Source organism: Pseudomonas defluvii, from assembly GCF_001695625.1.
GTDB lineage: Bacteria > Pseudomonadota > Gammaproteobacteria > Pseudomonadales > Pseudomonadaceae > Aquipseudomonas > Aquipseudomonas defluvii.
The window spans coordinates 1-54319 of sequence record NZ_MBPN01000027.1; the positions used below are offsets into that span (position 1 = coordinate 1).

Genomic DNA, 54319 nt, shown 5'->3' on the forward strand with positions numbered 1-54319 from the left:
CCATTTGCTGTCATCCTTTCGAGGACGACAGCTTAAACTACCCCGTAGTCACTGTCTCAAAAGGTGGATCCACTATACAGCGCCAAGGTCAGTACGCCCGTTTCGTCAATTTTGCTGGCAATCGAGAACCATCTAACGATGAGGTCGAGATGGGCCGGAGCAGCTATGCCAGTCGCTACAAGGGAGGCATGACCCATGGGTAACGTAACTGCGGCCCTGCCGCGCAAGAACCTGACAGAGGTAGAGCGCAAGTTCCTCAAGGTCGGAAACCGCATGCTGCTTGAGCAGACCAATGGCCGGATCGCTTCAGCAGCGCTGATGGACATTGTTGCTGACTGGCACGGCTCCAGGGCGAGTATCGGCTTCGAGCAGTTCGCGAAGAGCTGGATCGCCGAAGGCAACGCCAAGAACAAACATGCTGACAAGCTGCTGCGAGAGCTGTTCGGCCTAGATCAAGATCCGACCCCGCGGAGGGCTGCATGAAGAAACGAACCTACGTGGACAAGGCGCTGGGCGATACCGAGTACATGCTCGAGCAGTGGGGGTTCTGGCGTATGTGTGAGATGGGCGTGCCGCGCTATGTGTCGCCGCTCTACGCGCTCATGCGGGACAACGTCCCATCCGTGGGCGGCGCACGACAGCATGTGATCACAGACGATCTGGCCTTGGTGGTGGACCGCGCCGTGGCCAGGCTGGTTAAGCGTAACCAGCAGATGGGTGACTTCGTGTGGGCATACTACGGCTACAAGCATCCGGCTATGCGAGTCGGTCGCGAGGCGGGTATGTCCGAGCGCAAGGCAAGGGAGATCATCAAGGCTGGGGTGGCATGGATCGACTGCGCTCTCGAGGAAATTCGAGAGGCTGCGTAAAAAACTCTATGCGGGCGGATAAACACCTGTTTTTATAGCAGCGTGTCCAGCTTGCAAGCAACGTGACACAGACGAACCCGGCCATTGCGCCGGGTTTTCTCTTTCAGCTCTTCGATTTTTCCAGTGGGAAACTTAAATCCTGCGCTGAGCACCATTCCAGTTCTTCAATAGGGACACGGTGAAAAATCTTATCTGGAATTGTTACCGTGATCCCCGTGCGAACTGGCTCCTCGGCCTCCTCTATGGATACCAGCAATTTTTCTAAATAGTCGATTGCTGAACTCGCTTGGTACTGAAAAGTGCCGATGTCGGATATCTTGACTTCGTGTTCATGAACGAGCCTGTTGCGAATGCGAGCAACGAATCGGACTGACCAAACTATGTCCGCTGGCAATAAGTGCTCTAGAGAGGAGCACATCGTGTTTAGCCCTCGACCATGAGCGCCTAGCGACGCCAGCAGCGACTCAAGCTTAGTTGATGCGAAAAGGACAATATCTGCTTGCGAACTCATAACCTCAACCTGTGAGCTCAACGCCTAAGGCGGACATGCCTTGGGAAACACTACAAATTGCCATCACTATGGACATTGGTCAATTTCGCTTCGTATCGCCATTCCCTGCGGGCCGTTTTCGCTTAAGGGGCACGCCTTGGAAATTCGTGGACTTGAGACCAGAGACTATGTGCCAGGGATTTCCTTGCCCGGCTGGGCTGCTGGAAGGATGAAGATGGGCCAACTGAGCGTCCGTTTGTAGTACAGGGCGACCAGGTCTTCATTGATGGGCTGTCGTTGAAGACCGCCACGCTGGGCATTGGCCTGAGGGTCATGACTGGCTTGATCAGTGACGCCAAGCTGACCGATCAGCTGCTGGTGAACGCTGAGCGCTTCGGCGCCGACGACAGCCTGGCCAACACCGTCCGCCAGGTCATCCGTGACGTACTCAAGCCTGGCGGGATGCTGCACCGATCGTGAGCCACACCATGACCCGCCTTGAGCGGGTTTCTTTTTGCGCTCCCCGCAACGGGAGGAACCGAGATGGCCCATATGCCAGAGAAAGATCCAGGCCTGTGGGCCGCCCTGATTGCCTGGGTGCTTGCCCATCAACCCCAGCTGTATGCCGCTGGCCTGTCCGTCGCGATCGCCGTCCTCCGCGTGGTGTATGGCGGCGGCACCCGCCGGCAAATGTTCTTGGAGGGCGCCTTGTGCGGCCTCATCACCCTGGCCCTGGTGCCGCTGCTCGAATGGATGGGCCTTCCACAGGGTATGGCCACCTTCGCCGGCGGCATGGTCGGCTTCATGGGGGTGGAGAAGCTCCGCAGCTACTCCGATCTGTTCCTCTCTCGCAAGGCGCAGGGGTGAGCTTATGCCGCCAAAGGCTAAGCGGCCTTGCCGCGCTCCGATGTGCCCGGGAAAGACGCAGGCCAGTAGCGGCTACTGCGATGCTCATGCGCATCTGGCCATTGGCTGGAGTAACCCGGCGCGTGGTACCGCCGAGCAGCGTGGGTATGGCTGGGAATGGCGCAAGAAGCGCGCCGCCGTGCTCAAGCGTGATCGCTACCTGTGTCAGTGCTCTGACTGCAAAGGTCGGTGCCTTCCTGCGTCAGAAGTTGACCACGTTGTGCCCAAACACCTAGGCGGAACGGACGATTCCAGCAATCTGGCAGCCATAAACGAGGACTGCCACAAGGCGAAAACGCAGCGGGAAGCGCAAGAGGCTCGCCGGCGAACGTGAGGCGATCAAGTGGCGAAAATTGGTCGAAAAATCACCAAGTAGGGGGGGCGGGGAAAATCTCTACAGCTTTCGCCTATCACCACCGATCGCCCAGCCTTTTCCACGCGACCGCGAAATAAAAAAATTAGGGTTACCCCGGGCGATGGGGTTGCCGACCGACTACGACGAGGGAGTGCATGGCAAGTCGAGCCCCAGGCGGCGGCCGAAAACCAAAGCCGACAGCGCAAAAGCGAGCGGCTGGCAACCCGGGGAAGCGCAAGCTGAACGAGTCCGAGCCGGACTACTCGACGTTGCTCATTGCGCCGCCGGCGCCGGACTGGATGAGCCAGCATGCTGGCGTCATGTGGGACAAGCTCGCGCCTGAACTGATCGGCGCCAAGGTACTGACCCTCACCGACCTGCATGTGCTTGAGGGTTTTTGTCTGGCTTACAGCCGGTGGCGTGAAGCCGAGGAGGACGTTATGCGTAACGGCATTACGATCAAAACGGCTATGGGCCGTGTGAAGAACCCCGCATGCACCGTGGCCAACGAGGCAATGCGACAAATGACCAGCTACGGTGCCGCCCTCGGCCTGGATCCAGCCAGCCGGGCGCGCCTGGTGGTGCCCAAGTCCAAGAAATCAAATGCCTTTTCCGCGTTGCTCGGAGGCAAGCGCGGGAGCTGATCAATGGCCAATTTCAGCGTTAATCAGGCGAACAAGTACGCCCGTGACGTGGTGGCCGGAAAGGTCGAGGCGTGCAAGTGGGTGCGCCTGGCCTGTCAGCGTCACTTGGACGACTTGGAGGCCAGCAAGAGCAAGGGCTTTAAGTGGAAGTTCAGCAAGCCCGAGGCTGAAAGGGTGTGTGCCTTTGTTGAGCTGTTGCCGCACACCAAAGGCAAATGGGCTCGCGAGCGTCGGTTGCTCAAGTTGGAGCCTTGGCAGAAATTCATTTTCTGTTGTGTGTTCGGCTGGGTCAGCAAGAAGACTGGCCTGCGCCGGTTCCGCGAGGTGTATTGCGAGATCCCCAGGAAGAACGGCAAGAGCGTTATTGCTGCAGGTGTCGCGCTGTACATGCTGTGCGCTGACGGTGAGTTTGGCGCTGAGGTTTATTGCGGTGCGACCACCGAGAAACAGGCTTGGGAAGTATTCCGGCCGGCGCGCCTGATGATGATCAGGACGCCGGACCTGATGGAGGCTGCAGGCGTTGAAATCAATGCGCGCAGCCTGGCCATTCCCGAAGACGGCAGCCGTCTGGAACCGATCATTGGTGACCCGGGCGACGGTTCGTCGCCGAGCTGTTCGCTGGTGGACGAGTACCACGAACACGACAGCGACGACCTCTACGAAACCATGCTGACCGGCATGGGGGCCCGTGAACAGCCGCTGATTTTTACCATCACCACCGCCGGCTCGAACATCGCCGGGCCGTGCTACGAGAAGCGCAAACAGGTGTGCGCGATGCTCGATAAGACCGTAGCCAATGACGAAATTTTCGGCCTTATCTACACGCTCGACGAGCAAGACGACTGGCGTTCGCTGCAGGCCTTGAAGAAGGCTAACCCGAACTACGGCGTTTCGATCTTTCCGGACAACCTGCAGCGAAGCTTGGCGGATGCGGTGCGTTACCCGTCACGGCAGAACGCATTCAAAACCAAGCATTGCAATCTATGGGTGAACGCGAAAATGGCATGGCTTAACCAGCTGGATTGGGACCGCGCAGCCGTCCCGGGCTTGTCCTTGGATGACTTCAAGGGGCGTTCTTGTTACCTGGGCGTTGACCTAGCCAGCAAGTGTGACATTGCGGACGTCGCCCTGGTGTTCCGCGAGAAGGACGAAGACGGCCGCGATCTGTGGTCGTTCTTCAATCGTCACTATCTGCCCGAGGGCGCAGTGCAGAGTGATGGTCCGAACCAAGAGGCCTATGAACGTTGGGTGATTGAGGGGCACCTGATCACGACCGACGGCGAGGAACTGGATTTTGACGTGATCCGCGAGGACGTGAAGGACATTGGCGGCGCGCATCAGGTCGAGGAAGTCGCCTATGACAAGTGGCGCGCTACGCAGTTGGCGCACCAGCTGCAGAAGGACGGCGCCGAAGTGGTCGAGGTCGGTGGTGGAATCCAAACTATGAACCTGGCCATGCGCGAGCTTGAGGCGGCGCTTGTTTCGGGGCGGGTTCGCCATAACGGTGACCCGTTGCTGGCCTGGATGGCAAGCAACGTGGTGGCCCATGAGTACAAAGGCTGCATCACGCCGACCAAGGAAAGCAGCCCCAAAAAGATCGACGGCATGGTCGCCATTTTAATGGCCATGAGCCGGGCCATATTGGCCGAGGGCGTGGCACCGTCGCTGCTTGAAACCCTGTCGGATGACGACTTCTTAGCGATGTGAGAACCCTATGAAAAAGTGGCTTCCTGAAGGGCTCGGGACGGCCGGCTATTGCCTGCTTGTCACTGGGCTTTACATCCAGTTCGGCCTAGGTGTGGCGTTGATTGTCGGCGGCACCCTGTTGGTGGGCGCTGCCATCAAGATGGTGAAACGATGATTTTCGGGGCGATGTATGAGCAGCGCAGCAGCCTGGAAAATCCGAATACGTCGATGAACAGCCAGGAGCTTGCCGAGTATCTGGGGGCGGTCAACGGCATCACGGTCAGCCCGGCAATGGCGCAGAAACTGACGGCGGTCTATGCGTGTATCTACGTGCTGTCGAGCACGATGGCGCAGCTACCGCTGAACGTGCTGCGAAAGGTCGATGGCCGCATTGTTCCGGCCACCGACCACCCGGCGCACTACCTGCTGCACGATGAGCCCAACCAGTGGCAGACCTCTTACCGCTGGCGGGAAACCAAGCAGGCCCACACCTTGGGCTGGGGCAACGGTTTTACTCGCCTGGTGCGCGGCCGTCGGGGAGAGCTGCAGACGCTGGAAATGTGCGAGCCCCAAGTCACTGATCTGGTGAAAAACGGCAATCGCTGGGTCTATGCGACCCAGGATGAAGACGGCCAGCCGCTGGCGGTGTCGCCCGAAGACATGGTGCACCTGCGCGCCATTGGTACGGGGCGGCGAATGGGTACCAGCCCGATTCGACAGAACGCCGACACTATCGCCCTTGGCATGGCCACCGTGCGCTACGGAAAGGAGTTTTTCGAAGGTGGCGGCCGCCCTACGGGGCTGGTCACGGTGAAGGACGGGAAACTAGGTGAAGATTCCTGGCAACGTCTTAAGAAGGTCTGGAACGGCGCTGTGTCCACTCTTGCGGGCTCCAAAAACAAGACCCTGATGTTGCCCGCGGACTTGGATTATAGGGCCCTGACCATCGCGCCCGAGGATGCGCAGTTTCTGGAGACGCGCAAGCTGACCCGCAGCGAGATTGCCAGCATCTTCAACGTGCCGTCGCACATGATCAATGACCTTGAAAAGGCGACGTTCTCCAACATCAGCGAACAGGCCATCCAGTTCGTGCGGCATTCGGTGATGCCCTGGGTAAAGAACTGGGAAGAAGAGCTGAACCGCCGGGTTTTCACCCGGGCCGAGCGCATGGCCGGCTACTACGTCAAGTTCAACTTGGCCGGCCTGTTGCGCGGCACCCCGAAAGAGCGCGCCGAGTTCTACCGCATTGCCATTCAAGACGGCTGGATGAACCGCAACGAAGTGCGCGTGCTGGAAGACCTGAACCCACTTACCGGCCTCGACTCGATGTTGATCAACGTCAACACGCAGTTGCTTGGCGCTGACGGCCTGCCGTTACCCGTAACGCCGAAGGAATAACCTCATGAGTGACTTTGAAAAACGCATGCTGCCCGCGCAGCTATGCGAGCTTCGCGCTGTCCAGCCGACAGGCGATGGCGCCCAGGATCAGCCGCCGCGTATCGCCGGCTATGGCGCTGTTTTCAATCAGCGCAGTGATCTGCTGGGCGGCTTTTTTGTCGAGATCATCGCGCCAGGTGCTTTCGACGAGGTGCTAGCCCAGGACGTGCGCGGCCTGTTCAACCACGACCCCAACTATCTGTTGGGCCGCACTGTCAGCGGCACGCTTCGACTGTCGGTCGATCAGCGCGGCCTGGCCTACGAAATCGACACGCCGAACACGCGGACCATTCGTGACCTCGTTGTCGAGCCGTTGAAGCGCGGCGACATGAGCGGCAGCAGCTTTGCCATGCGTGTGGCCCCTGGTGGCGACACCTGGCACGAAGAAGACGGCGTAGTGGTGCGGACGATCTACAAGATTGCCGAGCTGCGCGACGTGGGGCCGGTGTCCTTTCCGGCCTACCCCGATTCAAGCGCTGCCCAGCGCTCTATGGATGCCTGGAAGCAGGCGCAAAAAGAGGGCCTTGAGGGGCGCGCTCAGTTTGAGCGTGAAGCCCGTGAGCGCCTGCTTGATCTGAACGAACTTTGAACCCCAGGGGGATTTATGACGCTGCAACAACTGAAAGAACTGTACGCACAGAAGTCGGCCGAAATGCGCAGCTTGCACGAAAGCACCGGTGATGATGCCTGGACTGGCGAGGTTCGCGCCAAGTGGGAAGCCATCCGCGCCGAGCTGAAGGGCATCAAGGAAAAGATTGAGCGCGAGGAAGAGTTGCGCGACAACGATCAGGGCTTTGTCGAAGAGCGCGCCCGCCAGGCCGGCAATGGCAACCGTCCCGGCGAGCAGCAGGAAGGCCCTGAGGCCGAGCGTCGCTCGGCGTGGGACGCCTGGGCGCGGCGCGGTATGGAAGGCCTGACCGCTGAACAGCGCTCTCTGTTGGCTGAAATGCGTGCCCAGGGCACCAACCCCGCCGAGGCGGGCGGCTTCACCGTGCCGACTACACTGCAGGCCAAGGTGATCGAAGCGCTGGTTAGCTACGGCGGTATTGCTTCGGTGTGTCAGCTGCTGCAGACCGATAACGGCGCACCTATTGCGTGGGCGGTGAGTAACGGCGGCGAGGAAGAAGGCGAGCTGATCGGCGAGAACAAAGCGACCGGGGAAAAGGATGTTGAGTTTGGTACCGGCACCCTCGGTTCGCACACTATCAGCTCGAAGATCATTCGCGTCTCCGAGCAACTGCTGCAAGACTCCGGCATTGATATGGAAGCGTTCTTGACGGGGCGGATCAGCAAGCGTGTTGCCCGCACCCGAAACCGTCTGATTGTTCAGGGCACCGGTGCTGGTGAAACTGCAGACGCGCCGGCACAACCGAAAGGGCTTGAGGTCTCTGTTTCCCAAGGCGCAATGACGGCCAAGGCGACCACCTTCACCTGGCAGGAACTCAACAGTCTGATTCACTCGGTTGACCCTGCTTATCGTGCAGCGCCTAATTTCCGTCTGGCCTTCAATGACAAGACGTCGCAAGTTCTGGAAGAAATGGTCGACGCCAACAATCGTCCGCTGTGGCTACCGGGCATCGCTGATGATCGCCCGGCCACTATCCTGAAGCATCAGTACGTGATCGATCAGGCCATTGCTGATATTGGCGTCGGCAAGAAATTTGCGTACGCCGGCGATTGGAACGAAGTAGTGTTGCGTGCGGTGCGCAGCCTGACCCTCAAGCGTTTGGTGGAGCGTTACGCGGAGTATGGCCAAGTCGGTTTCCTGGCGTTCGTGCGCTTCGGCCTGGTCCTGCAGGACACTGCCGCCATCAAGGCGCTGGTAGGCAAAACCGCCTAAGCCTGGAGGCGGGGCCGCGCAAGCGGTCCCTGTGTGGCCATGCTGACTCTTGAAGAAATCAAGGCGCATTGCCGCCTTGAGCTGGACGAAACCGAGGAAGACGCGCTACTGCAGGCCTACGGGCGTGCTGCACGGCGCAAGGTTGAGACTGCGACCGGGCGGCGACTGTTTCTGGTGGTGCTTCCGCTTGATGCGCCGCCTGATGCTGGTGGTGATGAGGACTACTTGCGCGGCCTGCTTCCCGAAAATGCGTCCGAGAATGCGTTGCCCGTAACGGATGACGTGCGCCTTGCCATGCTGATGTTGGTAGCGCATTGGTACCGCAACCGAGAGCCAGTCACCGAAGCGACCGCTGGGGGCTCTAAGGCTTTGCCTCTGGCGTTCGATTCGCTGGTTGGCCCCTATCGATGGTTCAGCTTATGAGAGAGCCAGAAACGGGCGAGCTGAGCCACCGTATGGCAGTGCGTATCCGAATCGATAAGTCAGTGGGTGTCGGAATTAAACCGGAGTTCACCCCAGTAGCCAACCGGTGGGTAAAGGTCGAGCCCTTGGGAACTGCCATTTACACCGGTGCGCAACAGACCGGGAATGTGATTACCCACCGGCTCTACTGCAAGTTCGTCAGTGGGCTGGATACGTCGCACGAGTTTGTTGACCGCGGTCGTGTGTTTCGCGTCAAGCGGGCTACCGCTATGCGTGGTCGTAGTATCTGGTCGGTGATCGAAGTTGAGGAGCTGGGGCCAGATGGTCCGCCTGCCAACGAAGGGGGAAGCGATGAGCAATTCGGTTTCCGTTGACGGCTACCTGCATATCGAAGGCTTTGAACAGTTCGACTTTGAAGCCTTCAACAAGCGCAAGGTTCGGGCAGGCATGCGCAAGGTTGGTGCCTTGGTCACTGGCCGCGCGCAGATGAACCTGGCGCTTGGCGGCGGGCAGGCGGGCTACCCAGAAAGTCGAACCGGCGCGACGGTCGATTCGATCAGCTACAAGGTGTCGCGCTCTGGCTTTCTGGTGCGTGTTGCACCGACCAAGACCGAAAGCATGGAAGAGTTCTATCCCGCGTATCTGCACTATGGGGTGCGGCTTGGGTCCAGGCCTCGGGCGTTAGCCCCGGGCAAGGGGCGTGGCAAGAGTAATCGCCGTGCCAGTGGCCAGCGGCAGGCGTTGGTGGCTGCTCGGCAGGGAAACGGGTGGCGCATCACACCGCGAGACAACTACATGACCGATGGCTTGGCGGACACCAAGGCAGACGTCCAGCGCATCTTGCGGCAGACCTTTGCCGACGCGCTGTTGAACTGACGCCCCAGGCGCCGCCCAAGCCCCGTAATGGGGCTTTTTTGTACCCGAGAGGAAAGCATGCGAATCACCCCAGTGATCGAGCAACTGAAACAGCGCTGCCCGTCTTTTGAAAACCGGGTGGCGGGCGGTCTGGATTGGGACCCGGTAAAGGGCAGTGCGCTGATGAAGCTGCCTGCAGCGTATGTGATCCCCACCGGTGACGGGGCCGATGAGCCGGAGCAGCAGAACGTCATTGTTCAGCAGGTCAGGGACGCCATTGATGTGTGCGTCGTACTGAAGAACTACGACGAGCGCGGGCAGCAGGTTGCCGACCAGTTGCATTTGGTTCGGGCCAGTCTCTGGCGTGCTCTGGTTGGGTTTGAGCCTGATAAGGATTACGGGCAACTGCTGTATGACGGCGGGTCTTTGCTGCTGATCGACCGTGATCGGGTGGTTTACCGGTTCCGGTTCTTTGCTGACTTCCAGCTGGGCAACCTCACCATTGGGTCTGGTACCAGCCCGGAAACGTGGCAGGCATACACGCTGCTGGGCCTTCCTCCGCTGGAAGGGGTCGACACGTCGTTCGACTTTATCGACCCCGTGGTCGACCGCAATGTCGCCCCCGAGGGGCCTGACGGGCGTATCGAAATCAAAACCCGAGAGGACTTATCTCAATGACTCAGATTTACCTGAAGCCGGTAGCGGGGCGTGACAACCCGATGCCGGAGAAGGGCGGCGAACTGCTGCCCGAAGAGGGCGCCTATGTGCCCCGTAATGCGTACTGGGTGCGCCGCCTGAATGCGGGTGACGTGGTAGAAGCCAAGCCCAAGAAAGAGGCCAAGGTATGAGCGTCGGTTTCAGCAACATTCCGTCTGATATTCGTGTCCCGCTGTTCTACGCCGAGGTTGATAACTCGATGGCGAACAGCGGCGCCGGTGCCGGACTTCGCCGCCTGATCATTGGCCAGGTCAACGACAACGCCGATGCCGCCGAAATCGGTAGCCTGGTGCTGGTGTCGCGCACCTCTGAAGCCATTGCCATCGGCGGCGCCGGCTCGATGCTGGCCGCAATGCACCAAATGCACCGCGCTATCGACATCGCCGGTGAGGTCTGGTGCCTGCCGTTGAAGGTCGACACTGGCGCGACTGCGACCTGCAGCGTTACCGTAACGGGCAACGTGACAGCAGCAGGCGTGATCAACCTGTACGTGGCTGGCCAGCGTGTGCGCTCTGCCGTGGTTGCCTCGGCGTCGGCTGAGGCCGTGGCCACCGGCTTGGCGACCAGCATCAACGCCGCTACTGACCTGCCTGTTACTGCTCAGGCTGCAGGCGCTGTCGTGACGCTGACGGCAAAGTTCAAGGGTGACCTCGGCAACGACATTCAAGTCGAGCTGAATCGCCTGGGTCGCGTCAATGGCGAGGTGACACCGGCAGGCCTGGTGCTGGCAGTCACTGCCATGACTGGCGGTGCTGGTTCGCCTGACATGGCCATGGCGCTGGCAGCACTGGGCGATGAAGAGTTTGAGTTCATCACCCAGCCCTGGACCGACAGCGCTACGCTCGATGACTGGAAAGAAGTCATGGATGACAGCGCCGGTCGCTGGTCGTGGGCCAAGCAGCTCTATGGCCATGTGTACAGCGCCAAGCGCGGTACGCTTGGCCAACTGGTGGCGGCGGGGCGTTTGCGCAATGACCCGCACATGACGATTCACGGCTTTGAACCTGGCGTGCCCCAGCCCGTCTGGGAGGTCGCGGCGCAGTGGGGGGCACGCACGGCGGTGTTCCTCAGCGCGGACCCAGCTCGGCCCACGCAGACCGGCGTGTTGGGGGCTATTGCTCCCGCTGCTGCGAGCGACCGTTTCATGTTGTCCGAGTCGGATTCCCTGCTGAAAAGCGGCATCGCTACGGCGTCCAGCAATGGCGGCGAGTACCGCATTCAGCGCGCCGTGACGACCTACCAGCGTAACGCCTTCGGGCAGCCGGATGATTCCTATCTGGACAGCGAAACGCTGCACCAGTCGGCGCACGTTATCCGCTACCTGCGCAGCCGGATTACCAGCAAGTACGGGCGCTGCAAGCTGGCCAACGATGGCACCAACTTCGGCGCTGGCCAGGCAATCGTGACGCCGCTGGTGATCCGTGGCGAACTGATCGCGGCGTACCGTGAGCTGGAGCGCGCCGGGATCGTTGAGAACACCGAGTTGTTCAAGGCGCAGCTGATCGTCGAGCGTGATGCGAGCAACCCGAACCGCCTGAACGTGCTGTTCCCGCCGGATCTGGTCAATCAGTTGCGCGTGTTTGCGCTGCTCTATCAGTTCCGCCTGCAGTACGAAGACGCGGCGTAACCCTTCCACATCCACCCCGGCCCGCCTTGTGCGGGCTTTTTCATGGGAGATCCCTTTATGGGTCAGAAAGTCGCGGGCACCTGTTACATCAAGGTTGACGGCGAGCAGTTGACGGTTACCGGCAGTGTTGAGGTGCCGCTGTCCAAGTACAAGCGCGAGACGATTACCACGGGGGTGTTCAAGGAAGAAGACCTGACGCCCTATGTGTCGGTCGATGCAGTCAAAACCCCTGACTTTCCTCGGGCGAAGTTGGAAAACGGCACCAACATGACGGTCACCGCCGAGTTCAAGGACGGCAGTTGTTACGTGCTGTCGGGTGCGTATGTGGTGGACGAAATGAAAGTGTCTGCTGATGACGCAAAGGTTGCGATCAAGTTCGATGGTATTTCTGGAGACTGGCAGTAATGAGCACTACTACCCATAAGTTGGCCGTACCGATTCAGGCTCACGGTGATCAACTGACCGAACTGACTCTGCGTCGCCCAACCCCTCAGGAAGTTCGCAACATCAAAGTGTTTCCCTACGTCTTGGGCGAAGACAGTCGCCCAGTCGCCGAGACTGAAGCCGCGTCGAAGTACATCGCAGTGTGTGCCGGCATTCCGCCCAGCTCCGTTAACCAGTTGGACTTGTCCGACCTGAACACGCTGGTGTGGATGGTCATTGGTTTTTTCCTTACACCGGCGACGAAAGCCCCCGATTCCGAAGCCCCGAGCACCTGACAGAGTTGGTCTATGACCTCGCCTGGTTCTGGAAAGTGAACCCGAACGAGGTCATGAACTGGCCGTTAGACCAGTTGTTTGAGAGTGAAGAAAACGCGTGGCGAATCCAGGCGATGTTAGGGGGCGGCAATGGCGGATAAGTTCCAGCTAAAGGCGCTCATCACTGGCGTCGACAAGTTGTCGCCGGTGTTGAGTGGGGTACGCAAGAACGCAGCCGTTCTGCGCAAGCAGTTGAATAGCTCGGGCCTCGGCAAAATCACCTTCATGGATGCGATTCAAGGGGGCGCCATTGCGACCCCTTTTGTCATGGGGGTTCAGGCTGCCATCGGCTTTGAAAGCGCGATGGCCGACGTCAAGAAGGTGGTCAACTTTGAGACGCCGGCCCAGTTCAAGGAGATGGGTGAGGACGTGCTGAGCATGTCCGAGCGGTTGCCGATGGCTGCCGAAGGCATCGCGCAGATTGTCGCAGCGGGTGGTCAGTCGGGCATCGCCCGGGAAGACCTGAAGCAGTTCGCTGAAGATGCGGTGAAAATGGGTGTTGCCTTCGACACCACGGCGGAAGAGTCCGGCTCGATGATGGCCAAGTGGCGAACGGCCTTCCATATGAACCAGCAGGAAGTGGTCGCGCTGGCCGACAAGATCAACTACCTGGGTAACACCGGTGCGGCCAGTACCGGGCAAATCTCGGCGATCCTGACGGCCATTGGCCCGCTGGGTGAGGTGGCCGGGGTCAACGCTGGGCAGATTGCGGCCATGGGCTCGGCACTGGCCGGGGTGGGTATCGCCCAGGACGTGGCGGCTACAGGCATCAAGAACTTCATGCTGACCCTGACTGCTGGCACGGCAGCCACCAAGTCGCAGCAAGAGGCCTACAAGGCGCTGCGCCTGGACGCCAACGAAATCGCCAAAGGCATGCAAACTGACTCTGAAGGCACGATCAACAAGGTGCTCAAGACCCTGTCCAAGGTCGAGAAAAGCAAGCAGGCGGCGGTGTTAACCAACCTGTTTGGCAAGGAGTCGGTGGGTGCTATTGCGCCGTTGCTGACCAACCTGGACACCCTGCAGAAGAACTTCAAGTCGGTTGGTGATTCAACGCTATACGCTGGTTCTATGCAGGCTGAGTACGAATCGCGGTCGGCGACCACGCAGAACGCCATGCAGTTACTGCGCAACCGCGTGACCCGGCTGGGCATTACGGTCGGTTCTGTACTACTGCCGCCGTTTAACGACTTCATGGCGACGGTCGGGCCGATCATCACCAGCGTGACCCAGTTGGCCGGCGCGCACCCGTGGCTGATCAAGGGCATCATCGGGGCGGCGGTCGGCTTCACCGTGTTGCGCTTGGCCACGGCGGGGGCTACTTCCGCGCTCATGCTGATGGATGGCGTGGCAAAAATGAGCGTTATCGGCCTGGTCGTGCGTGGTGTGGCGATTGCGGCGGGTGTGCTGATTGCGAACTGGTCGAGCGTCGCGCCTTACTTCGCTTGGGTATGGGAGAGGATCAAAGACCCGGCCATGACGGTCTGGTCGTGGATGAAAGAGGCCTTCAACTGGACCCCGCTCGGCCTGGCCATTGCCAACTGGGGGCCGCTAACGGAGTTCTTTAGCGCGCTGTGGGATCTGGTCAAGGCGTTGTCGGTACCGTTTGCGGAGTTCATGGGGACGCTGTTCGATTGGTCGCCGCTGGGTTTGATCATCAAGCACTGGGAGCCCATCAGCGGTTTCTTCAGGGGGCTTTGGGACGAGTTGCGGCCCATCGTTGAACCGATGATGAAGTTCCTTGGCATCGAGACGGACGGCGCCGGGGTGATTGGTGCCGCGACGGATAAGGTCAGGCAGTGGACTGCCGAGCAGGAAGCGCGCAACGCGCAGACCGGCATGGCGCCGGGGCAACTGGTCAAGCCGATTGCTCAAGCCCCTGAGTTGATGCCAGAGGCCACGAAGGTGGCCAGCTTGATGCGCAACCCCGCTAATCAGCCGTTGCCCGGCATGGCGCCATTGGCATTGGTTAGCGCGGTACCGGGTACTCAGGTTGCTCAGGCTTCGGGTACTGGTCGACCAAGCCTAAGCGCGGGTGGCTCGGCCTTGCCTGCAGGAAGCCTGCCGCAAAGCCGTGGCTCGTTGGTTCAGGCTGCTGCTGCGACAGCCGCGGCTCGCACCGAACTGGAGGGATCAATGGTGGTGCGCTTTGAAAATGCACCGCCGGGCATGCGTGTTGATCCTGCGAAGACCAATCAACCTGGGCTGTCGGTAAGCCCGTCAGTCGGTTATCGCTCATTGGGTAGGGAGGCAGGATGACGACGTGGCGCGATCAACTGCACCCGGCTTCGTTTCGCGGCGTGGCGTTTCTGGTCGACAGTGACGCTACGCCAGTCGGGCGGCGGGTGCAGGTCCACGAATATCCCCAGCGGGACAAGCCGCTGGTGGAGGATATGGGCAGCAAGACCCGCGAAATCAAACTGACGGCCTTTATTGGCGGTGACGATTGCCTGGACCGGCGGGACGATTTGCTCAATGCCCTGGATAAACCCGGGGCTGGCGAGCTGGTGCACCCGTGGTTCGGGCGCTTGCTGGTCACCGCCGGGGATGGCTGCCAAGTTTCGCATGAGCGCCGCGAGGGCGGCATCGTGCGGTTTGAGCTGGTGTTTATCGAAGCCGGGGAAAAGGGCTACCCAGTTGGGGTGCCCAAGGCATCGCGGCAAGTAGAGGCGTCCAGCGAGAGCTTTCTGGAGTCCGCGCTGGCCCGCTACAAAGCAGCGATGGCGGTGGTCAACCGGGCGCGCATGGCGGTAACGGCGCTGCAGAACAGTATCGCCGGGATTCAGATGGCGATTCAGCGGGAGTTTAGCCAGGTGCTTGGCCTTGTCAGTTCGGCTGAGGCGCTGGCTGACATGCTGATCAATGCCCCGGGTAATTTCTCGGCCATGATCCGGGCGCAGTTTTCCAGCGTGGGCGGCAGTACTCGGTCGTCGGGTTACAGCTGGTCGCCGTCGTCCAGCAGCTCGGCCACGGTGGCGGCTGACCCTGAGTTTGCCAATACCGTGGCGCGCCTGGCGAGCACCGAAGAGGTCTTTTCGGGGTTCGTGGACTCGGGTCGTGGCATCACGTCACAGCTTGAACTGGCCCGGCAGTTGATAGCCGAACAGCAGTTCGATGACCTGATGACCAACCCACCGGGCGGGCTTGCGACAGCCGCAGCCGTCAAGGCGGCACGGGAGTTGATGCGTGATGCCTTGATCGTCAAGGCCGTACGGGCAGCCGCGCTGATGCCGGTGGTGTCAGCGCCTGCCGAGCTGCCCGGTGTTCCAGCCTTGGCGCAGCAGGTGGCGTCACCCCTGTCGCGGCCAGAAGTCCCGGCAGCAGATGACGTGATTAGCCTGCGTGATGGGCTTAGCGCGGCGCTGTGGGAGGCCGGGCTGTCGGCATCGCATGAACACTTTGAGGTGATCGAGGCGGTGCGCAAGCACGTTAAAGGGCACCTCTCCGAGGTGGCCCGTTCGGGCGTTCGATTGGTTGAGATTGAGCCGAAGGAAAGCCTGCCCGCGTTGGTGCTGGCCTATCAGTGCTTTGGCGACGCATCCCGCGCCGCTGAAATCGTTACGCGTAACAAAGTGCCGCACCCGGGGTTCTTGCCTGTCGGGGTGCTGCACATCGCCCAGGAGTAACCCATGGACCCGTTAAACGCTGTCACGCTGCGCGTGAACGGCCTGGATTATCGCGGCTGGAAGAAAGCCAGCATCAGTGCCGGCATCGAGCGACAGACCCGAGATTTTTCGCTGGATGTGACGTGGCGCTGGCCGGATCAGGCTGAGGAAATTCCGGTAAGGCAGGGCGACTTCTGCGAGGTGTTGATAGGTGATGACCTGGTGCTGACGGGCTGGGTCTTTGCTACCCCGGTGAACTACGACAGCAAGACGGTGAACCGGGCAATCAGCGGGCGTTCGCTGACGGCTGATCTGGTCGACTGCTCGGCGATCAATCAGCCCGGGCAGTGGCGTGGCCAGAGTGTGCAGCAGATCGTTCAGAGCCTGGCCGAGCCCTACGGGGTCAAGGTGCTGAGCCAGGTGGCCGAGACTACCAAATTGGCCGAGCACAGTATTGAGCCCGGGGAGACGGTGTTTGAGTCGATAGACCGACTGTTAACGCTGTCGCGGCTGCTGTCCACCGATGACTCCCGGGGGCGTCTGGTGATCATCAACCCGGGCAGCGCGGGGCGGGCGGTTGACCGGCTGGAACTGGGCCAGAACATCCTGACCGGCTCGGCATCGCTCGACTTTTCCGGGGTGTTCTCCGACTACAAGGTTGTTGGCCAGCGTTCGGGCACGGATGACGAACACGGCGCCAAGGCCTCCGAGGTGCAGGCTGAAGTCACCGACCCGCGTGCGGCGCGTAAGCGGGTGCTGATGATTCACGAAAGCGGCCAGATGACCCCCGGCCTTGCCGAGGCGCGGGCGAACTGGGAGCGCGGCAGCCGCATGGGTAAGGCGCTGACCCTACAGTACAAGGTGCAGGGCTGGCGGCAGTCGAACGGGGCGCTGTGGCTGCACAACATGATTGTGCGGGTGGTCGACCCTTGGGTCGGTATCGACCGTGACATGCTCATCAGTGAAATCCAGTACAGCCTGGATGAGAGCGGCACCGTGACCAACATCACGGTGGCCCCGCCGGACAGCTTCGACCCTGAACCGAAAGACCCGCACAACAGCCGCAAGCTCAAGAAAGGCGGCAAGGCGGACAACTTTGAATACCTGATCCCAGCAGATTGGAAGCCCGAGCAATGAGCGGACTAAAACAGATTTTGGCCCGGGGCGTGGTCACGCTGGTCAAGGCCACGAGCAAGTTGCAAAGCCTGCAGATGACCCTGTTGGCCGGTGAAGTGAAAAGCGGCATGGAGCACTTCGAACCGTATGGTTTCACCTCAAACGCGCACCCGGGCGCCGAGGGGATCGCGCTCTTTGTGGGGGGCGACCGTTCGCACGGCGTGGTGGTGTGTGTCGCTGATCGACAGTTTCGCCTGCAGGGGCTGAAAAGTGGCGAGGTGGCGTTGTACACCGACGAGGGCGACCGCCTGCACTTCAAGCGCGGGCGGGTGATTGAGGTCGATACGCTGACGCTCAAGGTCAAGGCCGACGATGCCGTCGAGTTTGACACGCCGGTGATTCGCACCACGGGCCGCATCGAGTCAGCGGGCGATCAGGTGGCTGGTGGTGTGAGCCAGATGCAGCACGTTCATGAAGGCTCGGACAAAAAGCCAGTGGCAGGAGGGTGATATGCCGCTGATTGAAAGCGACGACACCGACCGGGCTTGGCGTCGGGCGGCAGTTATCAGCCTTTTGACCTGGCGCCGTGCAAGCCCTGATGACCCGCTCGATGACGCCCAGCGCTTTGGCTGGTGGGGCGACAGTTTCCCCACGCAGGCCAACGACCGTATTGGCTCACGCCTGTGGCTGTTGCGCCGGCGGACGCTGACGGCGGACACCGAACGGGATGCTCAAGCCTTCGCCCGCGAGGCCTTGGCCTGGATGCTGGAAGACGGGCGCGTTACGGCCGTGGGCGTAACGACGACACTCGGTGTTGACCGGCTGGCAATGCGGGTGGTGTTGACCTTGCGCGATGGCCGAACCATCGACGTTCCATTTGAGAATTTATGGGTGGTGATCAATGCCGTTTGAAACCCCAAGTTTGCCCGCGCTAATCAGCCGGGCACAGTCTGACCTGGGCGGCTCGGCCCTGCTGCGATCCGACGCCGAGGTGCTGGCTCGGGTGCAGGCGGCGGCTTCCTTCGGGCGCTACGGCCATCAGGAATACATCGCTGCGCAGATCCTGCCGGACACAGCGGATGAAGACACCTTGCGGCGAATGGCTAGGGTACGGCTCAAGCGTGACCGCTTGGAAGCGGTGGTTTCCAGTGGTGCCGCGACCTTTACCGGGGCTGCCTCGGCGCTGCTCGATGCGGGTGTGCTGCTTCAGCGCGATGACGGTGTGCGCTTTCGGGTGACGGCCAGCGTTGTCTTGGCCGGTCAGAGCGGCACGATCAAGCTAGAAGCCTTGGAGGCCGGCCAGTTGGGTAATACCCCAGCCGGTACGGTCCTGCGCTTGATTTCCCCGGTGCTGGGAGTCAATGACACGGTGACCGTTGATGCACCTGGTCTGCAGGGCGGTACCGAACAAGAGAGCATTGAGGCGTTACGCGCCCGGGTGATTCGCTCGTATCAGGTGATCCCTCACGGCGGCAACCAAGATGACTATGTGACCTGGGCGTTGGAAGTCCCGGGCGTTACCCGCGCCTGGCTTGTGCGGCACTGGATGGGGCCGGGCACGGTTGGTTTGTTCTTCGTCCGTGACGGCGATCTAGACCCTATCCCCAGCGCAGCAGCCTGCGAAGAGGTGCGGGTGTACATCGAGAAACAGCGCCCGGTCACCGCTGAGCTTTACGTACTGCCGCCGCTGGAAAAGCCGGTTCAGTACGAACTGAAGATTGTTCCCGACAGCGGCGTAATACGCCGGGCGGTGGAGAGCGCCCTGGTCGACCTGCACAACCGCGAGTCGGACCTTGGCGCCGGTCTGCTTTGGACGCACATCGGCGAGGCCATCAGTGGCGCGCTGGGCGAGCGTGATCATCAGTTGATCAGCCCGGCTGCCGACGTGGTAGCGGCGCGCAACGAGATGCTGACCTATGGGGGTGTGCTGTGGCGATAAGGACCGCCTCCGACTACTACGCGCAGTTACGGGCGCTGCTGCCGCCCGGTCCAGCGTGGGACAAAGAGCTGAACCCCGAAGTGGACCAGCTGCTGCAGGCCGCAGCCCAAGAGCTGGCCCGGGAGGATCTGCGCGCCGCCGACCTGCTGGAGGAAAGCTTTCCCGAAACCGTTCGGGAACTGGTCCCCGACTGGGAGCGGGTTATGCGGCTGCCTGATCCCTGCTTGGGGGATTCGCCCAAGTTTGAGGACCGCCAGTTGGCGGTGCGCCGCCGTCTGGTCGAGGTTGGTGGCCAGTCACCGGCGTACTTCGTTGAGCTGGCCATCAGTCATGGCTACCCCGAGGCCCGCGTAATTGAGCACCGAGCCCCACGCTTCGGGCGCTCACGCTTCGGCGCGGCGTACTTCGGTACGTGGGTCGCGCAATTCATGTGGACGCTTGAAACCGGGCCTCGGCGCCGCCTTGGTCGCCGGTTTGGCGTGAGCTACTTCGGCGAGCAATTCGGCGGAAACCCAAGCGGCGCCCTGGAGTGCGTACTGCGCCGTAGCGCGCCGGCGCATGCGGTTGAATTTATTAAGTATGGTGAGGACTGAATGGATTACCCAAAGAGCGTGCCCAATGTCGGCCTGGTGGATGGCCAGTTTGCCGACGAAAACCCCGCAACCGGTCAGGTGGGTTCCCTGATCCCATCTGCCTGGGGGAACGCGGTCACCCAGGAACTGCTGAACGTGATCAAGGCGGCAGGCTTTGCGCCTGCCGAAGGTCAGACCAACCAGTTGCTCAAGGCCATTCAGGGGCTGGTGTCTCAGGGCATTAAAAACTCTGTCCGGGTTGCGACCACGGGCGCTATTGCGCTGAGTGGCGTCCAGACAATCGACGCCATTGTGCTGGTGGCCGGTGACCGGGTGCTGGTGAAGAATCAGGCCAGCGGTGCACAGAATGGCATCTACGTCGTGGCCGCTGGAGCATGGGTGCGTGCGCTCGATGCTGACGAAAGCGTCGAGGTGAAGCCGGGCATGCTGGTCGGTGTGGATGCCGGGACGGTCAACGGCGGTTCTGTCTGGCGGCTGTCCAACGCTACGCCGCCAACGCTGGGTGCCACGGCGCTGACCTTTGAGCAGGTCTTTGGCAAGACCGGCGTAGTTGCGGGTAGCTATAAAAGTGTCACGGTGGGTACTGATGGTCGTGTTACGGGAGGCACTAACCCGACTACCTTGGCCGGGTTTGGCATTACCGATGCCTTTACCAAGGCTGAAAGTAATGCGGCCATGCAGGCGGCTATTGCTGCCTTGGTGGGCTCTGCTCCGTCGTCATTGGACGTCCTCAGCGAGCTTGCAGCCGCTTTGGGCAATGACCCTAACTTTGCGACCACGATGCTCAATTTGCTGGCCGGTAAGGCGAACAAGGGCACTACCCTGGCTGAGTATGGCATCACCGATGCAGTGAAATTCGCTGATAAGGCACTGGAGGTTGACGCAGCGGGAGGGGTCAATAATGCAAAGTGGGTAACCCCTGTGGGTGTTTCTGTTGCGCTCTCCGCAGCGTTTGCTGGTTGTGTGACTCACTTCGCTCGTAACACCGCGCCAGGTGGATGGCTCAAGGCTAATGGCGCGTTGGTAAGCCGCACGGCCTATTCTCGTTTGTTTAGCGCTATCGGCACGACATTCGGTGCGGGAGACGGTGTAACAACGTTCGCATTGCCGGACCTGCGAGGCGAATTTGTCCGGGGTTGGGATGACTCCCGTGGAGTAGATAGCGGGCGAGCTCTGGGTTCACTCCAAGCTGATGAGCTTAAGTCACACATTCACACCGTCCCTGCTGATACGGGCTGGGTATACAGCGCCGGAAGCTCATCTAACGCAAAGCCACAACAATCAGGTTCATCATCAATTTCGACAGGCAGCACTGGTGGAACAGAGACCCGGCCACGAAACATGGCACTGCTTGCCTGTATTAAGTACTGAGGGCTTATATGAATATTTACTGTGCTCACCCATTCACCCGTGAGTATGTTGGCCAGTCCCTAGCCGATACTGATCCGCTGGAGCCAGAAAACTGGCTGATCCCAGCCCACGCTTATCTTGATCCACCACCGGCGTCTGTTGCCGGACAGGCAGTGGTGCGGTCTGAGGATGGTGCGGCGTGGCAGCTTGTTGCGGATTATCGCGGCACGGTTTACGACACGACTACTGGCAATCCTCAGCAGCACGAGGACTTAGGTGATTTGCCTGGCAATCTGACTGCAGAGCCGCGCCCTAGTCCTTTTCATGTTTGGGCGTCAGAAGGCTGGGTGCTTGATTCCGATGCACAGTCACTCGCTGAGCGTGTTGCTGAGCGTGCATGGCGCGATAGCTGTTTGGCTAATACGGATTACTTGGCTATGCCGGACTATCCGTTAACAGATGCAGCCCGGGCCGAAGTCATTGCCTATCGCCAAGCGCTACGCGACTGGCCAGAGGGTGGAGAGTTTCCATTGCCTGAACACCGTCCTGTGCCGCCGGCCTGGCTCGCAGAAAAGACCCAATAACGCCCCGCATTGTCGGGGCTTTTTCTTTTTCGTAGCCCGCCATGAGCGGGTTTTTTGTTGCTTGGAGAAAACCATGGCCAAGATTTCCGACTCCCTGGCGGGCAGCAAGAATGCGCTCGCCTTCCTTGACATGCTGGCGTGGTCGGAGGGTACCTCGACCAGCAAGTACACCCGCAACGATGGCTACGACGTAATTGTCGGCGGCCTCAACAGCCCGAACACGTTCACCAGCTATGCCGACCATCCTGGCGTTCTGGTGACCGTGAACACGAAAGGGCTGAAGTCAACCGCTGCAGGGCGTTATCAGCAGCTTCAGCGCTACTGGCTGCACTACCGAGATTTACTCAAGCTCCCGGACTTCGGTCCCATCAGCCAAGACAAGCTGGCCTTGCAACTGATCAAGGAGCGCGGGGCGCTGGCGGACGTACATGCCGGCCGCATCGAGGTCGCGATTTCAAAGTGCCGGAACATTTGGGCCAGCCTGCCAGGCGCTGGCTACAAACAGCATGAGCGAAAGCTTGAAGACCTGATCGCCCACTACATTGCCGCTGGCGGGAGGCTGGCATGACCTGGTCGAGAGCGCTTGGCGCGTTGGTGCTGCTGGCACTGGTTGGCCTGGCCTTCTGGTCAACCTACCAGCATGGCCGCTCGACCATGGATGCTGAGTGGCAGGTACGTTGGTCGGATCGGGATGCTGGTGACAAGCAGGCCTGGGCCCTTGCCGAAGCCGCTGATCGTGAAAAAGAACAGGCCCGCCAACAAGCAATCAACAAGGTGATCCAAGATGGACAGACGCTTATCGACCAAGCAAGTGCTGATGCTGCCGCTGCTCGCGCTACTGCTGCCAGCCTGCGGGACGAAGCAGATCGACTCGCCAGCGGTACCGCAAGTAAAGCCAGCAGCCATTCCTGCACTACCGCCGCAAGCCAAGCAGCAACCCGTGCCGTCATGGTGCTTGCCGACGTGTTCAAACGTGCTGATGAAAGAGCGGGAGACCTGGCGGAGTATGCTGATCAAAGCCGGAGCAGGGGAGTGACGTGTGAGAAGGCCTATACTGCTCTGATCGAATGATCGAGGCGCAGTCATGGACGACCTGGAAGAGAAGATGAAAGCCGGTGAGCCGTTATGGCTGCAGGCAATGGATGCAGTACGCCGATACAACGAAGCCAAAGGCGTTCTCTCCCCGGAAGAGGTTGAGCGCCTTAACCTAGAGGCCGAGTCGCTGATGCAGGCCGTGATTGAGTATCAGCAGCGGGTACTGGGTGGATTAGGGAGTACGTTGCACTGAGGTGGTGTGTGTGGTCGGCAGGATGCCGAACTGGTAGCCTCACCTCAAAGAGAACAAAATTGAGGTGAAAATCCGATTTAGGAAAAATGGCGGCTTCCACCTACATTCGAGGTCTGAAAAATCAGCATGTGCTTAGAATGCAGGCAGCGGATCGGGTACGAGAAGGAGCTTGAGGCCGCAACAAAAGCGTGCCGCTGATTTCTGGTTAAGACTTACGGCGTCTATGAAGCTTAAAGACTGCTGGCTTCGTTTTGTCATGGGGCGCCATGACTGAAGCCAAGTGATGTTTGATCGCCTCGTAACCTGTGCCGGTCAGGGCGTTATACCCACCGCGTACCTTGCGCAAATCGCCGTTGGCGATCAGGGCTTCAATATCTGGGTAGTCCGAGATCTTGGCTAATGCCTCTTGGTATTGCTCGCGCATCTCATCAGTGATCTTCATTGATCAGGTTCCAAATCATAATCGTGGCTCGCCCGCGTTGGCGTACTGCTGCAAGCCTATCAGCAAATTTGGGGGAATTTTGGGGGAATAGATCCCCCGAATGGTGTGGAATGCTGTTGCGTTATGGTGCGTTGAACTCATTGAATTTATTGAGTTTTTAAAAGGGAGTCCAAAAAAATATAGGATAGAAAACGGATTCGAAATCCGTTGTACTGGCAACAGTACCTAGGGTTCAAATCCCTATCTCTCCGCCATATATGAAAAGCCCTTGTAACTCAATGAGTTGCGAGGGCTTTTTCTTTTCCGTTGTACTACTCATTTGTACCACTCGTGCAGGACCCTTGTTGGGCATTCTGTTGGTATATGGCAAGATGTTGCTGGGCCTCATGTGCCGCCTCTGCAGCGTCGGTGCATAGCGGTATGGTATGGTTCATATGTTTGCGCAAACGTCCGGCTAACCTAGGAATCAGGTTGGCATCAGCACTGAAGGCATGCCCACCCATGGATGAGAAGGATTACTGGCGATCTGAAAAGGTTGCGTTTCTCGCACTGTGTCAGTTGAAGGGGATAGGCTATTGGACGTTGCGGAAATGGTCTGATGCGGGTCTCAGCTTCAAAGACGTTCTGCGTGATCCTGTCCGATACGGCTTCGAGAAATCAGTTTCGTCCATCTCCCCTGACTCGTTGGTTCCTAGCTTCAACGATGCGCTCAACAACGTGTGGGCATCGGGCCTGTCTCTTGCTCGTCAGCTTGCATCTATCAATGCGATGCTTGTTTTTAGGGATGAGCCAGATTTTCCGGTAAGGCTACGTGAGATCAATGACCCACCCGCTTGGCTGTTTGTACAGGGGAAAATTGATAACTTATATGGGCCAACCGTAGGTATTGTAGGGACCCGTGAACCAACGCCGCAGGGTATTTTTCTAACTCGGATGGCAGTGGCGTCTTTGTACGGCATTGAGATATCTACCGTAAGTGGTTTAGCCCTGGGGATTGATCAGGCTGCCCATGTGGAGTCCTTGAATAGTAGAATTCCAACGATTGCTGTGCTTGGCACGGGTATATTGGAAAATTACCCCAAGAATTCTCAAGCACTACGTAGCACAATTCTGAGTAACGGCGGTACGGTTGTCACTGAGTATCTTCCGTATCAAAGTCATAGTGCGGAAAATTTTGTTCGTCGTAATCGAATTCAGGCTGCTTTGTCCGATGTCCTGATTCCTGTCGAGTGGAAGATAAAGAGCGGTACGGCACACACTGTCCGTTACGCCAAGGCATATGGGAAGCGTGTCTTCAGCGTTTCACTGCCGTATCAGGATAATCGTACGCCTGAGTCTGCATTCATCATTGATGAATGTCACGGTGCTTTGTTTGTTCTTCCAAATCAATCTGATGTGATGTGTCACATAATTGGGACGTTGTCGGAGAGCTCTATCTCCGAGCCAGCGGATGTTCCCGCACCAGAACATGTGCTGGTTGAATATGAGGTCTCCTCTAGCGCGGATGTAACTGTGGTTGAGAAACCAGGTGAAGTAGATGATCAGACAGAAGTCGAGAAGTCTGGCCAGCTCCCACTAATTTGATCAAGGATGACAAGATATGCTCGCTCTGATTGTTTCTCCCGCAGCCTTGTATGAACGCGGAAACTTTTCCCAAAAGGCCCTAGATACGCTGGGGGGCATTAGAGCTCAGGGGACCCCTGTGTATGTTGTTACAAATCAGGGGGTGCCAGATGGTCTAGTTAAGATTTTGAATGGTCTTCATATTGTTTATGTGCATGCTAAGGCACGTCAGACAGGAAATCCGGTTCGGGAAATAGCGCAGTCGCTCAAAATTAATCCGCATGACGTCATGGTTCTTGCTGTCAATGAGGTTGATATGCAGATGGCCAAGACTGGAGGGGCTATTCTAATCGAAGGGGCATGGTCTACTGATAAGCGTGTTGCAGGCCTCGGTATTAAAGTTGATACCATAGACCAATTGCGTGAAGTTATTGATGTTACACGGGGTTGGACTAGTCAATGGTGGTACAAGGGTGAGGGTAGTGCTTACGACGTGCGGGCTTTGGTTGATCTTTCCAGTAATCGTTATGTAAGTGATGATCAGGCCGCTTTTGCACGGAAGGTCACCAATACTGCTAAGAGCGGTGGTGCGAGATTAACTGCTCTGCTCGCTATCGCTTGTCGATCTCTGAAAATGGATAATGTTCTTGATGGAAAGTTATTTTGGGGTGTGTTTCCATCTTCTGCGAGTTCTAATGATGATACGGAAGTTCTAAGTGATTTCGTACAGCGGCTTCGTACAGCGGCTTCCAGTGTTCATTTTGCTAAACGTGGCGAACCCCTGTTTATCCGCCATACGCATTCCGTGAAGCGTTCTACTTCGAATGTTGGGGATCGTACCGATCCCAGCAACCAAATCGAAACATTGCACCTTAATCCAGCTTACAAATCGCAACTCAAGGGACGCAATGTTATTGTTGTGGATGATTGCACTACGTATGGTGTTTCTTTTGCTGTTGCCGCTGCGTTCTTGTACGCTGCCGGTGTTAAAAAAGTAGTCGGTATAGCATTGGGTAAATTCGGGAATCGACTAGAGCATGCGACCATCAGTATTGCGACTAGTCCATTCGAGGTGGTTTCTCGTGGTGGTTATCAAATAGTTTCGAGGGAAGGTTTTCGTGAAACTAATGACCCGAATGCTCAGGCAGTGCTGCAGGCGATAATTTCTTAGTGCAGCGCTCCCGGTATTGATTCTATCAAACCTGAGCTCTTTGATTGATGCCGTAGGTTCGTATAGCGGTAATCGGTTTGTATCATTTTCAGGTGGGCTTTAATTAAGGGGGCTCGAATGTTTAGTTTGTGGAGAAAATGTGCTAAATTTTTTCACATCGCTACCCCTGTTTTCTCCATCAGATAATCGAGCGTAGACCTGGCAAGCCGTGAGCCTTGCTGGATTTTCGTCCTGTATATAATTACTATCTAAGTATGGATGCTGTCCGGTCCTCCTTTCTGTGTGGGCGATAGGGGCGGGTTAGACGTTTGGGTATTGGTGGTCTTGGGTGGTGTTTCATTCTTTAAAATAACGAAAAGCGAGGATTCACGTTTTGAATTTAAACGATTGACGATTACTGTAACTTATTCTGATGCGTACAGAGGATATCCGATAAACGCATGTAAACACCGTAAAAGGGGTATTGTCACAGACATAATGGGGCGAATCATTGACCAAGTCGAGGCTTTGCTCAGTTGGTATTCTAGGGTTACCGTCATCCGAATCGACTGCCATTTTCCGAAGGGCTGGAAAATTGATCGTAAGCTAGAAAATGATCTGATGTCTAATTTCACCAAGATGCTTAAATCGAAACTGCGTACCAAGGAATGGTTGGGGCACGACAAACTGATTTCTGGGTGGGCCTACGAAGTTGGTAGTAAAGAGAAGCGCGGGCACTACCATTTCTTTATGGGTTTTGAGGCTCTGTATCTACGCCTGGGTGGTTTTTATGGTGGGGTCTATACCGGCATATGGGGTCTTGTTAAAGATTGCTGGGAACGCATTGTGGGCGGTCATATACAAATTGCTGGATCCCATACTGTTAATAGGTCGAATGTGTCTCAGATTCATAGTTGTGTGAAACGCCTTAGTTATCTTGCAAAGAAGCGAGATAAACAGTTTGGTTCAGGCCTCACAGCTAAAAACTATGCCTTGTCACGATTGAAGCGAAAAACACTTGTTAAATCTGACCCTCGCCGAGTGTGCATAATTGAACGTCACGCAAGCGTCCGGAGAGGTGATTTGAGCAGTTTTATCGACTAACCAAGGCATACCCAGCGGCTAGATGTGAATCCCCCTGTAACGGCCTTATAGGGGCTAACAGGGGGCTCCTAAAAATATCTTCGATGGGTTAGTGTGGTGATAGTTACAGTGTCAAATCAGATGTTGTAAAATCCATGCTGAATGAGGCATATCGAGCGCGTGCATCACTACTCAAGTCCTGCAGTTCTGGCAATGTTCCGATATTTTCAACTGCATTAACGGCGGATTGATCATAAGCTTGGTCGCCGCTGGTTTTTGAAACGACAACCGATGTGATTTTACCGTCATCCCTTATTGAGATTTGTAGTCTAACCGACATGTCTTTACGAGCGGATGCCGGGCGAACCCAACCTTCGGCAGCTTGCATTTTGATTAGCTGCTCAAAATCACCAGGCATATCCGCAGTCTTTGGTGTTTTAGGTTCTGCGCCGATCATTGCAGCGAGTTGTGGAAATGCCAGACAATTGTTCGCATATACACCCAGGCCGAACTCTACTCGCCTGCATTGGAAGTACATAGTAGAGCCCGGTTTGACATGCGCTGCGAACTGAAGGCTACTTTGCATTCCGGCAATTTCTATATTGTAACCAACTTGCTTCCAAGGCCAGGGCTGAAAACGGTCTAAAATCATGGTTACTGCGTAACTTGTGCCTTGATCAACAACAAGATACACCCCCATGTTATCAGCTAGAACCTTATCAACTCGACCATAGTAAACACGGGGAGAATCATACGCCAACCGAGCACCTGCTTGGTTATTTCTCCAGTCATCAACAATCGTCCTTGTGTTAATGGCGGTTTTGAAATTCCAGCCTGTGGTGTTTATCATTTCCTGTAGTCTATCATTGAAAACAGATACATCCCCAGGTGTAAAGCCCTCACCGTACGCTACACCCGAGAACAAGGCGCACAACACCAGTACCCTAACTTTCATGAGATTTCCCTAGCTCAACAAATCAACATTTAAATTCAGACAGCAGCTTGTGTACGAAGACGTTTTAGGGTTTTCGGCATTCCCAACAAAAAAACCACAAAGGCTATCAACCAAACCACAGAGCAAATCAGGACACCAACTGCAAGCGCCTGCCGAACGTTCCACACCATGCCAAACTGGAAAGCAAAAATTCCGCCAATTGCAGCAAGCGGTAAGCTGGAAGAAGCTAGAAACAGAGCCATGTAGGTCTTCAACGTACGTCTCCACGGAATCAGGCAAGAAATTACCAGTATACTGTGAAGACGATCTAGCATCCATCGCTGACATTGACTGACTTTTCAGTCGGAGTCAGAAAGGTGGAAATTGGCCTAGCCTTTGGGACAGTTCTACGTCAGAAACGCAAGGCAGCAGGGCTTACCCAAGAACAACTGTCATACGAAGCTGACATTCAGAGGAATTACGTCAGCCTGATCGAGCGTGGAGTACACCAGCCTACGGTAGCAGTGCTGTTCAAGCTGGCACGCGCCCTGAACTGTACCCCGGCCTCATTTATCAGTGAGGTGGAACTGCTGATGGCTCAATCGACTCCAGTTTCTGTCGCCACTCAGAAATAGCTTAAGTCTCTCCAAGAAGACCAGTGGCTGACGCGCGTCCCGTCCTGCAATTGAACATTTGTCGTCTGCGAGTTTGTGTCTCCGCCCTCGCGATCTCGTCTCCGCAAAGCACGCAACGCCATACATCGTCATGACCGATCCGAAGGCTGTCACTCTGATTATCACATAGGTCTACTTTTCTAGTAGTCCGGCACCCTCTCGTTTCGACCTATCGAAAGCCTATTGCAGATAGCTATATGATCGAATTATCATAGGTCTATCAAACTCAACCATAAAGGATAATAAAATTGAAATCACATCTTTACCTTCGAGCCAGCACCAAAGACCAGGATGCATTGAGGGCCAGAGCTAGCCTAGAAGCATTCGTGGCTGAGAAAGGCCTTACTGTTGCTGGCGTATATTCCGAGAACGTCAGTGGGACAACGTTAGATCGTCCTGAACTGATGCGGTTGCTGGATAAGGCTCAGGCTGGTGAATGCATCGTTTGTGAAAGCGTTGACCGTCTCAGTCGTCTGTCTCAGTCGGATTGGGAAGCGCTGAAGGTCAAGATCAAAGCCAAGGGGTTGCGATTGGTGATTGCAGATTTACCAACAACTCACATGCTGATTGAAGACAAGGGGATGACAGGTCAGATCATGGAGGTAATCAACAGCATGCTGTTGGACCTCATGGCGACGATGGCTCGTCTTGATCAAGAAAAGCGTGTCGAACGAATTAAACAAGGTTTGGAAAACAAACGCCTTACGGACCCAAGCTGGACACCGAAGGGTAAGGGGAAGAATGTCGAAAAATGGACAAAGGTTCAGATGCTCATGTCTAGGCATCCAACAATGTCTGCGGCGGATATAGCCAAGCTGGCTGATGTAGGCGTTGCAACGGTTTATCGAATCAAGCGGGGGAGCTAACCCCCCCCTATGGCCGGGGGAGGGTAGAATTTCAAAGGTTCCATATATCACTGGTAGAGACTAGTGGGTACATGTACCCGGTTCTCTTGTTGGGATGGCGTGTATTGCCGACTTCAATGATTAGTCAGTTAGTCCTTGTGGATTTGTCGCGCTGGCGTTGTGGGGCGGTTTCAGTCGTGGTAGCTTGGAAATTGCTTTAAATTTCTGTTGTGGACTTGCACCTTGACTGTAAACATCAAACGTCACTGTGCCCGTCTCGTGGCCGACGATTTCTGCGATCAATGTGCCAGGGACATTAGCCCTCAGTAGTTGTGTGACCACAGTCCCCCGGATGCTGTGAAAGACATGCTGTTTGCCAAACCCATGGGCTGTCTTGAGCCGACCGAATGCTTTTGAAAATGGATCAGACCTATTCTTGTACTTGTTACGGCTCTTAGAATTTATCAAGAAACCGTCAACTGAATCCCTCTGCAATCGCTTCACGATTGGTTTGAGCGCGGGATGTATTGGGACATATCGAATGCCGGCAAACGTTTTGCTGTCAGGTATATCAAAGCATTGAACACCCTCGACGTTTATAACGTTCTCTGTGGTCAATTTACATAATTCTTCTATGCGAGCCCCTGTATATACCCCTAAAAGGATTAGGTCTGCTAGAACGTGCAGTCCACGTTTTGTGGCAGCTTCGTGTAGCATTCCCAAGTCATCAACGCTGAAATCTTTCCGTTTGCTGGCAGCCTTGGCCTTGCCGCGCACCCTGGGAAGATCATGGTTTTCGAAAGGGTTTACCCTATCTTTATAATCGGCTCGCCAAGGTTCGTCGTAACGATTAGCCCATTTCCAAAATACACTTCCCGCTAATAGGTACTGTGTCAGGGTTTTGCTTGCCAAATCAAGCGAGCTCAACCAGGACGCTACCGTATCGGTGTCCAGAGGGGCTTGATTGCTTGTAAGGTAATCCGACAGTTTTTGTAGTTTCGACTCTTGCTGATCAACGGTTTTCAGGGCGATGTTCTTGCCGAGCCTATAAGCCCGAAACGAATTCAGCCTAGCTTTCGTCAGTGGAGATTTTTTCCGGTAACTCGCTGGCGAGTCAATCAGTGATATCAGTTCCTGCTGTTGATCCATGGTCAGGCTGTGCTTTTTGCTGAATGCACGTTCAAGCATCACTTTGAAACCGGCGTTCAATGCATCTTGTAAGTGCAGATCACTCGCAATGTCATTGTCAGCCTGCATGCTCTCCCATCCTTCAAGCCGGGCCACCAAGTCAGGGTTGGCTTGTTTGAATGCCTGAACGTCTGCATCGGAGACTGCAACAGGGGGCACAGTCTCGCCAATCGCTGCACGCTTCTGCCTCTGGGTTAGCGTATCAATTTCGGTCGTCGCAGCAACGATAGCTTCCTGCCACCCTTCAGGTGCTTCCTGCGCCTTACGGGCGCGTTGGATTTGGTGTCGCCAAAGGGCTAGATGTGCGTGACTGGCATGCACTGCCTCAGTGCGTGACGCAGTCTTCAATGACTGTACGAAAACCTTTTTCCCAATGGGCTTTTGAACATCCACGGGAACGGCCAGGCGTACATACCAAGTCGATTCGCCCCGCTTTCTGAAGATGAAATCCGCCATAGTGCCGCCGAAATTGAAAGCTGAATTGTACTACTCATTTGTACTACTTTGTAGCTGTGAGACCTATTTTCTATAGGTTTGTTGGGGTGGGTTTCACTTGGCTGAGGGTCCCTATCTCTCCGCCATACATGAAGTACACGAAACCCCTGAAAGCTTTAACGCTTTCAGGGGTTTCGTGCTTTTGGGTGTCGTTTTTTCAGGCCGCTGCGGTGCAACGGCCTTCTGCGGTTTCAATGCTCGCTCTTCGCTCTTTTTATCCGGATCAGGATGAGCAGGAGAATGCTGATGGCCAGTGGGCTCATGGTCAGCATGGCTTCTTTCGGGGACATCTCCAGCCCCAGGGTGTGTGCGCCCGAGTAGAGCAGCTTGAGCAGACTCAGTAGGTAGTAGGTGATGGCGATGATCGACAGGCCTTCTACCGCGCGCTGGATCTTTATTTGGGTATCCGCGCGATTGCTCAAGCTCTTGAGGATTTCTGCGTTCTGCTCTTCCATTTCGACTTGTACGCGCGCCTGCAGCAGGTCGCCGAGGTTGGCGACGCTTTTGGCCAGTTGATCCAGGCGTTGTTCGGTGACGGCGCAGTACCTGACGGTGGGCTTGAATCGTCTTTCGATGAAGATACCGAGCCGCTGGCAGTCTCCGACATGGCTTTCCCGTAGTTCGCTCAAGCGCTCAAATACCAGTTGGGCATAGGCTTGTGTGGCGCTGAAGCGGTGCCGGGTTTTCGCGGTACTGCTGACCACTTGTGCCGACAGGTTGGCGATGTCGGCCAACAGCGCCTTGGCATCGCCGGTCTCGGCGCCGGCGTTGCGCTCTGAGAGGTTGACCAGCGTTCTGTCGAAGGTATTGAGTTGAGTACTCAGGTTTTTCGCGGTGGTGAGTGAAAGCGAGGCCATCATGCGGTAGGTCTCGATTTCCAGCAGGCGCCGGATCATGCGCCCTTGACGGTACGCATTCAGGCGTTTGTTCACGAACAGAAAGCGATTGGTGCCATCTTCGCTCAAGCGGAAGTCGCTCCACACCACCGCATCGCCGCCACCTATGCAAGAGCCGCAGGGGTCTTTGAAACCGAAGCTGGAAAGGTCACCGTTAAAGGACGTATCGGCGCGTACCACAATTTGTACGGCGTTGATCATTTGCTGCAAGTAAGGCGCAACCCGGTCCATGAGGGCCTTTGGCGGCGGGTTCCAGCCAGGTTCGGGGTCGGACGAGGTCACCACCACTGTCAGGGTCAGAAACTCGGCGTGCCGCTCCCATTTCAATGCGTGACCTTCTAGCTGGGTGATGCCCTGAACAGTGTCGGGATCGATGGGGTCGCGGCAGAAGCTGCTCAGGAGGGTGTCGCACGGCACCTCGTGGGTGAGGAATGCCAGGTGGTAGACGTTCGCGGGCTCGTCGAAATACAGCGACGGACGGGCGTGCAACTCATTGTGCAGGGTCTTTCTTTGCGGGTGCATGTCGTTCAAGCCATCTTGGAATTGTTCTTGGCGCTTTCGATGATGCCGATGACGAAGGTGGTCAGTGCTTGTGTCAGGTTCTGCTCACTCACCTGCACCTCACGCCCTTGGCGTCATCGCTCGTTAGCAATGATCGGGCTGAGGATTGATGCGTGGCTGCTTTTCAGCGCATCAATCTGCTGCTGTTCTTGGGACAGGCTGATGTGCGCCCGAGTCACCCGTTGCGGGCGATGAGTTTCCAGAACTGGAGCTGACAATGGCCTGGGTGACGGGTTGACCGCGATCTATTGAAGCTGCATGTCGGCGTTATCCAGCAGCCAGTCCCTGAACGCCTGTAGCGCGGGCAGGGCCTTGTTGCGCGGCGGGTACACCAGGTAATAGCTGCGCGAGCTGGCGTAGGGCAGTGCCGGGCTGCTCAGCTCGCCACGGGCCAGTTCGTCGGTAATCAGGATCCTGGGTACCAGGCCGATACCGATGTCGGCGCGCACGGCCTGGATAAGGTGCGAGGTCAGTTCGAAGCTCGGCCCCAGGCGCATGGCCTGATGCGTCAGGCCATGGTGGATGAACCACTCGCCCCAGGCGTTGAGGTTGTTTGCGACGCTGAGCAGCACCTGTTTGCTGATGTCTTCGGGTGTCCAGCAGGGCCGTGTGGCGGCCAGGGTTGGCGAAAGGATCACCATCAGTTCTTCGGCATGCAAACGGTGGCAGATCAGCCCCGGCAGGTCGCTGGCCGCGACTACGATGGCAGCGTCGATGCCGCTGGTCGCAAAGTCGATGGGTTCGATCCGCGAATTGATATGCACCAGTACCTCGGGGTGGCTGCGGTAGAACTCATGCAGGCGCGGAAGCAGCCATTTGGAGCCAAAGGTTGGCAGGGTCGCTAGGCGCAGGCTGCCGCCGCCGGCTTGATGGGCAATCGCGTGCAGGGTGGCGCTGCGCACACGGCCCAGTGCTTCGCTGATTTCTCGCTGGTACAGACGTCCGACATCGGTAAGCTGGACGGCGCGGCCTTCACGACGGAACAGTGTCACCCCCAATTGGCGTTCCAGGATCTGGACCTGGCGGCTGACGGCGCTCTGTGTCAGCGACAGTTCTGCGGCTGCGCGGGTGTAGCTCTCGTGGCGGGCAGCGGCCTCAAAGGCCAGCAGCAGGGACATGGATGGGGTGAGGTTGCGGTAATTCATTCGTAAAAGTCATCGAAGGCTGCGTGAGTATCCGTTTGTGTCTGGCTTGAAGCTCCGGGATCATGGTCATCATCCCCTACCTGATGGTGTGCCAGCCATACCGTTTTAGCAGGTATTCATGATTAAACCGATATAAATGAGGCCATCCCCAATGATCGCCCGATTGACTGGTGTCACGCCGGCCACCCTGTATGCCGATTTCCTTGATGCGTTGCGCGCTGCCGGCTTCCGTGGCCAGATCAGTGCCGACTACGCCACCCGTACGGTACTGGCAACCGACAACTCGATCTATCAGCGCTTACCTCAGGCGGCGGTATTCCCGCAGGATGCCGAGGACGTGGCGCGTGTCGCTGCGTTGATGGCCGAGCCGCGCTTTCGGCAGGTCAAGCTGACGCCACGTGGCGGCGGCACCGGTACCAACGGCCAGTCGTTGACCGATGGCATTGTTGTCGACTTGTCGCGGCACATGAACAACATTCTCGAAATCAATGTCGAGCAACGCTGGGTGCGGGTTCAGGCGGGGGTGGTCAAGGACCAGCTCAACGCCGCCCTCAAGCCCCATGGGCTGTTTTTTGCGCCAGAGCTGTCCACCTCCAACCGTGCCACAGTGGGCGGCATGATCAATACGGATGCCAGTGGGCAGGGCAGTTGCACCTACGGCAAGACTCGCGATCACGTACTTGAGCTGCATAGCGTGCTGTTGGGTGGCGAGCTATTGCACACCGGGCCCATCGATGATGAGGCGTTGGATCAGGCCTGCGCACAGGCCGGGCGCAGCGGTGAGGTTTACCGTATGGCCCGACAGATCCATGAAACCCAGGCTGAATTGATCGAGTCGACCTTCCCCAAGCTCAACCGTTGCCTGACAGGCTACGACCTGGCACACCTGCGCGACGAGCAGGGACGCTTCAACCTCAACAGCGTGCTCTGCGGCGCCGAAGGTTCCTTGGGCTACGTGGTAGAGGCCAAGTTGAACGTGTTGCCGATTCCCAAGTATTCGGTGCTGGTCAACGTGCGTTACAGCAGCTTCATGGACGCCTTGCGCGATGCAAACGCGTTGCTGAGCCACAAGCCGTTGTCCATCGAGACGGTTGACTCGAAGGTGTTGCTGTTGGCCATGAAGGATATCGTCTGGCACAGCGTTGCCGAGTACTTTCCTGCCGACCCAGAGCGCCCGACACTGGGGATCAACCTGGTGGAGTTCAGTGGTGATGAACCGGGCGAAGTGAACGCCAGGGTGCAGGCGTTCGTCAAACACCTGCAGGCTGACACCAGTATCGAGCGTTTGGGCCATACCCTGGCCGAAGGTGCCGAGGCGGTGACCCGTGTCTATACCATGCGCAAGCGCTCGGTGGGTTTGCTTGGCAACGTTGAAGGTGAAGTGCGCCCGCAGCCGTTTGTCGAAGACACCGCCGTGCCGCCTGAGCAGTTGGCCGATTACATCGCCGAGTTCCGCGCCTTGCTGGACAGCTATGGCCTTGCCTATGGCATGTTCGGGCATGTCGATGCTGGCGTGCTGCACGTTCGACCGGCGCTGGACATGAAAGACCCTGCCCAGGCGGCACTGGTCAAGCCGATTTCCGATGCCGTGGCGGCGCTGACCCAGCGTTATGGTGGCCTGCTCTGGGGTGAGCACGGCAAGGGCTTGCGCTCGGAGTACGTACCGAGCTTTTTTGGCGAGCTATACCCGGCGCTTCAGGCGCTCAAGGGCGCATTTGACCCGTACAACCAACTCAACCCCGGCAAGATCTGTACGCCGGACAGCAGCGAGAGCCTGCTCAAGGTTGACGAGGTGACACTGCGCGGTGACCTGGACCGGCAGATTGACGAGCGGGTCTGGCAGAGCTTCGACAGCGCCATGCATTGCAACGGCAATGGCGCCTGCTACAACTTTGACCCCAACGACGCCATGTGCCCGTCCTGGAAAGCTACCCGCGAGCGTCAGCATTCACCTAAAGGCCGTGCTTCGCTGATTCGTGAGTGGTTGCGCCTGCAGGGTGCGGCCAACATCGATGTGCTGGCGGCAGCGAAAAAGAAAACTTCCTGGCTCAAGACGTTGCCCGCCCGGCTGCGCAACAACCGGGCGCGCCAGCGGGGTGAGGCGGACTTCTCTCATGAGGTCTACGACGCCATGGCCGGCTGCCTGGCGTGCAAGTCCTGCGCGGGGCAGTGCCCGATCAAGGTCAATGTGCCGGAGTTTCGCTCGCGCTTCCTCGAGCTCTACCATGGTCGCTATCAGCGGCCACTGCGCGATTACCTGATTGGTTCGCTGGAGTTCACGATCCCGTACATGGCCTATGCGCCAGGGCTGTACAACTGGGTGATGGGTTCGCAATGGGTCAGCCGACTGCTGGAGCGTCATGTCGGCATGCTCGACAGCCCGCTGATCAGTCGCTACAACCTGCAGGCGACGCTGACCCGTTGCAATGTCCGGCCGGCCAGTGTTCCGGCGCTGCGCGAACTGACGCCGGCGCAGCGCGAGCGCAGTATCGTGCTGGTGCAGGATGCCTTCACCCGTTACTTTGAAACACCGTTGCTGGCGTCTTTCATTGAGTTGGCTTATCGGTTGGGCTATCGGGTATTCCTGGCGCCCTACAGTGCCAATGGCAAGCCATTGCACGTTCAGGGTTTTCTCGGCGCGTTCGCCAAGGCGGCGATTCGCAATGCCAGCCAACTCAAGGTTCTGGCCGATTGCGGTGTGCCTTTGATCGGCCTGGACCCGGCCATGACGCTGGTCTACCGGCAGGAATATCAGAAGGTCCCGGGCTTGAGTGAGTGCCCGAAGGTTGCGCTGCCACAGGAATGGTTGATTGACGCGCTACCTGAGCGGGCCGTTTCCAACCCGGAGACCTTCCGCTTGCTGGCTCACTGCACCGAGAAGACCAACGTTCCGGCCAGTACCCGGCAGTGGGAGCAGGTATTTGCTCGTCTGGGGCTGAAACTGGTCACCGAGGCGACCGGCTGCTGCGGCATGTCGGGTACGTACGGCCACGAAGCTCGTAACCAGGAAACCTCGCGGACGATCTTTGAGCAGTCCTGGGCCGGTAAACTGGACAAGCAGGGTGAGGCGTTGGCAACAGGCTACTCCTGCCGCAGCCAGGTCAAACGCATGGCCGACCGCACGTTACGGCATCCTCTGGAGGTGGTGTTGCAGCACCTCTGTCGTTAAGAGCGAGTAGAGAGCCCCTCTTGTTGCTCCACCCTGCATCAGGAGGGGCTGCAGAAGAATGTCTATTGAGGTCGCCAGCATGGCGACCTCAATCGTATCGGGAGCGACTCACCTCAAGCCGCTCCATCAGAGAGCGGGTGTCAGTCGACGTTGAACAATGGCTTTCCCTCCTGCGTACTCAGTTGGGTTTGCCTTTTTGCACGTGAGCAACAATGTCATCCTTGAGTTTCAGTCGCTCCTTGCGAAGCTGGGTGACCCGGTCATCCGAGGCGCCATTGCCCTCTGCCACGACGACTTCGGCATCCTTGGCATTGTACCTTTCATGCAGTCGGTCGAGTTGTGGGTCGGTTTTCCTGAGGGCATCGAACGCTTCCTTGGTCAGATTAAGGTCTGCGAGCAAATCGTGCTTAACCGGCATGTCTCCACCTCTGCGGGCTACTGAGTAAGGGCTTGAGTTATGAGGATAGCCGTCTTTGCCAGGTTCTGTGGCAGGGCTGGTCTGTAGCCGTATTTCTCAATCCTGATGCGCTGCAATGCCTTGTCCTGGCAGGAAGTGCAGCGTGTATGAGGCTGGCTGGCAAAAAGGCATCAAACCCTTTGTTGCCATCTTTTTCACGAAAGTTTTATGAGGCGGCGCCTAGAGTTTCGGCAGTTTTAAAGCCGTGCCAACGCGCACTCTCTCGAATTACTTTTCAAGCGAAGTCTCATGTTCAAGGTAAAGCCGCTGCGTCCAGAATGGGTCACACTGATCGCTAGTTTGTATCTGCTGTTCGGATTCAACTTCACGCTTTGGCAGCACCTGTTCACGATCATTCAGGGCGACGGGCAAGGCATGCTGCTGCGCATGGCCTTCGCATTGATGCTGCTGTGCGCCTTCAATCTGATCCTGACGTTTCTGGCCTTCAAAGCTGTGCTGAAGCCTGTACTGATTGCGCTGTTCATGATCAGTGCCAGCGTTGCGTACTTCATGAATCAGTACGGTGTGCTGATCGACGTGGGCATGTTGCGCAATGCTGTTGAGACCAATGCGACAGAAGTACGTGACCTGCTGTCTCTGAAGTGGCTTGCATACGTCTTGCTGTTGGGCGGTGTGCCGTCATTCCTGCTGATCAAGACCCCGATTCAGTACCGTGCCTGGCACCGTGAACTGCTCAGCAAGCTGGTCGTCAGCGTGGGCTGTGTTGCGGCGCTGGGCGGTGTTGCGTTGCTCAATTATCAGGGCCTTTCTTCGCTGTTTCGCAATCACCATGAACTGCGTCTGATGATCGTGCCCAGCAACTATGTGGGGGCGTCGTTCGGTTTGCTGAGTGAGCGCGCAGGTTCTGCGGTCAAGCCCTTCCAGAAGTATGGTGAAGATGCGCACCTGGCATCGTCCTGGCAGCAGCATCCACGCAAGTCGTTGACCGTACTGGTTGTTGGCGAAAGCGCTCGTGCGGAAGACTTTGGCCTGCTGGGTTATGGGCGTGATACCACCCCGCAGTTGAGCCGTGAGGCCGGCCTGATTGCATTCAATAATGTAACCTCGTGTGGTACCGAGACTGCGGTGTCGGTGCCTTGCATGTTCTCGGGAATGACCCGCAAGGATTACTCGGCCAGTGAGGCCAAGCGCCGTGAAGGGCTGCTGGATGTGCTTCAGCGTGCCGGGCTTGTCGTGCGCTGGCGTGACAACCAGTCTGGGTGCAAAGGTACCTGTGATCGGGTGGTGTTCGAGGATGTCAGCAACCTTCAGGACCCGGCGTTGTGCGCCGACAGCGAGTGCCATGACGAGATCCTGCTCAAGGGGTTGGAGGCTTCCCTCGACAATCTGCAGCAGGACACCGTACTGGTGCTGCACCAGATGGGCAGCCACGGGCCTGAATACTACAAGCGTTATCCGAAAGCCTATGAGCGGTTTACGCCTGTGTGCCAGAGCAACGCACTGAACACCTGTAGCCGTGAAAGCATCACCAATGCCTATGACAACACGTTGGTCTATACCGACCATGTCCTGGCATCGCTGATCGATATCCTGCGCAGCAAGTCAGACAAAGTGGATACCGCAATGATTTACCTGTCCGATCATGGTGAATCGCTGGGTGAATACAACCTGTTCCTGCATGGCACCCCCTATATGCTGGCACCGGAGCAACAGAAACATGTGCCGATGCTGGCGTGGTTCTCCGAGGGTTATCAGCACAGTTTTGCTGTCGATACGGCCTGCCTTGCCAAGAGCAGCAGCCAGCCGCTGAGCCAGGACAACCTGTTCCATTCGATGCTTGGTTTGCTGCAGGTTCAAAGTGGCGTGTACAAGCCTGATCTTGATCTGTTTGCCGGTTGCCGCCAGGTGACGAGCCGCTGACGGTCGTACCGTTTCCCGACGGTGGCCCGCGTTGTATATACTGCGGGCCATTGTTTGTGGGAGAGCCTTGTGGCCATCGATATTCACTGGATTTGCGACGACCGCAGCCTGGCCGAGCACTGCCTGCAGTGGCAGCAACTGCCCTTCGTGGCGCTCGATACCGAGTTTATGCGGGTTGATACCTTTTATCCCAAAGCCGGTTTGATCCAGGTTGGTGATGGGGCACGGGCTTTCTTGATCGATCCCCTACAGATTGGTGACTGGCAGCCGCTGGCGCGCCTGCTTGAAGATCAGCAGGTGACCAAGGTGCTGCATGCCTGCAGCGAAGACCTTGAAGTGTTGATGCGCTTGACCGGTAGCTTGCCTGCGCCCTTGTTCGACACGCAGTTGGCCGCGGGATACCTCAACCTGGGGTTCTCCATGGGCTACTCGCGGCTGGTTCAGGAGGTGTTGGGCATTGACCTGCCCAAGGGTGAAACCCGCTCTGACTGGTTGCAGCGTCCGTTGTCGGAAACCCAGGTCAGCTATGCGGCCGAAGATGCCGTGCACCTCGCTGAGCTTTACGAGCGCCTGCGTCCGCGGTTGTCGGATGACAAGTACGCCTGGGTACTGGACGATGGTGCGGAGCTGGTTGCGCAGATGCGCCGCGAAACCGACCCGTACGAGTTGTACCGCGAAGCCAAGCTGGCCTGGAAGCTGTCTCGCCAGCAACTGGCCGTCATGCGTGAGCTGTGTGCCTGGCGTGAGCGAGAGGCGCGCGCGCGTGATCTGCCACGCAACCGGATTCTGCGTGAGCCATCCTTGTGGCCGCTTGCCCGGACCCAGCCCGACAACCTCTCGGCGTTGGCGAAAATCGAGGATATGCACCCCCGTACCATTCGCCAGGATGGTGAGTTCCTGCTCGCTCTGATCAAACAGGCCGCAAGCATTGCGCCCGCCGAATGGCCACCGGCCTTGCCTGAGCCGTTGCCAATCGAAGCCTCGGGGGTGCTCAAGCAACTACGTGCCATCGGTCAGGCTGAAGCCGAGCGCCTGGGTATTGCCCCAGAGCTGATGCTGCGCAAGAAAACCCTGGAAGCCCTGCTCAAGAGCGGTTTTCCCAATGGCCCCTATCAACTGCCCGACTCCCTGCGCGGCTGGCGCCGCGAGCGGATGGGCCAGGCGCTGCTTGACTGCCTCGCCGGTGCCGGAGAACAACGATGAAACGAATCTGTTCGATCTACAAAAGCCCACGCAAGAACGAAATGTACCTCTACGTACTCAAGGCTGATGGCCTGGAGCGTGTGCCTGAAGGCTTGCTGCCGTTTTTTGGAACCCCTTTGCATGCCTTCGACCTGGTGCTGACACCCGAGCGCAAGCTGGCCCGTGAGGACATCGCCAAGGTGCTGGAAAACCTCGATCAGCAGGGCTATCACCTGCAGATGCCGCCCGCAGAAGATGAGTACATCGAGCACTTGCCCGAAGAGTTGCTGCGTCGCAACGACCCCGTCTGATTGCTGCCCTGAACATCCCCTGAGTGCGGCCATGCCATCGTGTTTGGCCGCATTCAGCGCTTCTGCAAGGTTGTATAAAACATGCGTGTTCTGATCGCCGAACAGGATCATGCCCTTTACGCTCGTCTGTTGCGTGAGAGGGCTCCGGACCTGGAGGTTCTGACCAGTGGTGACTCCGCCGAGCTGGCGCGTCAGGCTGCAGATTGCCCCGTGTGGCTAGGGCAACCTGATCTGTTGGCGAGCCTGTTGCGCCAAGGGCACCAGCCTCAATGGCTGCAGTCGACCTGGGCGGGTATTACACCACTGCTCGCCAATGAACTGCCTCGCCATTACCGCCTGACGCGGGCGGTAGGGATTTTTGGCCAGGTCATGGCTGAGTATGTGCTGACCTACATGCTGGTCCATGAACGTGAGGTGCTGGCCCGGCTGGTCAGCCAGGTAGAACGTAAATGGGATGGTCGCCCCGGACGTACGCTGGAAGGTCGGCGCGTATTGATTGTCGGCACCGGCGACATTGGTCAGCGGGTTGCGGAGTTTCTGTTGCCCTTTGGCGTCAAGCTGTATGGCGTTGCCAGCCAGGCGCGTGAGCAGGCACCGTTTATCGAGGTGGCGGGATTGAATGACCTCGGCCGGCTGGTTGGCGAGGCTGACTATGTGATCAACCTGTTGCCAGATACGCCGGCTACCCATGATCTCTACAACGCAGCATTGTTTGCCCGGTTCAATCCGTATGCATTGTTCATCAATGCCGGGCGTGGTGTGGCCGTGGTGGATGCCGATCTGGTCAAGGCGTTGGAGAAGGGGCATTTGGCGGGCGCGGTCATCGACGTTTGTCGCCAGGAGCCTCTGCCGCAGCGCCACCCGTTCTGGACAGCCCTGGGGTTGTTGCTGACGGGACACAGTTCGGCACCGACCTCGCCAGAGGCGATGGTGCAGTTGTTCGTTGAGAACCTGAAGGCTTATCGAGCCGGTGAAGCGCTGCGCGGCGAAGTGGATTTCAACCGCGGCTACTGATGGATCGCGTCCTGCAGGTGTTGGGCCGCACGGTTGCCCAGCACCTGGCAAGCGCCGTGCTTACAGGCTGAAGTCGCCTTCGGCGGCCAACTCGCTCAGCGGGCGGCGTGGGCTGGGGACTTCGCGGGCTTGCAGGCCTTCAGCCAGGCTGGCCTTGTCGCCCAGCTTGCCAATCGCCACGACGGCATGCAGGTCATAGCCTTCAGGGATCTTGAGCTCTTTGCGGGTCAGGGCCTGGTCGAAACCGGCCATGCCATGGGTGTACCAGCCGCTCAAGCTGGCTTGCAGGGCCAGGTGGCCCCAGGCCGAGCCGGTGTCGAAGGTATGCCACAGTGCCGGGGTTTCTTCGCTGGCGCCAGGGGCGGTGAAGGTGGTCTTGGAGGCAATAATCACCAAGGCCGACGCGTGTTGTGCCCAGCTGCGGTTGAATTCGTTGAGCAGGCCCAGGTAGCGCTCCCAGTTTGGCGTGTCACGGCGCGCGTAAAGGAACCGCCAGGGTTGTGAGTTGTAGGCCGACGGCGCCCAGCGGGCTGCTTCAAGGAAGCTCAGCAGGGTTTCTTCGCTGATCGGCTCGGCAGTGAAGGCGCGAGGCGACCAGCGCTGGATGAACTGATCGTTGATGGCATAGTCGGCAACACGGGGATTGGCGCTCATGGAGGCGTTCCTGACGGGATTGAGAAATGACAAGTGGGCTCAAACTACTGTGCCGAGTCAGCGCTGACAAGCGGTCTGGCAATGAGTGATGACACGACCTAGACTGGCGCCGCCGCGCCGCTGCACATGAATTGAAACAGGAACCTGACACGATGGCTGTTAACGCCGCCCCCTTCTGGATGCGCAAAACCCTCGAGCAACTTGACCGCCAGGAGTGGGAGTCGCTGTGCGATGGGTGTGGTCTGTGTTGCCTGCAAAAGCTCGAAGATGAAGACGACAACAGCGTCTACTACACGCGTATTGCGTGCAAACTGCTGGACCTGAAGAGCTGCCAGTGCCGCGACTACCCGAATCGCTTTGAGCAGGTGCCTGACTGCATCCAACTCACGCCGGGAACGGCCGACCAGTTCAAATGGCTACCGCCAACCTGTGCGTATCGCCTGGTCAGCGAGGGGCAGGACTTGCCGCAGTGGCACTACCTGGTGTGTGGTGATCGCGAGCAGGTGCATAAACAGCGTATTTCCCAGTCCGGCCGAATGCTCAGTGAGACGACGGTGGCTGAGGATGATTGGGAAGACTATCTGATCTTTCGCGCCAGTTGAGGCGTACAAGCGCGCTGGGGCGCGGCATGGTGTCGTTGCAAGGAGTCGTTATGCGTGTGCGTTACCTTTGGGTGCTGGCCCTGCTGCTGTCGAGTGCGCCCGCCTGGGCCAAGAAAGTCGATCTGGATTATCACGTCCAATTATTGCCGCAGACGGGTCTGGCGCTGGTCAGCCTGACCCTGGCCGATGGGGCCGTAGTGCGAAGCCTGGATTTCGATCTGGGTACCCTGGGCAACTACAGCGAATTCAAGGGTGAAGGCCAGTGGCAACTCAAGGATAACGGTCGGCGTGGCCTGTGGCAGCCGGCGGCGGGCAAGTCCAGCCTGACCTACAAGGTGCAGTTGGATCACCGGCTCAAGGGCGGCATGTACGACAGTCGAATCACCCCGAACTGGGCGCTGCTTCGTGGTGATGACCTGGTACCACCCGCACGTCTGGATCAACAGGACGGTACCGAATTGGTGGCGCGTCTGACCTTTGAACTGCCCAGCGGCTGGAAGAGTGTCGAAACTGCCTGGCCACGCATCGGCAAGAATCGCTTCCGCATCGACCAGGTTTCCAGGTTGTTTGACCGTCCGACAGGGTGGATGCTGGCGGGCAACATCGGTAGCCGTCGCAGCCGACTCGGGGATACCGAGGTCACGGTAGCCGCCCCGAAAGGGCAGGGTATGCGCCGTCTTGACACCCTGACGCTGCTGACGTTCGTATGGCCGCAGTTGCAAGCCGTGTTTCCGCGCAATCCGCCCAAACTGCTGATCGTCGGTGGCCATGATCAACTCTGGCGCGGTACGCGCGCTGCAAACAACTCGATCTACACTCACAGCAGCCGGCCGTTGGTGAGCGAGAGCGGCAGCAGCCCCTTGTTGCGTGAGCTGGTGCGGGCCTTCGCCGGGGTCAAAGACATCCAGCACAGTGACTGGATAGGTGAGGGGCTGGCCGAGTACTACAGCATTGAATTGCTGCGCCGCTCCGGTGGGCTGGCCGATGACCGTTATCAAGTGCTGCAGGACAGCCTGACCAAGGCCTCAGCCAAGGTCACCAGCCTGCGTGGTGCCCAGGTCGATGGGCCGACCATTGCACGCGCCGTGCTGCTGTTGCAGGCACTGGACCGGGAAATCCGTTTGCAGACCCACAACCAGCGCTCATTGGATGACGTGAGCCGGGCCATGATGCGCCTGAACAGCGTCAGCACCCAGGAGTTCGTTCAGCTCAGCGAGAGTGTGCTGGGTGGTTCGTCGAAGGTGCTGCAAACCAAATTGCTGGACTAGTCGTTACTTGAATTTTGGCCCGGACCGGGTGTTGTTGCCTTTGGCCATGCGGTCGTAGAGCACCACGTTCACAGTGGCTGCCAGGTTCATGCAGCCCTCGGTCGGTATGTAGATGGTTTCTTCGCACCAGTCGCGCACGCTTTGGTCGAGGGAGCCGTCTTCAGGGCCGAAAATGTAGATGGCCCGATCCGGGTGGGTGTAGGTCGGCAGCGGGCGGGCGCCCTCGACCAACTCCACCGCAACGGGCGTGCAGCCCAAGGGAATGATTTTCTGCAGATCGTCGATGCCGATCAGTGGGATGTCGTAATGTACGCGCTTGGTATCGGTGACGAAGTCGCGGGCGCGTTCATAGCGTTTGCCCGTGTAAAACACCGAGTTGACGCCATAGCAGCCTGCCGCGCGCATGACTGAGCCGACGTTTTCTGCAGATTTGGGGTTGAACAGTCCTATGCAGCTGTACCGTTTGTTCGCCACGTGCCGGGGCCCTTGAGAAAAAACACGATTATACGGGCTTGCCGGCACAGGCGGGGACGATCAGTCTTTTTTCAGCAGGCTCGCCAGCCCGGCGAACGGGTTATGGGTTGCCTTGGCGATCGTCGGGCTGCTGGTCGACCCTTCGCTGAAGTACTGCTGGTCGGTATAGCGTGCGTGTTCGTTGTCGTGGCAGAACAGGCACAGCAGCTCCCAGTTCGAGCCGTCCTGGGGGTTGTTATCGTGGTTGTGGTCGCGGTGATGCACGGTCAGCTCGCTCAGGCGCTTGCCGGAGAACTCACGGGCACAGCGTCCACAGACATGCGGGTACATCTTCAGGGCCTTGTCGCGATAGCCCATTTCACGGTCGCGTTTGGCATCGGCGAGGATGCGGTCCAGACGTGCGGTGGCGGAGGAGGGTGTTGCCGAGCTCATGGAGGTACCTTTTTATCGGGCTTGTTACGGTTATGCCCTTGAGTTTAGCTGTTTGCCAAGGGAATCGGGCAGGCGCATTTGCTGTCTTAGGCGTAGCCTTTAGACAAACGGCCCGAAGGAGCACTGGTATGCGCTATCTGATTGCAGCAGTAATGGTCCTGACTACCCTGGGGGCTGCTTCAGCCCAGGACCTGCAACCACGGCCTATCGCGCCCGTTCCGGGAGCGCCGGGAACGCCAACGCCGACCCCATACCCGCAGGTGGCACCACCAAGTATCCCCAAGGCTGGCGATAGCCGCAGCGGTTCGCCGTTGTTGCCACCGATGCCGCTGCCGAACCCGCCGAAAGATCAGCCACTACCGGGGCTGACCCCCGCGCCAGACGTCGACAAGCCGACCAAGGACTAGGTCGATGGGCGGCTTTGCTCAGGCGTGGTGCGGCAGTCAAAAACGGCGTTACGCCAGGCCCAGCACCTTGAAGACAAAACCGTACTCCAGCGCTACATCGCGCAGCCCTTGGTAGCGACCGCTCATACCGCCATGGCCTGCGCCCAGGTCGGTCTTGAGCAGCAGCAGGTTGTCGTCGGTCTTGGTTGCCCGCAGCTTCGCCACCCATTTGGCGGCTTCCCAATACTGCACGCGGCTGTCGTTGTAGCCTGCAATCACCAGCAGTGCGGGGTACGCCTGAGCCTTGACGTTCTCATACGGTGCGTAGGCCTTGATCCGCTCATGGACGGCTGGCTCTTCAGGGTTGCCCCACTCGTCGTACTCGGTAACGGTCAATGGCAGATCCGGGTCGAGCATGGTGTTGAGTACGTCGACGAAAGGCACCTCGGCGATGGCCGCCTTGAACAGTTCCGGGCGCTGGTTGAGTACCGCCCCGATCAGCAGGCCGCCAGCACTGCCACCACTGATGACCAACTGCTCGGCCTGGGTGACGTTGCTGGCAATCAAGTGCTCGGCACAGGCGATGAAATCGCTGAACGTATTGCCTTTGTGCTCCTGCTTGCCTGCACGGTACCAGGCTTCGCCCAACTCGCCGCCGCCACGTACATGGGCGATGGCAAAGGCCACGCCGCGTTCAAGCAGGCTCAGGCGAGCGTGAGAGAACCAGGGGTCGAGGCTTTCGCCGTAGGCGCCGTAACCATACAGGTACAGCGGAACGGGCTTGCCGACGTCCTGGCGACGTTGAACCAGGCTGATCGGCACGCGTGTACCGTCGGCGGCGGTAGCCCACAGGCGCTGGCTGACATAGTCGTCAGCATCGAACGGGCCCAGTACGGGGGTCTGCTTGAGGACCTGTTGCGCACCGTTTGCCAGCTCCAGCTGCCTGACCTGTGCCGGGCGATTGAGTGCCTCGTAGCGCAGGCGGACTCGTGTGCTGGTGAACTCCAGGCTGTCCTGCACGTAGAGGCTGTAGGCGGCATCGGGCAGTTCGACGCGGTAGGCAGCACGACCTTGAGGCTGCACTTCGATGATCGGCAGGCCGCCTTCACGCAGGCTCAGGGTCAGGGCGCTGGCATTAAGGCTGAAACCTTCGAGCATCACCTGCTCGCGATGGGGTACCAGCACCTGCCACTGGTCGCGTGTCGGGATGCTGTCGGCCACTGCGTGGAACAGCGCAAAATTGATGCCGTGCTGGTTGCTGCGGATAAACCAATGCCATTCACCGTCAAGTTGGCCGTGGTCAGGGTAGTACTCATGGTCTTCGACGCGTGGCGCCAGGCACGTGAAGTTCGCTTGCGGGTGATCGGCATCCAGCACCCAGGCTTCGCTGGTGGTCTTGCTGTTGAGCAGCAGGACCAGTTGACGTTCGGAGCTTGAACGGTAGCAGGTCAGGAAGAAACGTCCGTCAGCCTCCTCGAACACCGTTTCGGCCTGAGTGCTGCCCAGGCGATGACGCAGCAGCTTGTAGGGGCGGTGGGTGTCGTCCAGTTCGGCAAAGAACAGTGTCTGGCTGTCGTTGGCCCAGGTCATGCTGCCGTCGCAGTCGTCGAACGGCAGTGCCTGGACGGCGCCGTTGCTCAGTTCTTTGACGTACAGGGTGTAAACCTCGTCGCCGCTGGTATCCAGGCTGTAGGCCAGGCGCTGGTGGTCGGGGCTGACATTGAACGCGCCCAGCGACAGGAAGCCGCCATTGGCCAGGCTGTTGGGGTCGAGTAGCAGTTCTTCGCGGCTTTCGTCTACGGTCGGCGAGTCGTCAGCCGGGCGTGGGCAGCGGTAGTGGCGGGGGTACTCGTCGCCGGCGGTGGTGCGGGTGTAGTAAAGGTACGGTCCCCATGGCGAGGCCAGCGACAGATCGGTTTCCTTGATCCGGCCCTTGATCTCCTGGAACAGCTGTTCGCGCAGCTCGGCCTGGTCAGCGAGCTGCGCCTGTTGATAGGCATTCTCGGCTTCCAGATAGGCCATGACCTCAGGCGTGTCACGTTCCTGCAGCCAGGCATAAGGGTCGCTGCCGGCAGCTTTATGGGCCACGGGGGCGTTGGAAACGGGGGAAACGGTGGGCATTGGAAGTTCTCTTGGCAGATCGGCGGCGAGGCCGTCTCAGACAGGGGGCGCCGGCACGCGGAAAAATCGTTATCATAAGCGTCTATTTGCCTAGCTTGCCACGGACGTCATGACCGAGAACGATTATCTGCTCGCCTGGGGCCTTTATGCCTTCGCAGCCTTGGGCTGCCTGTTGGTTTGGTTTCGCCTGACTCGCTGGATGTGGCGCTGGCTGCGCGAGCCACTGCGGGTGGCCGTCGCGGTGTTGCTGTTCACCCCGACCATTGTCGATCCTGGCCGTGACCTGTTCGCACCGGCCATTGCCATCAGTGCCCTGGACCTGGCCTTCAAGGTGGGTAGTAATGTGCTGCGCGCCGCGTCTGACCTGGCCATGTACGGCATGTTTGCCTTTGTCGCCTATCTGCTGTTCGTACTGGTGCGCTGGCCGCTGGAGCGCAACGCCCGTGCTCGCCGTGAAGCTGCCGAAGCGGCTGCCCAGCAGCGTGCCAACGCGCTTGAAGAGCAGGACCAACCGTTCACCAGCTCCGACCCTGGCCGCTACCGCAACGAGCCACCAGCCAGCAGTGGTTCGCTACGGGTTGAACCACGCCTCTAACGCCTGCCTCAGAAGCGAGAACCGAGCATGTGTGAATTGTTGGGCATGAGCGCCAATGTGCCGACTGATATCGTTTTCAGCTTCACAGGGCTTATGCAGCGCGGTGGCCGCACTGGCCCTCACCGCGATGGCTGGGGTATCGGTTTTTACGAGGGCCGCGGCCTGCGACTGTTTCAGGACCCAGCGGCAAGTTGTGAGTCGGAAGTGGCCAACCTCGTACAGCGCTACCCGATCAAGAGTGAAGTGGTCATCGGGCATATTCGCCAGGCCAACGTCGGCAAGGTTTGCCTGTCCAATACCCACCCGTTCGTTCGTGAGCTGTGGGGGCGCAACTGGTGCTTTGCCCACAACGGCCAGTTGGCGGGCTTCCAGGCCTTGAGGACCTTCTACCGTCCGGTGGGTGATACCGACAGCGAGGCGGCGTTTTGCGACCTGCTTAACCGCGTGCGCGAGGCGTTCCCGGAGCCGGTCGATGTCGAGCAACTGCTGCCGGTGCTGGTTGCTGCGTGCGATGAGTATCGCAGCAAGGGCGTGTTCAATGGCCTGCTCAGCGATGGTGACTGGCTGTTCTGCTATTGCTCGACCAAACTGGTGCATATCACCCGGCGCGCGCCTTTCGGCCCGGCCCGTTTGAAAGATGTCGACATGATCGTCGACTTTCAGGCTGAAACAACACCCAATGACGTTGTCACGGTCATCGCCACCGAAGCGCTGACCGAGAACGAAACCTGGCACCGTTATGAGCCCGGGCAGTGGGGGCTTTGGCGGCGCGGGGAATGTATCGCTCAAGGCCGGACGGAATAAGGATCATCATGCTCAGGAGCTACTTGCGGCTGTTGTTGTTCACCTGCGGTTTGCTGTTGGGTGTGCAGGTGCCCGGTTTGATCAATGACTACAGCCAGCGGGTGCAGGCCCATCTGTTGGAGTCGCGTGAAGGGCTAAAGGGCTTTGAGCAGACGGCTCAACGTTTCTTCAACGGCGATCTGCAGGCCTTGGTGCGGCATTACCGGGCCAGTGACGACCCGGTGTTCCGCAGTGATGCAGACAGTATCGATAGCCTGCTCGGCCGCAACCGCCTGCTTGAGGGCGAATGGCAGATCCTGCAGGGGCCGTGGCTGGCCCGTACCTGGCATGTGCTGGTGGCTGCCGATGCTCAGTTACGCGACGAAACACTGAAGGGCTACAGCTATCAGGTCTTGCTGGTTCCCGAGGCGATTGCCTGGGGCCTGGGGTGCGCATTGTTGCCGGCATTGCTGCTGGAGAGCTTACTGTTGTTGATCGGCTGGGTATTGCTGGGCGGGCGGCGCAAGCCGGTGCAGCCGAGCTGGCGTTAAACCAGCACGATGTGCTGCGCTCCGGCATGGCTGGCATAACGCTCGAGCACGTTACGGCACAGGGCGACGACCTCGTCCGTCCATTGCACCCCGGTTTGCCAGGCTACCACCAGTTCAAGGCTTGGCGGTTGTCGCTCAAGGTGCAGTTGGCTGAGTTCGCCCCGTGCCAGTTCTTCGCTGACCAGTGCCGGCGGTAAGGCGCCGATGCCGAACCCGTCGCGCAGCAGGCGTGTGATGGCGGCCACGGAGTTCACGCAGTTCAGCCGAGGCGTACTGACGCCTTCCGCCTGCAACAGGCTCAAGACTTCCTGGTGGGGGCGCGAGTTCTTTGAGAAGGTGACGATGCGCTCACGGGCCAAGTCAGCCAGTGAGGTGTACGCCCGGTTGTAGATCGATTGACTGGCGACGATCCAGCCCATGGGATACCGCGCCAGGTCGAGGCTGCGGATTGAGGCTTCGCGGAGCAGGTCGGTCTGCAGGATGACATCGAGGAAGCCCTTCTGCAGTTGTTCACGCAGGTTGAGTGCCGTATCGGCGACCAGCTCGATTTCGACCTGCGGGTAATGCTCCATCAACTCCGACACCAGGGTACTCATCCAGGTGTGAATGACCGTGTCCATCACCCCCAGGCGTATGCGTCCGACCTTGGCTCGGTCGCTGTCCAGCGATTGCCTCAGGGCCTTGGCGGTGCCCAGCATCTGTTCGGCATATTCCAGCACCTTACTGCCTTCGGGCGTCAGGCTGACGCCGCGTGAGTCACGTAGCAGCAGCCGCACCCCGAGGTCTGCTTCCAGTGCAGCAATACGGCTGGAGATCGAGGCCTGCGTGGTGAAGAGTTTTTCGGCCGTCAGGCGAAAGCTCTTCAGGCGGGCCACCCAGACGAAGGTTTCGAGGAATTTGAGATTCATTGCAGGCTCGCTCAAGCAGGGCAATCAAATTTTTCTTATGCCAGACCGCAGCTTTTTCTCGTTGGACGGGCACCTGCCTGACGTCAAAAAATGTTCGCCAGGCTGCGACACAGAGCGTCGCCTTAAAAACAATACCAACAAGCTGAGGCAAGCATGAACCCATCTGGCGTGCAGCAACAGGTCAAATGCAGTGATGTGGCCGGGCCATTTGCCTGGTACCGCAACATCAACAAGCAAGAGCGTCGAACATTCTGGAGCTGCAAGATCGGCTATGGCCTTGATGGCATGGATACCCAGATGCTCAGCTTCGTGATCCCGACATTGATCGCGCTGTGGGGGATCACCACTGCCGAGGCGGGCCTGATTCATACCTCTACCCTGATCGCGTCAGCGTTGGGCGGCTGGATTGCCGGGATTCTTTCTGACCGTATTGGCCGGGTCCGTACCTTGCAGTTGACGGTGCTCTGGTTTGCGTTCTTCACCTTTCTATGTGGCTTTGCCCAGAACTACGAGCAATTGCTGATCGCTCGGACCTTGATGGGCTTCGGCTTCGGCGGCGAGTGGACTGCTGGGGCGGTGCTGATCGGTGAGGTCATCCGTGCCCAGGATCGGGGCAAGGCCGTAGGCATGGTGCAATCCGGTTGGGCCATTGGTTGGGGGCTGACAGCAATCCTCTACGCTGTGCTGTTCTCGTTGCTGCCAGCCGAAGATGCCTGGCGCGCATTGTTCCTGCTGGGGCTGGTTCCAGCGGTGTTTGTGATTTTCGTTCGTCGCCTGGTCAAGGACCCTGAGGTCTACCGTGCAGCCAAGGCGGTTGAATCAGCAGAAGCACCGTCGCACTTCTACGAAATTTTTGCTCCGGGCATGCGCTCGATTACCTTGCGGGCATCGCTGCTGACCACCGGTGCGCTGGGCGGTTATTACGCCATCACGTCGTGGTTGCCAACGTTCCTCAAGAACGAACGCGGCCTGAGCGTGCTGGGAACGGGTGGCTACCTGGCCATGGTGATTTTTGGCTCTTACGTCGGCTATGTGATCGGCGCGTACCTCACTGATCTGTTGGGGCGTAAAAAGAACTTCATTCTCTTTGCCGTCGGCTCGTTCGTGATCGTGCTGTTGTACACCCAGATTCCGGTCAGTGATGGTGTGATGCTCTGGCTGGGTTTTCCACTGGGTTTCTTCGCTTCAGGTATCTTCAGCGGTATGGGGGCGTTTTTGACCGAACTCTTTCCGACGCGCATTCGTGGTTCGGGGCAGGGGTTCTGTTACAACATCGGTCGGGCGCTGGCGGCATTCTTTCCGTTGCTGATCGGCCTGCTTAGCCAGAAAGTCCCGTTGAGCTTTGGAATTGGTGGTTTTGCCGCCGTGTCGTATGGCGTAGTGATCCTGGCAGCATTGAGCTTGCCAGAAACGCGCGGCAAAGAACTTGAAGCGCGTTAAGGTAGGGGGCAGAAGAGATGGACGAAGGAGCAACGCGTGTGAGCCGCCTGTTACTCAATTGCGACATGGGTGAGAGCTTTGGTAGCTGGACCATGGGCCTGGATGCCGAGGTCATGCCCTTTATCGACTGCGCCAACATCGCTTGTGGCTTTCATGCCGGCGACCCAGGAATCATGCGCAAGACTGTGGCCTTGGCCGTTGCCCATGGCGTGACCATTGGCGCCCACCCGGCGTATCCAGACCTGGTGGGGTTTGGTCGCCGTTCCATGGCCTGTAGCGCCGAGGAAGTTCGCGACCTGCTGCTCTACCAGATGGGGGCGCTGGAGGGGATCTGCCGGGCGCAAGGCACCCGGGTGGCCTACATCAAGCCCCACGGGGCGCTCTACAACGACATGATGGCCGATCCGCGAACGTTGCGCGCGGTGCTGGAGGCCGTCGTTGCCTACGATCAGCAATTGCCCTTGATGCTGATGGCCACTGCCGATGATAGCGAGGCAATGGCGTTGGGCCGCGAGTATGGTGTGACGTTGTGGTTCGAGGCATTTGCGGATCGGGCTTACGACCCAGACGGTCGGTTGGTGTCGCGGCGGTTGCCGGGGGCTGTGCATCATGACCCCGCGCGGATTGTCGAGCAGGCGCTGCGCCTGGCGCGCGGCGAGGCGCTAACGGCCAGTGATGGCAGCCCGGTGCTGCTCAAGGCCCAGACGCTTTGCGTGCATGGCGATAACGACAGCTCGGTGGCGGCTGTACGGCAGATCCGTCAGGCCCTCGATGCGCTGGTGACGTCATGAAGCTGCGGATCGAAGTGGTCGCTGTCGACAGCCTGATGGTGCGGTTGTTCGATGTCATTGATGAAGCCAACATGCCCTGGATGCTGGCGGCACGTCAGCGGTTGCAGGCCGCCTTTGGCGGGCGTCTTGTGGACCTGGTGCCGTCCTACACCACGTTGATGGTGCAGTTCGACCTGCTGCAGATGTCCCCCACTGAGGCGCGCAGCTGCATTGAACAGGCGCTGGCGCATGTGCAGCCTGACCCCGGCAGTGCTGGTCGGCGTCATGAAATACCGGTGTGGTATGACCCCAGTGTCGGTCCGGAACTGACAGTGCTGGCTCAGCGCAGTGGCAAGTCGCCGGCTGAGGTGATTCGATTGCACAGTGAGCGCGAGTATCAGGTGTTCGCGTTGGGCTTTGCGCCGGGTTTTGCCTTTATGGGGTTGGTTGATGAGTGCCTGGCGAGCCCGCGTCTGGCAACCCCGCGCAAGCGCGTGGCAGCCGGCAGCGTGGGGATCGCCGAGCGCCAGACCGCGGCCTACCCGGCCGTATCGCCAGGGGGCTGGAACCTGATCGGGCGTACGCCAAGCGCGCTGTTTGACCGTGATCGTGAGGGCTACAGCCTGTTGCAGCCTGGTGATCGGGTGCGTTTTGTGTCCGTCGATCATGCGACGTTCATGCGCCTGGGTGGTGACGATACGCCATTGGAGGTGCAGGCATGAGCCGACTGATGATTGAGGCCAGTACGCCATTGTGTCTCTTGCAGGATGCCGGGCGTTTTGGTGTGCGCCATTTGGGTGTTACTCAGGGCGGAGCGCTGGATTGGGTGTCGATGCGCTGGGCCAACTGGCTATTGGGTAATGCCTTTGATGCCCCGGTGGTTGAAATCACCTTGGGTGGGTTCAGCCTGATTGCAGAACAGGACGCTTGCCTGGCGCTGGCGGGTGCCGACCTGGATGCACGGCTCGATGGCCAACCGCTGGCGCCATGGCGCAGCTTCACCATGAGAAAAGGCCAGCGCTTGCGCTTCAACCAGCCGTTGTCGGGGGCGCGGGCTTACCTGGCAGCGCCAGCAGGCTTTGTCGCGCCGTTGGTGTTGGGAAGCTGTGCTTGCGTGGTACGTGAAGGGTTGGGTGGCCTGGACGGTTTTGGGGCTTCCTTGGCCGAGGGCGAGTACCTGACCTACACGGGCGTGGCCTCAGGCCCAAGGGAGGTTCCTGTTCAGCAGCGCCCCGACCTGCGCAGCAATGCGCCGCTGGATAT

64 protein-coding genes and 1 pseudogene (1 of these 65 cut by a window edge) are annotated in these 54319 nt (G+C 58.5%); 52 read left to right on the forward strand and 13 right to left on the reverse strand.

Annotation, left to right across the window (positions count from 1 at the left end):
* The 3 genes from EKA13_RS28105 to EKA13_RS09910 all read left to right on the forward strand — a co-directional run.
* Positions 1–203 (forward strand): hypothetical protein (locus EKA13_RS28105; protein WP_141685664.1); only part of this gene is annotated, 203 nt, incomplete at its 5' end.
* On the forward strand, positions 196–483 hold the full coding sequence (locus EKA13_RS09905) for a hypothetical protein (protein ID WP_065759212.1): 288 nt from the start codon (positions 196–198) through the stop codon (positions 481–483). The genes EKA13_RS28105 and EKA13_RS09905, both read left to right, overlap by 8 nt.
* On the forward strand, positions 480–869 hold the full coding sequence (locus EKA13_RS09910) for an antiterminator Q family protein (RefSeq protein WP_019438286.1): 390 nt from the start codon (positions 480–482) through the stop codon (positions 867–869). Before EKA13_RS09905 ends, EKA13_RS09910 begins: the two co-directional genes overlap by 4 nt.
* Before the next feature lie 103 nt (positions 870–972).
* Here EKA13_RS09910 and EKA13_RS09915 read toward each other — a convergent pair whose 3' ends face one another.
* Positions 973–1380: a hypothetical protein gene (locus EKA13_RS09915; protein WP_065759213.1), complete on the reverse strand. Its 408-nt coding sequence runs from the start codon at positions 1378–1380 to the stop codon at positions 973–975.
* Between the two features lie 276 nt (positions 1381–1656).
* On the opposite strand from EKA13_RS09915, the gene EKA13_RS09920 reads away from it, so the two are divergent.
* The 29 genes and pseudogenes from EKA13_RS09920 to EKA13_RS10055 all read left to right on the forward strand — a co-directional run bounded on the left by EKA13_RS09920 (position 1657) and on the right by EKA13_RS10055 (position 23082).
* On the forward strand, positions 1657–1839 hold the full coding sequence (locus EKA13_RS09920; RefSeq protein WP_065759214.1) for a hypothetical protein: 183 nt from the start codon (positions 1657–1659) through the stop codon (positions 1837–1839).
* Positions 1840–1902: 63 nt separating this feature from the next.
* Positions 1903–2226, forward strand: a complete 324-nt coding sequence (locus EKA13_RS09925) for a phage holin, lambda family (RefSeq protein ID WP_065759215.1) — start codon at positions 1903–1905, stop codon at positions 2224–2226.
* 40 nt (positions 2227–2266) lie between these two features.
* On the forward strand, positions 2267–2599 hold the full coding sequence (locus EKA13_RS09930; protein WP_245704317.1) for an HNH endonuclease: 333 nt from the start codon (positions 2267–2269) through the stop codon (positions 2597–2599).
* A gap of 176 nt (positions 2600–2775) precedes the next feature.
* Complete coding sequence (locus EKA13_RS09935; RefSeq protein ID WP_065759216.1) at positions 2776–3264, forward strand: phage terminase small subunit P27 family; 489 nt, start codon at positions 2776–2778, stop codon at positions 3262–3264.
* 3 nt (positions 3265–3267) lie between these two features.
* Positions 3268–4971: a terminase large subunit gene (locus EKA13_RS09940; RefSeq protein WP_065759217.1), complete on the forward strand. Its 1704-nt coding sequence runs from the start codon at positions 3268–3270 to the stop codon at positions 4969–4971.
* 7 nt (positions 4972–4978) lie between these two features.
* Positions 4979–5125, forward strand: coding sequence for a hypothetical protein (locus EKA13_RS27830; RefSeq protein WP_176717415.1), 147 nt, complete (start codon positions 4979–4981; stop codon positions 5123–5125).
* Complete coding sequence (locus EKA13_RS09945) at positions 5122–6348, forward strand: phage portal protein (RefSeq protein WP_065759218.1); 1227 nt, start codon at positions 5122–5124, stop codon at positions 6346–6348. Before EKA13_RS27830 ends, EKA13_RS09945 begins: the two co-directional genes overlap by 4 nt.
* A 25-nt stretch (positions 6349–6373) precedes the next feature.
* Positions 6374–6835: pseudogene (locus EKA13_RS09950) on the forward strand (HK97 family phage prohead protease); the annotation flags it as partial.
* Between the two features lie 156 nt (positions 6836–6991).
* Positions 6992–8227: a phage major capsid protein gene (locus EKA13_RS09955; protein WP_065759220.1), complete on the forward strand. Its 1236-nt coding sequence runs from the start codon at positions 6992–6994 to the stop codon at positions 8225–8227.
* 39 nt (positions 8228–8266) lie between these two features.
* On the forward strand, positions 8267–8650 hold the full coding sequence (locus EKA13_RS09960; protein ID WP_065759221.1) for a head-tail connector protein: 384 nt from the start codon (positions 8267–8269) through the stop codon (positions 8648–8650).
* Complete coding sequence (locus EKA13_RS09965; RefSeq protein WP_330523948.1) at positions 8647–9024, forward strand: head-tail adaptor protein; 378 nt, start codon at positions 8647–8649, stop codon at positions 9022–9024. Before EKA13_RS09960 ends, EKA13_RS09965 begins: the two co-directional genes overlap by 4 nt.
* Entirely contained in the window at positions 9002–9526 is a 525-nt protein-coding gene (locus EKA13_RS09970; RefSeq protein ID WP_065759223.1) for a hypothetical protein, read from the forward strand. The genes EKA13_RS09965 and EKA13_RS09970 overlap by 23 nt, the downstream gene beginning before the upstream one ends.
* 72 nt (positions 9527–9598) lie before the next feature.
* Complete coding sequence (locus tag EKA13_RS09975; protein ID WP_245704316.1) at positions 9599–10183, forward strand: phage tail terminator protein; 585 nt, start codon at positions 9599–9601, stop codon at positions 10181–10183.
* Complete coding sequence (locus EKA13_RS09980) at positions 10180–10353, forward strand: DUF2635 domain-containing protein (protein WP_083199776.1); 174 nt, start codon at positions 10180–10182, stop codon at positions 10351–10353. Before EKA13_RS09975 ends, EKA13_RS09980 begins: the two co-directional genes overlap by 4 nt.
* Positions 10350–11849, forward strand: coding sequence for a phage tail sheath subtilisin-like domain-containing protein (locus EKA13_RS09985; RefSeq protein WP_065759225.1), 1500 nt, complete (start codon positions 10350–10352; stop codon positions 11847–11849). Before EKA13_RS09980 ends, EKA13_RS09985 begins: the two co-directional genes overlap by 4 nt.
* Positions 11850–11906: 57 nt before the next feature.
* Positions 11907–12254, forward strand: coding sequence for a phage tail tube protein (locus EKA13_RS09990; RefSeq protein WP_065759226.1), 348 nt, complete (start codon positions 11907–11909; stop codon positions 12252–12254).
* Positions 12254–12568, forward strand: a complete 315-nt coding sequence (locus tag EKA13_RS09995; protein WP_065759227.1) for a phage tail assembly protein — start codon at positions 12254–12256, stop codon at positions 12566–12568. The genes EKA13_RS09990 and EKA13_RS09995 overlap by 1 nt, the downstream gene beginning before the upstream one ends.
* A 129-nt stretch (positions 12569–12697) precedes the next feature.
* Positions 12698–14866 (forward strand): phage tail tape measure protein, encoded by a 2169-nt coding sequence (locus EKA13_RS10000; protein WP_065759228.1) that lies wholly within the window; start codon positions 12698–12700, stop codon positions 14864–14866.
* Positions 14863–16233, forward strand: a complete 1371-nt coding sequence (locus EKA13_RS10005; RefSeq protein ID WP_065759229.1) for a DNA circularization protein — start codon at positions 14863–14865, stop codon at positions 16231–16233. Before EKA13_RS10000 ends, EKA13_RS10005 begins: the two co-directional genes overlap by 4 nt.
* A 3-nt stretch (positions 16234–16236) precedes the next feature.
* A complete protein-coding gene (locus EKA13_RS10010) occupies positions 16237–17349 on the forward strand; it encodes a phage baseplate assembly protein (protein WP_065759230.1) in 1113 nt (370 codons plus the stop codon).
* Positions 17346–17837 carry a phage baseplate assembly protein V gene (locus tag EKA13_RS10015; protein ID WP_065759231.1) on the forward strand — a complete coding sequence of 164 codons (492 nt, stop codon included), beginning with the start codon at positions 17346–17348 and terminating at the stop codon, positions 17835–17837. Before EKA13_RS10010 ends, EKA13_RS10015 begins: the two co-directional genes overlap by 4 nt.
* Before the next feature lies 1 nt (position 17838).
* The gene (locus EKA13_RS10020) at positions 17839–18240 is read left to right on the forward strand and encodes a phage GP46 family protein (protein ID WP_065759232.1); all 402 of its coding nucleotides are present in this window, start codon (positions 17839–17841) and stop codon (positions 18238–18240) included.
* A complete protein-coding gene (locus EKA13_RS10025; protein ID WP_065759233.1) occupies positions 18230–19267 on the forward strand; it encodes a baseplate J/gp47 family protein in 1038 nt (345 codons plus the stop codon). The genes EKA13_RS10020 and EKA13_RS10025 overlap by 11 nt, the downstream gene beginning before the upstream one ends.
* A complete protein-coding gene (locus EKA13_RS10030) occupies positions 19258–19860 on the forward strand; it encodes a YmfQ family protein (protein ID WP_065759234.1) in 603 nt (200 codons plus the stop codon). The genes EKA13_RS10025 and EKA13_RS10030 overlap by 10 nt, the downstream gene beginning before the upstream one ends.
* A complete protein-coding gene (locus tag EKA13_RS28820) occupies positions 19861–21231 on the forward strand; it encodes a tail fiber protein (RefSeq protein WP_065759235.1) in 1371 nt (456 codons plus the stop codon). It begins immediately after the preceding gene.
* Positions 21232–21239: 8 nt separating this feature from the next.
* Positions 21240–21794: a phage tail assembly chaperone gene (locus tag EKA13_RS10040; RefSeq protein WP_083199777.1), complete on the forward strand. Its 555-nt coding sequence runs from the start codon at positions 21240–21242 to the stop codon at positions 21792–21794.
* Between the two features lie 73 nt (positions 21795–21867).
* Positions 21868–22362 carry a glycoside hydrolase family 24 protein gene (locus tag EKA13_RS10045; protein WP_065759236.1) on the forward strand — a complete coding sequence of 165 codons (495 nt, stop codon included), beginning with the start codon at positions 21868–21870 and terminating at the stop codon, positions 22360–22362.
* A gap of 26 nt (positions 22363–22388) precedes the next feature.
* Positions 22389–22865 (forward strand): DUF2514 family protein, encoded by a 477-nt coding sequence (locus EKA13_RS10050; RefSeq protein WP_342671848.1) that lies wholly within the window; start codon positions 22389–22391, stop codon positions 22863–22865.
* Between the two features lie 13 nt (positions 22866–22878).
* A complete protein-coding gene (locus EKA13_RS10055; RefSeq protein WP_065759238.1) occupies positions 22879–23082 on the forward strand; it encodes a hypothetical protein in 204 nt (67 codons plus the stop codon).
* Positions 23083–23287: 205 nt separating this feature from the next.
* Here EKA13_RS10055 and EKA13_RS10060 read toward each other — a convergent pair whose 3' ends face one another.
* Positions 23288–23524, reverse strand: a complete 237-nt coding sequence (locus tag EKA13_RS10060) for a hypothetical protein (protein ID WP_065759239.1) — start codon at positions 23522–23524, stop codon at positions 23288–23290.
* 501 nt (positions 23525–24025) lie between these two features.
* Here EKA13_RS10060 and EKA13_RS10065 point away from each other — a divergent pair.
* The 3 genes from EKA13_RS10065 (at position 24026) to EKA13_RS10075 (ending at position 27341) form a co-directional block, all read left to right on the forward strand.
* The gene (locus EKA13_RS10065) at positions 24026–25108 is read left to right on the forward strand and encodes a DNA-processing protein DprA (RefSeq protein ID WP_176717417.1); all 1083 of its coding nucleotides are present in this window, start codon (positions 24026–24028) and stop codon (positions 25106–25108) included.
* 16 nt (positions 25109–25124) lie between these two features.
* Complete coding sequence (locus tag EKA13_RS10070) at positions 25125–26258, forward strand: HAD family hydrolase (RefSeq protein WP_065759241.1); 1134 nt, start codon at positions 25125–25127, stop codon at positions 26256–26258.
* Positions 26259–26516: 258 nt separating this feature from the next.
* Positions 26517–27341, forward strand: coding sequence for a YagK/YfjJ domain-containing protein (locus EKA13_RS10075; protein ID WP_100250131.1), 825 nt, complete (start codon positions 26517–26519; stop codon positions 27339–27341).
* Positions 27342–27444: 103 nt separating this feature from the next.
* On the opposite strand, the gene EKA13_RS10080 is transcribed toward EKA13_RS10075, so the two are convergent.
* Together EKA13_RS10080 and EKA13_RS10085 are read right to left on the reverse strand one after the other, a co-directional pair.
* Entirely contained in the window at positions 27445–28275 is an 831-nt protein-coding gene (locus EKA13_RS10080; RefSeq protein WP_065759243.1) for a TonB family protein, read from the reverse strand.
* A gap of 35 nt (positions 28276–28310) precedes the next feature.
* Positions 28311–28529, reverse strand: a complete 219-nt coding sequence (locus tag EKA13_RS10085) for a hypothetical protein (RefSeq protein ID WP_125862923.1) — start codon at positions 28527–28529, stop codon at positions 28311–28313.
* A gap of 102 nt (positions 28530–28631) precedes the next feature.
* Between EKA13_RS10085 and EKA13_RS10090 the strand changes: the two genes are divergently transcribed.
* Positions 28632–28889 carry a helix-turn-helix domain-containing protein gene (locus tag EKA13_RS10090; RefSeq protein WP_083199779.1) on the forward strand — a complete coding sequence of 86 codons (258 nt, stop codon included), beginning with the start codon at positions 28632–28634 and terminating at the stop codon, positions 28887–28889.
* 287 nt (positions 28890–29176) lie between these two features.
* Positions 29177–29794 (forward strand): recombinase family protein, encoded by a 618-nt coding sequence (locus EKA13_RS10095; protein WP_065759245.1) that lies wholly within the window; start codon positions 29177–29179, stop codon positions 29792–29794.
* Between the two features lie 120 nt (positions 29795–29914).
* On the opposite strand, the gene EKA13_RS10100 is transcribed toward EKA13_RS10095, so the two are convergent.
* From EKA13_RS10100 to EKA13_RS10110, 3 genes are all read right to left on the reverse strand, one after another.
* The gene (locus EKA13_RS10100) at positions 29915–31417 is read right to left on the reverse strand and encodes a tyrosine-type recombinase/integrase (RefSeq protein WP_065759246.1); all 1503 of its coding nucleotides are present in this window, start codon (positions 31415–31417) and stop codon (positions 29915–29917) included.
* Positions 31418–31647: 230 nt separating this feature from the next.
* Entirely contained in the window at positions 31648–32874 is a 1227-nt protein-coding gene (locus EKA13_RS10105) for a DUF3422 domain-containing protein (RefSeq protein WP_065759247.1), read from the reverse strand.
* 284 nt (positions 32875–33158) lie between these two features.
* A complete protein-coding gene (locus EKA13_RS10110) occupies positions 33159–34058 on the reverse strand; it encodes a LysR substrate-binding domain-containing protein (protein WP_065759248.1) in 900 nt (299 codons plus the stop codon).
* 151 nt (positions 34059–34209) lie between these two features.
* Between EKA13_RS10110 and ydiJ the strand changes: the two genes are divergently transcribed.
* Positions 34210–37227, forward strand: coding sequence for a D-2-hydroxyglutarate dehydrogenase YdiJ (gene ydiJ / locus EKA13_RS10115; RefSeq protein WP_065759249.1), 3018 nt, complete (start codon positions 34210–34212; stop codon positions 37225–37227).
* Positions 37228–37405: 178 nt separating this feature from the next.
* Here ydiJ and EKA13_RS10120 read toward each other — a convergent pair whose 3' ends face one another.
* On the reverse strand, positions 37406–37645 hold the full coding sequence (locus EKA13_RS10120; protein ID WP_065759250.1) for an HP1242/YdcH family protein: 240 nt from the start codon (positions 37643–37645) through the stop codon (positions 37406–37408).
* A gap of 288 nt (positions 37646–37933) precedes the next feature.
* Between EKA13_RS10120 and EKA13_RS10125 the strand changes: the two genes are divergently transcribed.
* From EKA13_RS10125 to EKA13_RS10140, 4 genes are all read left to right on the forward strand, one after another.
* Positions 37934–39565, forward strand: a complete 1632-nt coding sequence (locus EKA13_RS10125) for a phosphoethanolamine transferase (RefSeq protein ID WP_065759251.1) — start codon at positions 37934–37936, stop codon at positions 39563–39565.
* A 69-nt stretch (positions 39566–39634) separates the two neighbouring features.
* Positions 39635–40768 carry a ribonuclease D gene (gene rnd / locus EKA13_RS10130; RefSeq protein WP_065759252.1) on the forward strand — a complete coding sequence of 378 codons (1134 nt, stop codon included), beginning with the start codon at positions 39635–39637 and terminating at the stop codon, positions 40766–40768.
* Positions 40765–41058: a YcgL domain-containing protein gene (locus EKA13_RS10135; protein WP_065759253.1), complete on the forward strand. Its 294-nt coding sequence runs from the start codon at positions 40765–40767 to the stop codon at positions 41056–41058. The genes rnd and EKA13_RS10135 overlap by 4 nt, the downstream gene beginning before the upstream one ends.
* Before the next feature lie 81 nt (positions 41059–41139).
* Positions 41140–42072, forward strand: coding sequence for a D-2-hydroxyacid dehydrogenase (locus EKA13_RS10140; RefSeq protein WP_065759254.1), 933 nt, complete (start codon positions 41140–41142; stop codon positions 42070–42072).
* A 60-nt stretch (positions 42073–42132) separates the two neighbouring features.
* Here EKA13_RS10140 and EKA13_RS10145 read toward each other — a convergent pair whose 3' ends face one another.
* Entirely contained in the window at positions 42133–42726 is a 594-nt protein-coding gene (locus tag EKA13_RS10145; RefSeq protein WP_065759255.1) for a nitroreductase family protein, read from the reverse strand.
* A 152-nt stretch (positions 42727–42878) separates the two neighbouring features.
* Here EKA13_RS10145 and EKA13_RS10150 point away from each other — a divergent pair, with 152 nt between their 5' ends.
* Positions 42879–43328, forward strand: coding sequence for a YcgN family cysteine cluster protein (locus EKA13_RS10150; protein WP_065759256.1), 450 nt, complete (start codon positions 42879–42881; stop codon positions 43326–43328).
* 50 nt (positions 43329–43378) lie between these two features.
* Positions 43379–44596, forward strand: a complete 1218-nt coding sequence (locus tag EKA13_RS10155) for a hypothetical protein (protein WP_065759257.1) — start codon at positions 43379–43381, stop codon at positions 44594–44596.
* A 3-nt stretch (positions 44597–44599) separates the two neighbouring features.
* Here EKA13_RS10155 and EKA13_RS10160 read toward each other — a convergent pair whose 3' ends face one another.
* Both EKA13_RS10160 and EKA13_RS10165 read right to left on the reverse strand, forming a co-directional pair.
* On the reverse strand, positions 44600–45070 hold the full coding sequence (locus EKA13_RS10160) for an RNA methyltransferase (RefSeq protein WP_065759258.1): 471 nt from the start codon (positions 45068–45070) through the stop codon (positions 44600–44602).
* 60 nt (positions 45071–45130) lie between these two features.
* On the reverse strand, positions 45131–45502 hold the full coding sequence (locus tag EKA13_RS10165; protein ID WP_065759259.1) for a YajD family HNH nuclease: 372 nt from the start codon (positions 45500–45502) through the stop codon (positions 45131–45133).
* Between the two features lie 128 nt (positions 45503–45630).
* Between EKA13_RS10165 and EKA13_RS10170 the strand changes: the two genes are divergently transcribed.
* Positions 45631–45909, forward strand: coding sequence for a hypothetical protein (locus tag EKA13_RS10170; RefSeq protein WP_065759260.1), 279 nt, complete (start codon positions 45631–45633; stop codon positions 45907–45909).
* Positions 45910–45957: 48 nt separating this feature from the next.
* Here EKA13_RS10170 and EKA13_RS10175 read toward each other — a convergent pair whose 3' ends face one another.
* Positions 45958–48009 (reverse strand): S9 family peptidase, encoded by a 2052-nt coding sequence (locus EKA13_RS10175; protein ID WP_065759261.1) that lies wholly within the window; start codon positions 48007–48009, stop codon positions 45958–45960.
* Between the two features lie 109 nt (positions 48010–48118).
* Here EKA13_RS10175 and EKA13_RS10180 point away from each other — a divergent pair, with 109 nt between their 5' ends.
* From EKA13_RS10180 to EKA13_RS10190, 3 genes are read left to right on the forward strand one after another with little or no spacing between them, the layout of a single operon-like run.
* Complete coding sequence (locus EKA13_RS10180) at positions 48119–48604, forward strand: MFS transporter (protein ID WP_065759262.1); 486 nt, start codon at positions 48119–48121, stop codon at positions 48602–48604.
* A gap of 27 nt (positions 48605–48631) precedes the next feature.
* Positions 48632–49408 (forward strand): class II glutamine amidotransferase, encoded by a 777-nt coding sequence (locus EKA13_RS10185; RefSeq protein ID WP_065759263.1) that lies wholly within the window; start codon positions 48632–48634, stop codon positions 49406–49408.
* Positions 49409–49416: 8 nt separating this feature from the next.
* Positions 49417–49938, forward strand: a complete 522-nt coding sequence (locus EKA13_RS10190) for a DUF2937 family protein (RefSeq protein ID WP_065759264.1) — start codon at positions 49417–49419, stop codon at positions 49936–49938.
* Here the strand turns inward: EKA13_RS10190 and EKA13_RS10195 are convergent.
* A complete protein-coding gene (locus tag EKA13_RS10195; protein WP_065759265.1) occupies positions 49935–50846 on the reverse strand; it encodes a LysR family transcriptional regulator in 912 nt (303 codons plus the stop codon). The two genes, EKA13_RS10190 and EKA13_RS10195, sit on opposite strands and share 4 nt — an antisense overlap.
* Before the next feature lie 153 nt (positions 50847–50999).
* Here EKA13_RS10195 and EKA13_RS10200 point away from each other — a divergent pair, with 153 nt between their 5' ends.
* The 4 genes in view from EKA13_RS10200 to EKA13_RS10215 are tightly spaced (at most 17 nt apart) and all read left to right on the forward strand, a layout consistent with a single transcriptional unit that may run on beyond the window.
* Positions 51000–52286: an MFS transporter gene (locus EKA13_RS10200; protein WP_065759266.1), complete on the forward strand. Its 1287-nt coding sequence runs from the start codon at positions 51000–51002 to the stop codon at positions 52284–52286.
* A gap of 17 nt (positions 52287–52303) precedes the next feature.
* The gene (locus tag EKA13_RS10205; RefSeq protein WP_065759267.1) at positions 52304–53077 is read left to right on the forward strand and encodes a 5-oxoprolinase subunit PxpA; all 774 of its coding nucleotides are present in this window, start codon (positions 52304–52306) and stop codon (positions 53075–53077) included.
* Positions 53074–53778 carry a 5-oxoprolinase subunit PxpB gene (gene pxpB, locus EKA13_RS10210; RefSeq protein WP_065759268.1) on the forward strand — a complete coding sequence of 235 codons (705 nt, stop codon included), beginning with the start codon at positions 53074–53076 and terminating at the stop codon, positions 53776–53778. The genes EKA13_RS10205 and pxpB overlap by 4 nt, the downstream gene beginning before the upstream one ends.
* Positions 53775–54319: the 5' portion of a 5-oxoprolinase subunit C family protein gene (locus EKA13_RS10215; protein ID WP_065759269.1), read on the forward strand. The gene runs 373 nt beyond the window's last position; the window shows 545 of its 918 coding nt (coding positions 1–545); the start codon lies at positions 53775–53777; the stop codon falls past the right edge of the window. The genes pxpB and EKA13_RS10215 overlap by 4 nt, the downstream gene beginning before the upstream one ends.

Excerpts from the sequence above, each read along its gene's own strand:
- EKA13_RS09905 (WP_065759212.1), top strand. The coding sequence starts at position 196 with ATGGGTAACGTAACTGCGGCCCTGCCGCGCAAGAACCTGACAGAGGTA.
- EKA13_RS09910 (WP_019438286.1), top strand. The coding sequence starts at position 480 with ATGAAGAAACGAACCTACGTGGACAAGGCGCTGGGCGATACCGAGTAC.
- EKA13_RS09915 (WP_065759213.1), bottom strand. The coding sequence starts at position 1,380 with ATGAGTTCGCAAGCAGATATTGTCCTTTTCGCATCAACTAAGCTTGAG.
- EKA13_RS09925 (WP_065759215.1), top strand. The coding sequence starts at position 1,903 with ATGGCCCATATGCCAGAGAAAGATCCAGGCCTGTGGGCCGCCCTGATT.
- EKA13_RS09930 (WP_245704317.1), top strand. The coding sequence starts at position 2,267 with ATGTGCCCGGGAAAGACGCAGGCCAGTAGCGGCTACTGCGATGCTCAT.
- EKA13_RS09935 (WP_065759216.1), top strand. The coding sequence starts at position 2,776 with ATGGCAAGTCGAGCCCCAGGCGGCGGCCGAAAACCAAAGCCGACAGCG.
- EKA13_RS09940 (WP_065759217.1), top strand. The coding sequence starts at position 3,268 with ATGGCCAATTTCAGCGTTAATCAGGCGAACAAGTACGCCCGTGACGTG.
- EKA13_RS27830 (WP_176717415.1), top strand. The coding sequence starts at position 4,979 with ATGAAAAAGTGGCTTCCTGAAGGGCTCGGGACGGCCGGCTATTGCCTG.
- EKA13_RS09945 (WP_065759218.1), top strand. The coding sequence starts at position 5,122 with ATGATTTTCGGGGCGATGTATGAGCAGCGCAGCAGCCTGGAAAATCCG.
- EKA13_RS09955 (WP_065759220.1), top strand. The coding sequence starts at position 6,992 with ATGACGCTGCAACAACTGAAAGAACTGTACGCACAGAAGTCGGCCGAA.
- EKA13_RS09960 (WP_065759221.1), top strand. The coding sequence starts at position 8,267 with ATGCTGACTCTTGAAGAAATCAAGGCGCATTGCCGCCTTGAGCTGGAC.
- EKA13_RS09965 (WP_330523948.1), top strand. The coding sequence starts at position 8,647 with ATGAGAGAGCCAGAAACGGGCGAGCTGAGCCACCGTATGGCAGTGCGT.
- EKA13_RS09970 (WP_065759223.1), top strand. The coding sequence starts at position 9,002 with ATGAGCAATTCGGTTTCCGTTGACGGCTACCTGCATATCGAAGGCTTT.
- EKA13_RS09980 (WP_083199776.1), top strand. The coding sequence starts at position 10,180 with ATGACTCAGATTTACCTGAAGCCGGTAGCGGGGCGTGACAACCCGATG.
- EKA13_RS09985 (WP_065759225.1), top strand. The coding sequence starts at position 10,350 with ATGAGCGTCGGTTTCAGCAACATTCCGTCTGATATTCGTGTCCCGCTG.
- EKA13_RS09990 (WP_065759226.1), top strand. The coding sequence starts at position 11,907 with ATGGGTCAGAAAGTCGCGGGCACCTGTTACATCAAGGTTGACGGCGAG.
- EKA13_RS09995 (WP_065759227.1), top strand. The coding sequence starts at position 12,254 with ATGAGCACTACTACCCATAAGTTGGCCGTACCGATTCAGGCTCACGGT.
- EKA13_RS10000 (WP_065759228.1), top strand. The coding sequence starts at position 12,698 with ATGGCGGATAAGTTCCAGCTAAAGGCGCTCATCACTGGCGTCGACAAG.
- EKA13_RS10005 (WP_065759229.1), top strand. The coding sequence starts at position 14,863 with ATGACGACGTGGCGCGATCAACTGCACCCGGCTTCGTTTCGCGGCGTG.
- EKA13_RS10010 (WP_065759230.1), top strand. The coding sequence starts at position 16,237 with ATGGACCCGTTAAACGCTGTCACGCTGCGCGTGAACGGCCTGGATTAT.
- EKA13_RS10015 (WP_065759231.1), top strand. The coding sequence starts at position 17,346 with ATGAGCGGACTAAAACAGATTTTGGCCCGGGGCGTGGTCACGCTGGTC.
- EKA13_RS10020 (WP_065759232.1), top strand. The coding sequence starts at position 17,839 with ATGCCGCTGATTGAAAGCGACGACACCGACCGGGCTTGGCGTCGGGCG.
- EKA13_RS10025 (WP_065759233.1), top strand. The coding sequence starts at position 18,230 with ATGCCGTTTGAAACCCCAAGTTTGCCCGCGCTAATCAGCCGGGCACAG.
- EKA13_RS28820 (WP_065759235.1), top strand. The coding sequence starts at position 19,861 with ATGGATTACCCAAAGAGCGTGCCCAATGTCGGCCTGGTGGATGGCCAG.
- EKA13_RS10040 (WP_083199777.1), top strand. The coding sequence starts at position 21,240 with ATGAATATTTACTGTGCTCACCCATTCACCCGTGAGTATGTTGGCCAG.
- EKA13_RS10045 (WP_065759236.1), top strand. The coding sequence starts at position 21,868 with ATGGCCAAGATTTCCGACTCCCTGGCGGGCAGCAAGAATGCGCTCGCC.
- EKA13_RS10055 (WP_065759238.1), top strand. The coding sequence starts at position 22,879 with ATGGACGACCTGGAAGAGAAGATGAAAGCCGGTGAGCCGTTATGGCTG.
- EKA13_RS10060 (WP_065759239.1), bottom strand. The coding sequence starts at position 23,524 with ATGAAGATCACTGATGAGATGCGCGAGCAATACCAAGAGGCATTAGCC.
- EKA13_RS10065 (WP_176717417.1), top strand. The coding sequence starts at position 24,026 with ATGGATGAGAAGGATTACTGGCGATCTGAAAAGGTTGCGTTTCTCGCA.
- EKA13_RS10070 (WP_065759241.1), top strand. The coding sequence starts at position 25,125 with ATGCTCGCTCTGATTGTTTCTCCCGCAGCCTTGTATGAACGCGGAAAC.
- EKA13_RS10075 (WP_100250131.1), top strand. The coding sequence starts at position 26,517 with ATGCTGTCCGGTCCTCCTTTCTGTGTGGGCGATAGGGGCGGGTTAGAC.
- EKA13_RS10080 (WP_065759243.1), bottom strand. The coding sequence starts at position 28,275 with ATGAAAGTTAGGGTACTGGTGTTGTGCGCCTTGTTCTCGGGTGTAGCG.
- EKA13_RS10100 (WP_065759246.1), bottom strand. The coding sequence starts at position 31,417 with ATGGCGGATTTCATCTTCAGAAAGCGGGGCGAATCGACTTGGTATGTA.
- EKA13_RS10105 (WP_065759247.1), bottom strand. The coding sequence starts at position 32,874 with ATGCACCCGCAAAGAAAGACCCTGCACAATGAGTTGCACGCCCGTCCG.
- EKA13_RS10110 (WP_065759248.1), bottom strand. The coding sequence starts at position 34,058 with ATGAATTACCGCAACCTCACCCCATCCATGTCCCTGCTGCTGGCCTTT.
- ydiJ (WP_065759249.1), top strand. The coding sequence starts at position 34,210 with ATGATCGCCCGATTGACTGGTGTCACGCCGGCCACCCTGTATGCCGAT.
- EKA13_RS10120 (WP_065759250.1), bottom strand. The coding sequence starts at position 37,645 with ATGCCGGTTAAGCACGATTTGCTCGCAGACCTTAATCTGACCAAGGAA.
- EKA13_RS10125 (WP_065759251.1), top strand. The coding sequence starts at position 37,934 with ATGTTCAAGGTAAAGCCGCTGCGTCCAGAATGGGTCACACTGATCGCT.
- EKA13_RS10135 (WP_065759253.1), top strand. The coding sequence starts at position 40,765 with ATGAAACGAATCTGTTCGATCTACAAAAGCCCACGCAAGAACGAAATG.
- EKA13_RS10140 (WP_065759254.1), top strand. The coding sequence starts at position 41,140 with ATGCGTGTTCTGATCGCCGAACAGGATCATGCCCTTTACGCTCGTCTG.
- EKA13_RS10145 (WP_065759255.1), bottom strand. The coding sequence starts at position 42,726 with ATGAGCGCCAATCCCCGTGTTGCCGACTATGCCATCAACGATCAGTTC.
- EKA13_RS10150 (WP_065759256.1), top strand. The coding sequence starts at position 42,879 with ATGGCTGTTAACGCCGCCCCCTTCTGGATGCGCAAAACCCTCGAGCAA.
- EKA13_RS10155 (WP_065759257.1), top strand. The coding sequence starts at position 43,379 with ATGCGTGTGCGTTACCTTTGGGTGCTGGCCCTGCTGCTGTCGAGTGCG.
- EKA13_RS10165 (WP_065759259.1), bottom strand. The coding sequence starts at position 45,502 with ATGAGCTCGGCAACACCCTCCTCCGCCACCGCACGTCTGGACCGCATC.
- EKA13_RS10170 (WP_065759260.1), top strand. The coding sequence starts at position 45,631 with ATGCGCTATCTGATTGCAGCAGTAATGGTCCTGACTACCCTGGGGGCT.
- EKA13_RS10175 (WP_065759261.1), bottom strand. The coding sequence starts at position 48,009 with ATGCCCACCGTTTCCCCCGTTTCCAACGCCCCCGTGGCCCATAAAGCT.
- EKA13_RS10180 (WP_065759262.1), top strand. The coding sequence starts at position 48,119 with ATGACCGAGAACGATTATCTGCTCGCCTGGGGCCTTTATGCCTTCGCA.
- EKA13_RS10185 (WP_065759263.1), top strand. The coding sequence starts at position 48,632 with ATGTGTGAATTGTTGGGCATGAGCGCCAATGTGCCGACTGATATCGTT.
- EKA13_RS10190 (WP_065759264.1), top strand. The coding sequence starts at position 49,417 with ATGCTCAGGAGCTACTTGCGGCTGTTGTTGTTCACCTGCGGTTTGCTG.
- EKA13_RS10195 (WP_065759265.1), bottom strand. The coding sequence starts at position 50,846 with ATGAATCTCAAATTCCTCGAAACCTTCGTCTGGGTGGCCCGCCTGAAG.
- EKA13_RS10200 (WP_065759266.1), top strand. The coding sequence starts at position 51,000 with ATGAACCCATCTGGCGTGCAGCAACAGGTCAAATGCAGTGATGTGGCC.
- EKA13_RS10205 (WP_065759267.1), top strand. The coding sequence starts at position 52,304 with ATGGACGAAGGAGCAACGCGTGTGAGCCGCCTGTTACTCAATTGCGAC.
- pxpB (WP_065759268.1), top strand. The coding sequence starts at position 53,074 with ATGAAGCTGCGGATCGAAGTGGTCGCTGTCGACAGCCTGATGGTGCGG.